The sequence below is a fragment of the Micromonospora sp. NPDC049559 genome, assembly GCF_040676675.1.
Classification (GTDB): Bacteria; Actinomycetota; Actinomycetes; order Mycobacteriales; family Micromonosporaceae; genus JBFAPK01.
In genome coordinates this window covers 1-56,123 of the sequence record NZ_JBFAPK010000016.1, presented here as the reverse complement: position 1 = coordinate 56,123, position 56,123 = coordinate 1, and the positions used below count along the sequence as shown (strand labels likewise).

Here is a 56,123-nt window from a genome sequence, read left to right as displayed (position 1 = left end):
GGAAGCGGGCCGTAGAGGTGCGGGAAGCGGGCGCCGCCGCGGGACATCTCCCACCGCAGCGCGGGGCCGAGCCGCTCCGCCGCCACGGCCAGCAGGGTGAGGTCGCGCTGGTCGGCGAAGTGGCGCGCCGCGGTCTCGACCACCTGGTCCCGGCCGGAGAGGTGGACGAAGCCGTCGCGCCGGTCCACCGCCGACCCGTCGTACCGTCCCCGGGACTCCGCCTCGGCCCACTCGGCCGCCGGCAGTAGCTTGTAGATCAGCACGTCGCCTCAGATCTCGAAGAGGTCGCGGAGCGCGTCGTTGAGGCGGGCCATGCTCGCGCCGGTCACCATGCCGACCCGGTCCGACCCGGCCGAGGCCGGCAGCCGGCGCATCCGGTTGACCACGACCACGCCGGAGAGCGGGTCGGTCTCGGCGAGCGGTACGACGAACGGCGGCAGCTTGGTGGAGCCGCGCTGACGGACGATCGGCGCGCAGTACGGCGACGCGCTGGGCCGGTCGTTGTGCGCGTCGCCGGAGAGGACGACCACGCGGTACCGCAGATCGCCCCGGCCACCGATGGTCCAGATCTCGCCGCGGTTCACGCCGCGTCGCCCAGGTCGGTCCAGCCCGCTTCGAGCCGGTCCGCCAGCCGGTCGAAGCCGTCGAGTTCGTCGCGTACGTCGGGGTTGGCGTCCAGCCACTCGTCCTGGTGCCGCCCGGCGTCGCGCAGCGCCTCGCGGCGGGCCGCCCGGTCCATCCAGGCGGAGAGGCTCATCCCCGCCCGCTCGGCGGCGGCGCGGGCCCGGGCGAGGGTGTCCGGGTTCAGGCTCAGCGTGACCTTGTCCGCCATACGGGGGATGGTACCGCCGGTGGTATCTCCGGACGTATCGCGCCGCGCCCCGCTCTCGTCGACCGTGCCGAACGCCCGTACCGAGCACGGGCACCGCCATCGACCACGAGCGCCGCCGTCGGCCGCCACATGGGCGCCGGTGTCGACCACCACGGATTGCCCGGGTGTCGTGCCGCGGCCGGCGGCCCCGGGGCGGCCGACGAGCGGGAACGGCTGTGTCGGCGCTCATCACGCATCCGCGCGACAAATGCTGACACCTCAGATACTGTTACCTCAGCGGAGTCGGAGGTGGGGATGGAACGGCCGGACAGCTCACGGCTGGCGGCGTGGCAGGACTTCCTGTTCGCGCACAGCCGGCTCCTGCGCGAGCTGGAGCGCGAACTCGGCGAGGCGAGCGGGCTCTCCGTGGCCCAGTACGACGTGCTGCTGCGGCTGAGCCACGCGCCGGAGAAGCGGCTGCGCATGGTGGACCTCTCCGAGGCCGTGCTCTACACCACCGGCGGGGTCACCCGGCTGATCGACCGGATGGCCGCCGCCGGGCTGGTCACCCGGGAGCCCTCCCCGACGGACCGACGCGCCGTCCTGGCCGCCCTGACCCCGGCCGGCGAGGAGCTGCTCCGCCAGGCCGGTCGGGTCCACCTGGCCGGCATCCAGCGACACTTCGGGGCGCTCCTGCCCGACGAGGAACTGCCGGCGGTCGCCCGCTTCCTGGGCCGGCTGGCGCGCCCGGGCGACGAACCCCGGTCGGCGGACGGGTGCGCACCCGACTCGGTGCTCGCCGAGGTCGACGCGGAGACCGGGAGCGGCGCGGAGACCGAGAGCGACGGGGCGGTACGGCAATGAGCGAGGAACACGGCCGGACGGGACAACGGGGCGAGACGAAGGAGTTCGTCCGCTCCCCGAACCGGTTCACCGACCGGATCACCGCCGACGGTTCCTCGGGCTGGCCGGTCGAGGCGGGCCGGTACCGCCTGGTGGTCAGCCGCGCCTGCCCCTGGGCGAACCGGGCGCTGATCGTACGGCGGCTGCTCGGGCTGGAGCCGGCGATCTCGGTGGCGGTCGCCGACCCGATCCAGGACGAGCGGAGCTGGCGCTTCACGCTCGACCCGGACGGCCGCGACCCGGTCCTCGGCATCCGCTACCTGGCCGAGGCGTACCGGGCCCGGGACCCGGAGTACGACGGCGGCGTCAGCGTGCCGGCGATCGTGGACGTCCCGAGCGGGCGGCTGGTCACCAACGACTACCCGCAGATCACCCTCGACCTCGAGACGCAGTGGACCGCGCTGCACCGGCCCGGGGCGCCGGACCTCTACCCCGAGCCGCTGCGCGACGAGATCGACGCCGTCAACGCGGAGGTCTTCCGGGACGTGAACAACGGCGTCTACCAGGCGGGCTTCGCCGTCAGCCAGCGCGGCTACGAGCGGGCCGTCACCCGCCTCTTCGACCGTCTGCGGGCGCTCTCCGAGCGGTTGGCGCGCCGACGGTACCTGGTCGGGGAGTCGATCACCGAGGCCGACGTGCGGCTCTTCGTCACCCTGGTCCGCTTCGACGCGGCCTACCACGGCCAGTTCAAGTGCAACCTCTACAAGCTCACCGAACTGCCCGTGCTCTGGGCGTACGCCCGCGATCTGTTCCAGACGCCGGGCTTCGGCGACACCATCGACTTCGACCACATCAAGCGGCACTACTACGCGGTGCACCGGCAGATCAACCCCACCGGCATCGTCCCGCTCGGGCCCGACCTCGCCGGCTGGTCGATCCCGCACGGACGCGAGTCGCTGGGCGGCCGGCCCTTCGGCGAAGGTACGCCGCCCGGACCGCCGCCGCCCGACGAGGCCGTACCGCCGCCGGCCTGAGCCCGACCGGGCGGCGCCCGCCCCGGCCCACCCGGCCGCGACCGCGCCACCGGGGAGCCACACCCGTCTTCGGCGTACCGAACCCCTCCCCTACCGACCCGTGCCCGTACCGAGCTGGAGTGTCCCCGTGCCCGATCATCGCCATCCGCTGCTCTTCGGCGCGTTCCTCGTACCGGACGCCCGGGAGCCGGAGCGCACCGTCGCCCTCGCCCGTACCGCCGACACGTTCGGGCTGGACATCCTCGGGGTGCAGGACCACCCGTACCAGCCGGGCTTCCTCGACACCTGGACCCTGCTCTCCGCCCTGGCCCGGCAGACCGAGCGGCTCGTCCTCTTCCCCGACGTGGCGAACGTGCCGTTACGGCCGCCGGCCGTGCTGGCCCGGGCCGCGGCCACGCTCGACCTGCTCAGCGGCGGCCGGTTCGAGTTGGGGCTCGGCGCCGGCGGCTTCCCCGGGGGCATCGCCGCGATGGGCGGTACCGAGCGGAGCCCGGGCGAGTCGGTCGACGCCCTCGCGGAGGCGATCACCGTGCTGCGGTCGCTCTGGACGCCCGGCGCGCCCGTCCACTTCGCCGGCAAGCACTACTCGCTGGCCGGCGCGCAGCCCGGTCCCCCGCCGGCGCATCCGATCGGCATCTGGATCGGGGCGTACAAGCCGCGGCTGCTGGCGCTCACCGGCCGGCTCGCCGACGGCTGGATTCCCAGCTCCGGCTATGCCGGGCCGGACCAGCTGCCCGAGCTCGCGAAGGTGATCGACCGGGCCGCCGAGGAGGCCGGGCGCGACCCGGCGGAGATCCGCCGCTGGTACAACGTCGGCGGCACCTTCTCCGCGCGCCCCGGCGGGTTCCTGCAGGGCCCGCCCCGGATCTGGGTCGAACAGCTCACCGAGCTGGCACTGGACCAGGGGATCAGCGGCTTCATCCTCGCCCCGGGCCGGGCGGTCGAGTCGGACCTGCGGCGCTTCGCCGAGGAGGTCGCGCCCGCCGTACGGGCGGCGGTCGCCGCGGCGCGCGGCACCGACACGGCGGTCGCGGCCGGCACCGGCGCGGCCGGGCCGGCGGATCCGCAGACCGACCTGGCACCCTCGGAGCGCACCACCGGCCGGGAGCCCGCCCTCGACCCGGCGACCCGGCCCCGCGCGCCCCGCGACCCCGACGCGCCCAGCACGGCCGCCGGGCGGGCCGCCGCCGAGGCGCTGGTCTACTTCCACGACAACCTGCGCAGCGAGCTGCAGCAGCTCGGCGAGGTGATCGAGCAGGTCGCCGCCGGACACAGCGACCCGGCCTCGGCCCGTTCGTTGATCAACCGGATGTCGATGCGGCAGAACTACTGGACGCTCGGCGCGTTCTGCGCCTCGTACTGCCGGGTGGTCACCATGCACCACACGATCGAGGACCAGCGGATGTTCGTCGAGCTGCGGGAGCGCGACGGCGACCTCGGGCCGGTACTGGACCGGCTCGGCGAGGAGCACGAGGTGATCGCCGGCGTGCTGACCCGGCTCGACCGCGCGCTGGTGGAGATGATCGGCGATCCGGAGCGGCTGCCCGCCGTGCGCTCGGAGTACGACCGCCTCGCCGAACTGCTCCTGTCGCACCTGACGTACGAGGAGGAGGAGCTGCTCGAACCGATCGGGCGGCTCGGCATCACGGTCTGACCCGCGGCCGGCGGAGCCGGGGTGCGGTGGGTGCCGCGCCCCGACCCCGCCGGCGTCACCGACGGTAGTTCTTCCCCGGGGCCCTGCCGGGGATCGGCCTCGCGATCAGCGCGACGGGTACGAAGAAGCAGATCTGGCCGATCGCCAGGATCAACGTCCAGAGCGCCTTCTCGTCGTAGTGGGCGGCGGCCCTCTCGTACAGCTCGTCCGGGACGCGCTCCCCCGACGGGTTCGGGGTCAGGACGGCGTCGACCAACTCCAGCGCGACCCGCTCGGCGTCGGTGAAGTAGGGGGCATCCGGCCAGGACGCCACCGCCGTGATCCGCTCCTCCGGCTCGCCGGCCCCGCGGAGGAGCCCGCTCTGCCGGACCGTGTGGTAGGTGCTGCCGACGATCTGTCCGGCGCGGAGCTGCACGAGGCCGATCGTGCTCCGCGGGACCGCACCGTTGCGGGTCGCCCTCGTCATCGCCGCGGCGATCTCCCCCAGCTCGGGGAAGAACCGGGCGGGGTCGGGCAGGCGCGACCGGACGTCGTCCTGGTCGGCTGCGGTGGAAGCGGACATGTCGCCCTCCTCGATTTCGGCGTCTCTATAGCCCGACGGCACAGCCCCGGCGATTGTGACGCGCCACGGTCAGCGCTGGGAGCTGGTCCACTCCCGCCGGGCGACCTGTCGGCGTCGGTCGGTGGTGCCAGACGACCGCGCCGTTTTGCGAGGTTGCGGCCCGGCCGCGATCTTCAACCGATACGCGCGGCGATTCCGTTTACGCACTCGCATCGCCGACTGACCGTTCCATCACCGATCATGTCCGGCGTAATGATCACCCCATTCGCCCGGCGCATTATCGCTGGTCAGTGCCGCCGTCCAGGCTTTGTGCCAAGCCGCACAAGAACCCGGTAAAGCGTTTCTGGCGAAAAGCGAAATGGGTACCGCCAGCGCCTGTCCGGAAATGGTTTCCGGCACGAGACAGCCGACCGGTGGCCGGCGCCGACGGAGGGTCGGCGTGGCCCGGCCGGCCGGATCCGAAGGAGGCAGCGGAATGAATCGCGCAGCCCAGTTCGCACTGGCGGCCAGTGCCGGCTATCTACTCGGTCGGCGCCGCAAGCTCCGGCTGGTGCTCGCCCTCGGCGGCGCGGTGGCGGCCGGACGGTTCAGCGGCAACTCGGGCGACCTGCTGCGTCGCGGCGCGAAGGCGCTGGGCGGCACCGGCGAACTCGGCCGGCTGACCACGCTCGGCGGTCCGCTGGTCACCGCGGCCCGGGCGGCGGCCACGAGCGCCGTGACCAGGCGCATCGACTCGCTCAGCGACAACCTGCACGACCGGGCCGAGCTGCTCCGCCAGTCCGGCGGCAGCGGCTCCGGCGGGGGGAAGACGGCGGCGAAGGACGCCCGGGACCTCGACAAGGGCCGCTCCGACGAGGACCTCGACGAGCGGGACGTCGAGGACGACGAGGAGTTCGACGACGACGAGTTCGACGACGGGGACGACGACCTCGGCGACGGGGACGACGAGCGGGACAACGAGGACGACGACCTCAACGCCGAGCGGGACGACGAAGCGGACCTGCCCGAGGACGAGGACGAGGACGAAGACGAAGACGACGGGGAAGACGAGGGCGAGGACGACGACCTGCCGGAGGACGAGGACGACGGGGAAGACGAGGACGAACCGGCCGCGGCGGCGCGGAGCGGGAGCGGCCCGGCTCGGCGTTCGTCGGCACAGCAGGGCAAGGCCGCCACGACCCGGGCGAAGGGCGCGCCGGCACGGGCGCAGAACAGCACGACCCGGGCGAAGAAGAGCGCACCGGCACGGGCGGCGGAGAGCGCCGCGCCGGTACGCCGGCGGGGGAAGTGATCGCCATGCCTCGGACGACGACGGAAAGCCGCCCCATCCGGGAACTGCTCGCCGAGCGGATCGGCGGCGAGCTGCGCAACCTGGCCGGCGCGGCCGGCGAACGCCTGGTCTCCACGGCGACCGCGCGGATCGGCTCGGCCACCAGCCGGCTGACCGAGTACGCCGACGGGGGCGGGCCGGGCCGGGCCGCCGCGGCCGCGGGAGCCCGCAAGCTGGCCGAGGGGCGCTCGCCCGCACGGGCCGGGCTGAGCGCCGGCCTGGCGGCCGGGAAGGAGCAGCTCAAGGCGGCTCTCGGCAAGGGCGGCGGCGGGTCGAACAAGGTGAAGGTGACCAACATCGTCGAGTCGATCGACGTCGGGGTGCCGGTGCGGGTCGCCTACAACCAGTGGACCCGGTACGAGGACTTTCCCCGCTTCACCAAGAAGGTCGAGCACGTCGAGCGGACCTCCGACGAAAAGCTGACCTGGAAGGCGCAGGTCTTCTGGTCGCACCGCAGCTGGGAGGCGACGGTGCTGGAGCAGGTGCCCGACGAGCGGATCGTCTGGCGCTCCAGCGGCAAGAAGGGGCACGTGGACGGCACCGTCACCTTCCACGCGCTGACGCCGAGCCTGACCCGCATCCTGCTGGTGCTGGAGTACCACCCGCAGGGGCTCTTCGAGCGGACCGGCAACCTCTGGCGCGCCCAGGGCCGGCGGGCGCGGCTGGAGCTGAAGCACTTCGCGCGGCACGTCATGACCCAGTCGATCCTGCGGCCCGACGAGATCGAGGGCTCGCGCGTGGAGATCCGTGACGGGCGGGTGGTGCGGCGCGACGAGCCCGGCCCGAAGCGGGGGCGTGGCTCGGGCCAGGACCAGGACCAGGAGCGCGGTACCGGCGAGCGGGCCCGCACGAACCGAAAGGGACGGCGATGACGATCGAACCAACCGGTACGAGCGCGGCGGCCGGCGGTGGCGGCAGCAGCGGCTCGGACCTGGCCGACGTGGTGGCGACGATCCTCGACAAGGGCGTGGTGATCGACGCGCACGTCTCCGTCGGCATCGTCGGCATCCAACTGCTGACCATCGACGCCCGGGTGGTGGTGGCCAGCGTGGACACGTACCTGCGGTTCGCGGAGGCGACCAACCGGCTCGACCTCTCCGGTACGCAGGGCAAGGGCCTGCCCGACCTCGTCGGTGGGCCGAAGGCGGGGCTGGTGGAGAAGGCCGGTGACGCGCTCGGCGAACTCGTCGGCGGGGCCGGCCGCGAGCGGGAACGGGCACCGCGTCGGCGGCGCCGGGAGGAGGACTGAGATGACCGACCGATCGACATCGCCCGCGGCGCCGGCCGACGGTACCGCCCCGGAGCGCGGATGGTTCCTCTACGGGCTGGTACCGGACGACGTGGAGGCCACCTCGGCGGCCCGCGGCCTGGACGAGTCGCTGGGGCCGGTGACGGTGCTGAGCCACGACGGGATCGGGGCGCTGGTGAGCGAGATCCCGCTCGACGTGCGGCTGGGCCTGCCGGAGCAGCTGGTCGCGTACAAGGAGTTGCTCGACGCGACGGCGCTGGCGGCACCGGTGCTGCCGGTGCGCTTCGGCACGGTGCTGACCAGCCCGGAGGCGGTCACCGAGCTGCTCGCGGCCGGCCGGGACGAGTACCGGGCCGCGCTGGAGGAGTTGGAGGGACGGGTCGAGTACCTGGTCCGGGCCCGGTACGACGAGCGCGCGGTGCTGACCGAGGTGCTCGAACAGAACTCCGAGGCCGCGCGGCTGCGCGAACAGCTGCGGGGCCAGCCGGAGGAGACCGGCATGGACCTGCGCATCCGGCTCGGCGAGATCCTCAGCCAGGAGGTCGAGGCGCGCCGCGCGGCGGACACCGAACGCCTCGTCCAGTTGCTCGGGCCGGTGGCCGTGGCGCACGTACCGCAGTCGCCGCTGCACGAACAGGACGCCGCCAACGTCGCGTTCCTCGTCGACGAGGACCGGCGGGCGGACTTCGAGCGGGCCGTCGACGGGATCACCGACGAGTGGCGGGACCGGGCCACGGTACGGCTGGTCGGGCCGCTCGCGGCGTACGACTTCGCCGGTGGTACGCGGCCGAGGGGGTGAGCGGCGATGCTGCTCACGTTGCTGACGCTGCCGCTCGCCCCGGTGCGCGGGGTGACGGCGCTGGCCCGGGTCCTGCTTACCCAGGCGGAGCAGGAACTCTACGACCCGGCCCGGGCCTGGCGCCGGTTGGCCGAGCTGGACACGGCGGCGAAGGAGGGCCAGATCTCCCCCGAGGAGTTGGCCGCCGCCCGGCAGCAGATCCTCGACCGCCTGATCGCGTGACCGAAGCCGCCCGGCGGCAGGTCACGAACGAACGGAAGCAGCCGGCGGAACGAACGGAAGCAGAGGTGATCAGATGCCCAGCGCAGGGCGGACCGAACGGGAAGGCCGCGCCGCCCGACGCCGCCGCGCCCGGCCCGAGGAGCCGGACGAGCGGTACGACGACGAGCCGGAACAGCCGGACGAGCCGCAACAGCCCGACGAGCCGGAACAGCCCGACGAGCCGGAACAGCCGGACGAGCCGGACCGGGCGGCGCCGCTGCCGGCGCGGCTCGCGGCGCGGGCCGGTCTGGAACACGTCGCCGAGCTGACCACCAAGACGCCCACCGGGGTCACCTCGCTGGACCGGACGGAGGACGGCTGGACGGTCGGGGTGGAGGTGATCGAGGATCGGCGCATCCCCTCCTCCACCGACATCCTCGCCGTCTACGAGGTGCAGGTCGACGCCGAGGGCGAGCTGATCGGGTACCGCCGGGTCCGGCGCTACCCACGCGGACGCGGCGACGGCGGGAGCGAGTCGCGATGACGGGCGTACCGGAGTATCCGGCCACGTCCGGCGGGTACGGGCTTCCCGCGACCGGGCAGTCGGGCAACCTCGCCGACATCCTGGAGCGGGTGCTCGACCGGGGCATCGTGATCGCCGGCGACATCCGGGTGAACCTGCTCGACATCGAGCTGTTGACGATCAAGCTCCGGCTGGTGGTGGCCTCGGTCGACACCGCCCGGGAGATGGGCATCGACTGGTGGGAGCACGACCCGTTCCTGACCGCGCGCCCGCGCCGCCCGGTGCCGCCGGGCGACGACCGGGGCGAGTTGACCGGCGGAGAGGAGGAGCGTTGAGCGAGGAACCCGTTCTCTGGCTGCACGCCGTGACGCCCGGCCCGGACGCCGGCCGGCTCGCCGGGATCACCGGCGTCGGTGGCGGACCGGTCCGGCCGGTCGCGGCGGACGGTCTGGTGGCCGTGGTGGCCCCGGTCGCCCCGACCGAGTACGGCGAGGTCGCGCTGCGCCGCAACCTCGAAGACCTGACGTGGCTGGAGCGGGTGGCCCGCGAGCACCACCGCGTCGCCGACGTGCTGGCGCGACTCGGCCCGGTGGTGCCGGCCCGGCTCGCCACCGTCTACCGCGACGAGGGCGGGCTGCGGGAGGCGCTGGCCCAGCGGCGGGACGACTTCCGGGCCGCGTTCGACCGGGTCGCCGGCCGGGTCGAGTGGGGCGTGAAGGCATACGCCGTACCCGGGGCGGGCGCCGCGGCGAGCGCGCCGGCCGCGTCCGGGGGCGCCGGCGGGGCCGGCACGGCGTACCTGCTGCGACGCCGGGCCCAGTTGGCCGCCACCGAGGCGGCGGGGCGGGCGGCGGCGCGCGCCGCGCAGGCGACGCACGAGGCCCTGGCCCGGCACGCCCGGGCGGCCAGGCGGCACGCGCCGCAGGACCGGGGGCTCAGCGGCGTACCGGAGCAGATGCTGCTCAACGGCGCCTACCTGGTCGACGCCGACGGCGGTACGGACTTCGCGAACCTGGTCGAGGCGCTCGCCGGGCGGTACCCCGCGATCCGGCTCGAACTGACCGGGCCGTGGCCGCCGTACTCGTTCGCCGACATCGACGACGGGGGGCGGCACGATGGGTGACGCGTGGACCCGTGACGACGCCTCGACGAGCGACGCCCTGACGGGCGAGGTCGTCGGCGCGCCGGTACCGGACGGCGCCGACGACTACCGCCCGGTGGCCCTGGTCGACCTGCTCGACCGGGTGCTCGCGCGCGGGGTGGTGGTCAGCGGCGAACTCGCCCTCTCCATCGCGGACGTGGACCTGGTCTACGTCTCGCTGCGGGCGCTGCTCTCGTCGGTGCGCGCGGCGGCGGGCGGACCGGAGGCGCCGCGATGACCGGCGACGCGGGCGCGGCCGGCGGGGACGTCGGGATTCCCGAGCCCCGGCGGCTCGCGCGCGGCGTGCAACTGGATCGGGACGGGGTCGAGCGCGGCCTCGGCGGGCTGGTGCTGACCATCGTGGAGTTGCTGCGGCAGCTGATGGAGCGGCAGGCGCTGCGCCGGATCGACCAGGGCGACCTCACCGACGAGCAGATCGAGCGGATCGGCGCGACGCTGATGGCGCTGGACGAGCAGATGACCGAACTCCGGGAACACTTCGGGCTCGCCCCCGAGGACCTGAACCTCGACCTCGGCCCGCTCGGCCCGCTCCTGCCCCGTTGACGTCCCTCCCGCGCTGGAGGATGGGGATTCCTCCGCGCCGCCCCGGTTGATCGCGGCTCAGCTGGCCGTGCGTCGCTGGCCGGATCGAAGTAGGACGGTGGCAGTGGCCGCACCGATGATGGCGGTGCCGGCGCCGATGGCGATGAGGTGGTTGAGCCCGTCGGCGAAGCCGGCGGCGGTTTCCGGGAAGGTGCCGAGGACGGCGCCGTAGCTGGCGATGCCGAGGGCGAATCCGAGTTGTAGCGCGGTGTTGTTGACGCCGGCGGCCACGCCGACCTGTGCTGGCGGGACATCGACGGCGAGAGCACCGAGCACGGGCAGGGCGACGCCGCAGCCGAGGCCGGTGACGACCATGCCTGCCAGGAAGTGGCTCCAGCCGGTGCGCTCGGTGACCCCGAGCATGAGCAGCAGCCCGACGCCGATGAGTGCGAGGGAGACGCCGATGGTGAGTCGGGGCGGGATGCGATCGAGGAAGGCGCCCACCGCCGCCCCGGCGATCATGATTGGAATGACGATGGGCAGGAAGGACAGTCCCGCTCCGATGACGCTCTTGCCGAGGTGGTTCTGGAAGTAGACGGAGAAGAAGACGAACAAGGCGAAAACGCTGCCCTGGACGGTGAACGAGCCGATCTGGGTGGCGACGAATGTGCGGTCGGCAAAGAGCCGCAGGTCGAGCATGGGGTGGGTGAGCCCGCTCTCGACGACGAGGAACGCGGCGAGGGCTAGACCGGCACCGGTGAGACAACTGAGAATCAGCGGGTCGGTCCAGCCCCTGTTGTTGGCGCTGAGGAGCGCGTAGACGAGCGCGACGAGCCCGATGGCGAGCAGCAGCGGGCCCGGCACGTCGATCCGGCGGTGCCGCAGCAGTTCCTCGCCGCGGCGCAGCTTCGACCAACCGATGGTCATCGCGGCGGCCGCGACGGGCAGGTTGACCAAGAAGATCCACCGCCAGCCGAGGCCGTCGGTGAGCAGGCCGCCGATGACCGGGCCAAGTACCACCGCGATCCCCGCCGTCGTACCGCGGACGGCGAACGCCGTGCCGCGCGCCGCGCCGGTGTAGTTCTGCCCGATCAACGCGAGCGTGGTGGCGAACATGATGGCGCCGGCGAGCCCTTGCGCGACTCGCGCGGCGATCAGCATCGTGAGTGTCGTCGCGAGGCCGCAGGCCACCGAGGCCATCGCGAACCATCCGACGGAGATCAGGAACAGCCTCCGCCGACCGTACCGGTCAGCGAGCGCACCGGCGCTGAGCTGAACGGCGGCCATGGCGATCGTGTAGGCGTTCATCACCCATTGCAGGTCAGTGACGTCGCCATCGAGGTCACGGGCCATGGCCGGCAACGCGACGGTCACCACGGTCGCGTCGAGCATCAGCACGAACACCGCGAGCACGACCGCGACCAGCGGCAGCCAACTCGTCGTTCGGCTGGTCGATCCCTGTGTCGATACGGCAACCATCGAACATCCCCCTATCGTCGATAGGCGGAAACTATCAGTGATAGGTAACCCCTTGCAATGGTAGGCTGCCTCCACGGACGAGAGGGGAAGGGATGGCTGGGCGGGCGTGGCCATACCCGTGGCCCGACAGTGGTGACGGCCATGGACGGCTGGACCGTGCGGAGATCGTGCGCGCGGCTCTTGAGCTGCTGGATGCCGATGGGGTCGAACAGTTCAGCACGCGCAAGCTGGCCGCCCGGTTGGGCATCAAGTCGCCGTCGCTGTACTGGCACGTGAAAGGCAAGGAGGAGCTGTTCGCGCTGGTGATCGACCATGTTGTCGGCCAGTGTGCGCTGCCGTCGCGGCACTCCGGGTGGCGTCAGCAGCTTGACGTGATCGGGCATGGCCTGCGCAGGGCGATCATCGAACACCCGGCCACCCCGCAATTGCTGCTCGGACGACCGATGTTCGGGCCGAACGGCCTCCGCCTGGCCGACCATGTGATCGGCGCCCTGCGCGAGCATGGCTTCACCGACAAGCTAGCCAGCTACGGCTACATCGTCTTCCTGAACTACGTGGTCGGCTTCGCCAGCCAGGAGACCGCCTTCGGCAAGGGGACCGGCCAGGCAGGCCGCCTCGACCAGGTCAAATCCTTCCTCGCGGCGCTGCCGCCCGAGCAGTACCCCGACCTCACCGCCGTGACCGGCGAACTTCTGCTCGGCCAGTTCACCCATCGTTTCGCGCTGGGTCTAGACGCCATCCTCGACCGCTTCGAGAGGGAGCGCGACAAGGCGGCCACCGTTCGCTCCCCGTGATCGGGCTCGTCGCCCCTCCGGCGCGGGGCGGAGCGGCGACGGCTTGCCGTCCGGTAGCCGTCTCCGCCGCGGCCGGTCAGCGTACCCGGCAGAGGATCTCGCCGTTGAGGACCGTGAACCAGCCGTCGGGGTGGACGCCCCACTCGCGCCACCCGTCGGCGATCCGTTCCAGCTGGGCGGTCGTGGCGTGCCCGACCTCGGTGGCCCGGCGGGCGTACGTGGCGGCGAGCGTGCGCTCCGCCCAGAGGGCGCTCCACCAGGCGCGCTCCTGCTCCGTGGTGTAGCACCAGTTGCCGGTGGAGGCGGTGATCTCGGTGAAACCGGCCTCCCGCGCCCAGGCGTGCAGCCGGCGTCCGGCGTCCGGCTCGCCGCCGTTGGCGCGGGCGACCCGGCGGTAGAGCGCGCGCCACTCGTCGAGGACGGGGACCTCGGGGTACCAGACCATCGCGGCGTAGTCGCACTCCCGTACCGCGACGATGCCGCCCGGCCTGGTCACCCGGCGCATCTCGCGCAGGGCCCCCACCGGGTCGCCGACGTGCTGCAACACCTGGTGCGCGTGCACCACCGAGAAGGTGTCGTCCGGGTAGTCCAGGGCATGCACGTCGGCGACCGCGAAGTCGATGTTGGTGAGCCCGCGGTCGCGCGCCAGCTCGCGGGCCTCGTCCAGTACGCCCGCCGCGGCGTCGACCGCGGTGACGTGCCCCTGCGGCACCCGGGCCGCCAGGTCCGCGCTGATGGTCCCGGGGCCGCAGCCCACGTCGAGGATCGTCATGTCCGGCCGCAGCTCCGGCAGCAGGTAGGCGGCGGAGTTCTCGGCGGTGCGCCAGCGGTGGGAGCGCAGTACGGAATCGTGGTGGCCGTGGGTGTACACGGCCGCGTCGGTCGCCATGCCGGCAACCCTAGACCGCGTCCCGCTATGTGAGCCAAATTTCTCGTTATATGGACTCGCTATCCGACCCCGCCGTCCGCCTCGACCCGGGCCAGCACGTCGGTGACCAGGCGAACCGCCGCCCGACCGTCGCCCTGCATGCGGTTGATCTGGATGGCCAGCACCAGCGCCGTCGCCTCCAGCGCGCGCAGTTCGCGGGGGGTCCAGGGCCCGAACTGCGCCCGCCACAGGCTCGGGCTCAGGTTCAGCGCCGCCGCCGTGATCAGCGCCGACATCGTCGGGATCGCCTCGGGGGCCACCGACTTCGGCATGTGCCGCAGGGCGAGCAGCGCCCCCGGCAGCACTCCCTCCACCACATCCCGCCCGGCCGCCTCGTGCACGGAACGGAGACTGCTGACGAACATGTAGACGAGGGTGCAGAAGCCGTCGGTGACGTCGGAGAGGTCCACCATCGAGGAGACCAGGGTGTCCCGCAACCCGGTCGGCGGTACCCGGTCGGGGTTTTCCATCCGGGCCAGCAGCGAGTCCACCTGCAGGATGGCGGCCGCCACGTCCCCGGCGCGGGCCCGGGGCGGATCGAGCGACGAGGTCATGGGGCACTCCCGGGGAGATCGACGGTCGGTCACTACTCGAACACCAATCGCCATACTGCCAGATCGGGCCGGCCGCGCACCGGGGCGCCGCGCCCACCAGGCGGCTTCCCGGTGCCCCTCGTCACTCGCCCTTCGTGGCGAGCAGACCGAAGATGTCGGGCACGCCGCCGGGCCCGGCCTCGGCCGCGCGCAGCAGCCGCAGGCCGGCCGCCGTGACCGCGTTGACCAGGTCAGCGACGGGAACGTGCCAGGCGCCCACCCGGGCGCGCACCCCGGAAGGGCACCACGCGTCGAGGGTGCGGTCCCGCTCGGCGTACCGCTCGTCGACGACGATCCTGGTCGGATCGCGGCGGTCGGCGAAGGCGCCCACGAAACAGGGGTGCACGCCGACGTGCACGAAGCGCCCGCCGGGCCGCAGCGCACGGGCGACCTCCCGCAGCACCGCCGGGTAGTCCGGCAGGTCGGTGTGGCCGAGCACGCAGACCGCCGCCGGAACCGCCCCGTCGCGTACCGGCAGCGCGGCGGCGCCGCCCACCGCGGCCGGCAACCGCCGTACGCCGTACCGCAGTTGCCCGCGGGAGAGGTCGACACCGAGCGGCGTCCAGCCCAGTTCGCGCAGCACGCCCGCCCGCGCCCCGGTCCCGCAGCACACGTCCAGGCAGCCACCCGTACCACCGCCGAGCAGGTCGCGCAGCATCCCGTCGACGCGCCGGTTGTACTCCTCGGTGGCGGTGCCGATGTACTCCTCGTACCAGTCGGCGTGCGCGTCGTAGAGCGCGGGCGTGGCCATGGGTCGACCGTAACGGCGGGCCGGGGGCCGCGTGGTGCCGCTTCACTCACGGCCAATCCGGCTTGCGTGGCCCGGGGCGGGGAGCGGCGCGATCCCAGTCCGTGCGGTGCGGACCGGCCGCGCGCGGCTCCGGGCCTGCCGGAGCGGCGGGCCGGTCGGCGCGGTCGCCGGGGAGCCGGGTGGCGCCGGCGAGGTCGGCGCCACCCGGAACGCGGTCAGGCGATGGTGCAGGCGGTGCCGTTGAGCGTGAAGGACGACGGCCGCCCGGTGTTGCCGGTGTGCGTGGCCTGGAAGCCGATGCTCACCGACGCGTTCGGCGCGATGGTGCCGTTGTAGGAGACGTTCCTGGCGGTGACCGCGCCGCTGCTCGGGCTGTACGAGGCGTTCCAGCCGGAGGTGATGGTCTGTCCGGCCGGGAGGGTGAACGCCAGGCTCCAGCCGTTGACGGCGCCGCTGCCCCGGTTGGTGATGGTGATCGCGGCGGTGAAGCCGTTGTTCCAGGCGTTGACGCCGTAGGCCACCGCGCAGCCGCCCGCCGGGGGCGCCGTGGTCGGCGGCGCGGTGGTGGGCGGAGCCGTCGTCGGCGGGGCGGTGGTCGGGGGCGCCGTCGTCGGCGGGGCGGTGGTGGGCGGGGTGGTGCTGTCCAGCCCGAAGAAGCGGATCGCCTCGGCCGCGTTGACCGGCAGGTTGTGCGACACGCCCTGCATGCTGATCGCCTCGACCGGGGCCTGGCCGCCGCTGCCGCCGTACCGGGTCCGGGTGTAGCCCGACTGCGGCGTGTCGGTGTAGGTGGGCGTCTGGCTCAGCCCGTGGACGTTGGTCCACTGCTTGATCTCTTCACCGAAGTTCGGGTACCGCAGCGTCTCGTCGCTGGTGCCGTGCCAGAGCTGCATCCTCGGCCGCGGTCCGCTGTAGCCGGGATAGGCGTTGCGCACGGCGTCGCCCCACTGCTGCGCGGTGCGGATGATGGTGCCGTTGGCGCACTCGCTGTTCCAGGTCGAGCCGCCGGTCGTGGCGAAGCAGCTGAACGGCACCCCGGCGAAGGCCGCCCCGGCGGCGAAGACGTCGGGGTAGAGCGCGAGCAGGACGTTGGTCATCATCGCGCCGGACGAGGTACCGGTGGCGAAGACCCGGGCCGGGTCGGTGTTGTACCGCTGCTGCACGTACCGGACCATCGACATGATCGACACGGGGTCGCTGCCGCCGTCGCGCCGTAGCGCCTGCTGCGTGTAGACGTCGAAGCACTGGCCGCTGCGGGTCGCCGACGGATAGATCACGATGTAGCCGTACCGGTCGGCCAGGGAGGCGAACTGGGTACCGGAGTAGAACGCCGGGCCCGAGCCGGTGCAGTAGTGCACGGCGACCAGGATCGCCGGCCGGGCCGCGAGCCGGTCCGGTACGTAGAGGTGCATCCGCAGGTTACTGGGGTTCGTACCGAAGTTGGTGACCTCGGTCAGCGTCGCCGCCGAGGCCGGCGGCGTGGGGAGGGTCAACCCCACCAGCGCCAGCGCCGCTGTCACTCCGACGGCCCCGAGCGTGGCTAGCAGGCGTTTCATCTGGGATCCCTTCGACGCCGGCGCGGGGCGACCCGCGGCCACCCCGCCGCCATCTGTGTGAAACATTTCGAAGTATCGATTGAAACCTTTCGGAGCACAATACATCGCTGAGCTTGGATGTATTGGAGCAGCGTCCGCGCCGGTCACCGGCGATCACGGCACCGCGGGCGCGTCCGCTTCCGGTGACGTTCCGGAAGGCCGGGCCGACGCGCACCGGCCGGCGCGCACCCGGTCAGCCGGCCGCCGACGACTCGCCCCGTCCGGCCGGGAGCGACGACAGGCGCCCCGCCGAGGGACTCAGCAGGAGCCGTGCGGGGGTGCGGTGCTCTCGCGTACGACGAGCCGGGTGGCCAGCTCGACCCGGTGCTGCTCCAGGGCCCGACCGGCGGCCAGTTCGACGATCATCCGGGCGGCGGTGGCGCCCATCTGCTCAAGCGGCTGGCGGACGGTGGTCATCGGCGGCCCGGACCAGCGGGTGAAGGCGAGGTCGTCGAAGCCGACCACGCTCAGCTCCTCCGGCACGCGTACGCCGGCCCGCCGGGCCGCCTCGTAGACCCCGAGCGCCTGGAGGTCGTTCGCGGTGAAGACGGCCGTGGGCGGCTCCGGCAGGCGCAGCAGCGCGGCACCGTCGGCCAGCCCGCCCTCGACGTAGAGGGTGCTGATCCGGACCAGGTCCGGCTCCACCGGCACCCCCGCGGCGTCCATCGCCGCCCGGTAGCCGTCGAGGCGGGCACGGCAGCAGGGCCACTGGACCGGGCCGCTGAGCATCGCGATGCGGCGGTGGCCGAGGTCCAGCAGGTGCCGGGTCGCGGCCAGGCCGCCGTTCCAGTTGGTCGCCCCGACCGACGGCGTCCGGTGCAGCGGCTCACCGGTCGGGTCCAGCACGACCAGCGGTACCGACCGGGTGGCCAGCTGCGACTGCTGGGCGACCGTCAGCTCGGAGAAGACGGCGATGACGCCGGCCGGCCGGCGGGTCAGCACCTGCTCGGTCCAGGCCCGTCCCGGGGTCAGCCGCCCCTGCATCTCGGTGAGCACCACGGCCAGGTCGTTCTCCCGCGCGACCCGCTCCACGCCCCGGATGATCTCCAGCGCCCACGGGCTCTCCAGCGCGTGGAACACCAGCTCCAGCACGGCGATCGAGCTGCTGCCGGCCGGACGCCGGTAGCCGTGCTCGCGCAGCACCGCCTCGACCCGCTGCCGGGTCGCCAGCGCCACCCCGGACTGTCCGTTCAGGACCCGGGACACGGTCGGCGCGGAGACCCCCGCCAGCCGCGCGATCTCCACCACCGTCAACGCCCCGTCGCGACCCCTGGCCGCCGGCCGTGGCTCGGTGACGCTCACCGCCGCAGCCTACGCGAACGACGCCACGCCGCGGCGGTACCGCGGGGCCTCCGGGCAACCCGAGGGACTCGCGCCCGGCCCCAGTCATCCGATCTCTGCCGATCGGCGCCGGGCAGCCAGTCCGGCCCGCAGGACAGCTTTCCCTGGTCACCGGTTACGGTGGCGGGTCCGGACGGCGTGTTCGAGGCGCCACCCGTTGACAATTCATAATTAATGATCGTACGTTTCAGCGATCGCGCCCCGCCGGACATCCCGGTCGCGCTCCCCCGGCGCCAACTGTCAAGGAGGGTACGGAGATGACGGACGACGCTGCTCAACAGCCCGGTGACGATCCGGGTGCGACGGTCGCGGGTGGACCGTCGAGGCGGGACTTCCTCCGCCTGACCGGAGCCGCCGGCGCGGGGCTCGCACTGGTCGGTGCCCGGCCGTTCGCGGCGCACGCCGAACCGGTACGCCCCACCGGTGTCTCGCTCGTCGCCGAGGCGGAGGCGACCACGCTCTGGTACCGCACCCCCGCCGACGAGGGAAAGATCATCGAGCAGGGGCTGCCGATCGGCAACGGTCGGCTCGGCGGCCTCGTCGGCTGCGACCCGGTCGACGACTTCGTCTACCTCACCGACGCCTCGTTCTGGACCGGCACCCGCAACGACGTGCTCCAGGACGACGGGCAGTTCCCCTACGGCCCGACCGACTTCGGCAGCTTTGGGCTGCTCGCCAAGGTACGCGTCGCGCTGCCGGGTCACCCGCCGGATGCGGTGACCGACTACCGCCGGCAGCTCGACCTGAGCAACGGCGTCGTCTCGGCGACCTACCGCCACCAGGGGGTCCGCTACCGGCGCGAGATCTACGCCAGCCACCCCGACGACGTGGTCGTCATCCGGCTGACCCAGTCCGGCGGCGGAACCCACGAGGGCTCGGTGTCGCTGGCCGGTACGCACGGCGAGACGACCGCCGGTGCCGGCACCGGCCTGTCGTTCGCCGGTACGCTCGACAACGGGCTGCGGTACGCGGCGGCGGTGACCGTGGTGGGTCGCGCCGGGACCGTCCGCGTCGAGGGCTCCCGGATCACCTTCGCCGGCTGCCGCGAACTCCTCGTCGTCGTCAGCGGCGGCACGAACTACGCCCCCGACCCGGACCGCGGCTACCGCGACCCGGCCGCCGACCCGCTCGCCATCGCCCGGGCCAAGGTCGCCGCCGCCGCGAAGCTGCCCGGCACGACGCTGCTCACCACCCACGTGGCGGACTACCACCGGCTCTACAACCGGATGACGATCCGGCTGGGCGAGTCGTCGAAGACCCAGCGGGCGCTGGACTCGTGGTCCCGCATCACCGTGCGCCACACCGACCCGTCCCAGCCGGACCCGGAGTTGGAGGCGGCCTACCTGCAGTTCGGCCGGTACCTGACGATCACCGGCTCGCGGGACAGCCTGCCGCTGAACCTGCAGGGGCTCTGGCTGCACAACAACACCCCGGACTGGTACAGCGACTACCACACCGACATCAACGTCCAGATGAACTACTGGCTCGCCGACCGGGCGGGGCTTGGCGAGTGCTTCCACGCGCTGGCCGACTACTGCCTGTCCCAGCTGCCGTCCTGGACCGCACAGACCGGCCGCCTCTTCAACGATCCGCGCAACCGGTTCCGCAACTCCAGCGGCCGCGTCGCCGGCTGGACGGTGGCCTTCTCCACCAACATCCACGGTGGCCTCGGCTGGTGGTGGCACCCGGCGGGCAACGCCTGGCTCTGCAACTCGCTCTGGCAGCACTACGAGTTCACCCAGGACAGGGCGTACCTCGAAAAGATCTACCCGGTCCTCCGGGGCGCCGCCGAGTTCTGGCAGGCCCGGCTGATCACCGCCACCGTCACCGACCCGGAGACCGGCGCGTCCCGGGAGGTGCTGGTCGACGACGCCGACTGGTCGCCCGAGCACGGGCCGCAGGACGCCAAGGGGATCACGTACGCGCAGGAGCTCGCCTGGGACCTCTTCGGCCAGATCGGTACCGCCGCCGCCCGGCTCGGCCGCGACGGCGCGTTCGCCGAGACGGTCACGGCGCTGCGGGCCCGCCTCCACCTGCCCCGGGTGAGCCCGAAGACCGGCTGGCTGGAGGAGTGGATGAGCCCGGACAACCTGGGCGAGCAGACGCACCGGCACCTCTCGCCGCTGATCGGCTTCTTCCCGGGCGACCGGATCAACACCGACACCGCCGGGGACGAGCTGCTCGACGGCGTACGGGAGCTGCTGACCGCCCGGGGCATGGACAGCTTCGGCTGGGCGTGCGCCTGGCGTTCGCTCTGCTGGGCCCGGCTGCGCGAGGCCGAGAAGGCGTACCAGCTTTACCTCACGGTGCTGCGACCGTCGATGAACAACGGCAACGGCACGGCGGCGAACTTCTTCGACATGTACAGCCAGGGCGACCGCACCATCTTCCAGATCGACGCGAACCTCGGCGGCGCCGCCGCGGTGCTGGAGATGCTGCTCTACTCCCGGCCCGGCGTGATCGAACTCCTGCCCGCCCTCCCTGCGGCCTGGGCGGCGGACGGGGAGGTCACCGGCGTCGGCGCGCGCGGCGGCTTCGAGGTCGACCTCAGGTGGCGCGGCGGCCGGGCCACCAGCGCGACGGTACGCAGCGTCGGCGGTACCGCCACCGAACTGCGGCACGGGTCGTGGCGGCGGGACATCACCCTGCGGCCCGGTGAGTCGATCACCGTGACGCCGGGCCGCTGACGCCGTCGTCCCCGGCCACCGGCTCCCGCCGCCCGACGGGAGCCGGTGGCGCGCCGGTCAGGGCTGCCAGAGCCGTACGTGGTGGAAGACGGTCTCGCCGTCCGGGTCGGTACCGTCCGGCGCCTTCCCACCGTCGGTGAAGACCCCGATGCCGCCCTCGGCGAACTGCCCGTCGGTCATCTCACCGACCCGTTCGCCGTCGACGTACACGGCGAACCGGTCTCCCACCGCGGTCACCGCGAGCCGGTGCCGCCGCGCCGGATCGGGTGCCGGCGCCTGGCCGGTGAAGAGGTCCGGGTCGGCCGGGCTGCCCGCGACCCCCTTGCTGAGCCAGACCGTCCCGCTGCGGCCGACCTCCGCGAAGTACCAGCTTCCTTCGCCGCTCTGGCGGAAGAAGATCCCCGCCGCCCGGGCCGTACCGAAGGAGAACTCGACCTCGTACGTGAAGTCCCGTACCGATTTCGTGCCGTAGCACTCGTGGTACTTGTTGCCCCCGGTCGACGCCACGTGGTAGCCGTCCGGGCCGAACCGGCAGGTCCCGGTTCCCGAGTTCAGGTTCCGCCAGCCCCCGTTCTCGGCCACCATCGCCTGGTCGAGCAGCACGGTCCGGTGCCCGGGCGGATAGGGGTTCCCGGCCGTGCCCCGGCCGGCGGCGGTGGTCGCGGCCGAGGTCGCCGTCGGGGTGGCGGTCGGTCCCGGCGACGCCAGTGTGCGCCGGTCCGGGGAATCCTCCCCACCGGGCAGCAGGAACGCGAGGAGCAGCCCTACCACGACCACGGTCAGGCCGCCGGCGATGGCGACCCGGGCCTTGGGCGGATAGCGGCGCCACCAGCGCGCCGGCCCGGTGGCCCGCGGTTGGGCGGCGTCCTGTCCCCGTTGGCGGCCGTCCTGTCCCCCGGACCGGCCGGATCCGGTGGACTCCGTTCGCCGCCGTGCCACGATCTCACCGATGACCGTGGCGATGACCGTGAACACGCCGGAGACGAGGGCGCTCACCAATCCCGCCTGGTCCAGCGAGCGAAACCAGTCGACCATGTCCTTCCCTTCCCGTCCGAGATCAGGGTCGCCACACCCGTACGTCGCGGAAGATGGTTTCCCCGTGCGGGTCCGCACCGTCGGGCGCCCGGCCGCCGTCGGTGAAGACGCCGATCGGGCCGGCGTCGAACTGCCCGTCCGTGATCGAGCCGACCCGTTCGCCGTCCACGTAGACGGTGAGCGTGTCGCCCACACCGGTCACCGCCAGCCGGTGCCACCCGTTCGGGTCCGGCGGGTCGACGGAGCCGGTGAACAGGTCGGGATCTTCCGGGACCCCGGCGACACCCTTGCTCAGCCAGACCGTCCCGCTGCGACCGATCATCGCGAAGTACCAGCTTCCGTCGCCGCTCTGGCGGACGAAGACTCCCGCCGCGCGGGCCGTACCGAAGTGGAACCGCACCTCGTAGGTGAAGTCCTCGACCCGGAGGTCGCCGTAGCACTCGTGGAACCTGTGCCCGTTGCTCGACTCCACGTGGTAGCCGTCCGAGGCGAACCGGCAGGTGCCGGTGGCGTCGTTGTCGTTGCTCCAGCGGCCGGTGTTCCTCGTCATCGGATCGTCGAGCACCAGCCGGTCGTGCTCCCGCAGGTAGGGGTTCCTCGGTGTGGAAGGGGTCGGCGAGGGCGTCCGGGTCCGGCTCGGCGACGGCGTCGGTGACCGGCTCGGCGTGCGCGAGGGGGTGGGGCTGGCGCTCCGGTCCGTCGGGCCGGGGCGGGGCGACGGCCCGGGCGGCGCGGACGAGGCCGTCGGCGGCGGGGTGGCCGTGGCCGGCGGGCCGGCGGGCGGGGCGCCGCCGTACTTGACCAGCCGGCGCGCCGACCCGTCCGCCGCGACGACGGCCGCCGCCGGCCCGTCCGGGTCGTTGAGGAAGACCACGCCGCCCGCGACCGACAGCTCGACCCGGGCGCCCGGGTCGGCCAGCCGCTCGGTGGCCGCGCCCGGGCCGCCGGCGAGGTCGACGATCCGTACCACGCCCGCCCCGCGGTCCGGCACGAAGACCGCGCCCCGCGCCCCCACGGCCGCCCCGAGTTCCGGCCCGGCGCCGACCAGCGTGGTCCGGCCGGAGCAGGTGTCCGCCCGCACCTCGCAGCGCAGCAGCGTCGCGTCGGCAGGCCGGACCGCCAGCAGCCACGGCCCGTCCGGCACGCCGCTGACCAGGTCGTCGGGGCCGATGTCGACGGGCAGCTCGTGCACGACCTCGCCCCGCTCGGGCGAGAGGAGATAGGCCCGCCGCGCATCCGCGTCCACCAGCACCGGCCCGGCGCCGGTCACGACCAGGCGCCGCGCGCCGCCCGTCGACCCGGCCGAGCCCGTCACCGCCGGACCCGCTCCGCCCGGACCCGCTCCGGCCGGCGGCGCGAACGCCCGCGGCACCGCCGGGGCGTCGGCGAACCGGGTCAGCCCGCCGTCGCGGCGCAACCCCCAGAGGTACCGGTCGTCGCCGGCCAGCGCCGACAGCTCCCCGGACGGTACGTCCACCGGCCGCGGCGCGTGGGTCGCCCCGTCCACCCGTACCAGCGGGCCCGGCGGTGCCGTCACGTAGCCGGCCCGGCCCTGCTGGGTCACGGTGAACGGGCTGCCCGGCGGCGCCACCGGCACCGTCGCCGCCACCTCGGCCGAGACCCCGTCGACCAGCGTGAGCGCGCCGATCGCCCGCGACGCCAGCCAGGCGGAGGCGTAGCGCACGGCGGGTCGGGTGGCTGGGTCGCCCCGGTGCACCCCGACGACCGCGACGCCGACCGGCAGCACGATCGCGAGCAGCGCCGCCGGCAGCGACCGCCAGCGCCGGCCGGACCGGACCGCGCCGAGGGTTCGGGCCAACCGGCCCGGACCGCCGGCGCGGGTCAACGGACCGGCGCCGACCGCCCGGGCCGGCCGGGTCGGACCGGCGGGACCGCCGGGTGGCGGCCTCCACGGGCGCGGCTCGATCATCGGGCCACCCCCTCCCGACCCGGTTCCGCCGTCGGCGAGGCGCGGTACCGGTCCGCCCTCGACCGCCACCACCCACGCGACGGGCGGCGGTGGGCCAGGAACGGCCGGGGGTCGAACGAGGCCAGATACCGCCGGTACGACGTCGGCGGGTACCGCAGCCAGCGGCGGACGACGGCTTCGAGATCCCAGGCGGCCCGCACCGCCGGCTCGTCCGGAGCCGTCACGTCGAAGAACGCCGCGGTGACCGCCCCGGCCAGCAGCGTCAACTCCGGTGGGCCCGGTGCTCCGGCGGGCGCCGGCACCCGCCGCGCCGCCTCCCGGGCGATCTCGACGGGCGTCATGGCGGAGGTCAGCGGCACCCGGCGGTACCGGAGCCGTTCCATCGTCTCGGCCCACGCGCCGGCCAGCCGGCTCGTGGTCGTGCCCCGGGTGCGCCGGCGCCGCCGCCGCAGCGCCCGGGCCAGCGGTACCAGCGGCAGCGCGAGCACGCCGAGCAGCACCGGTGCCACGAGCAGCGGCAACACGCGGCCCAGCCCGGCGGAGCCGACCCAGGCCGGGGCCTCCGGCACGGGTGTCGCGACGGCGGAAGGGCTCGGATCCGGCGCCGGGGTGGCCGGCGGCGGGACCGGAGCGACCCGGCCGGGAACGGCGGGGCTGTCGCCGGTCGGTTCGAACGGCATCCAGCCGTACCCGGCGAACCGGACCTCCGGCCAGGCGTGGGCCTCCCGCGTGGTGACCGCGTACCGTCCCCGCTCCCCCGGCGGCAGGCGGAAGCCGACCACGACCCGCGCCGGGTAGCCGAGCATCCGGGCCAGCACCGCGAACGCGGCGGCACGCTGTTCCGCGTGGCCCGCGCCGCCGCCGGCCACGGCGAGCGCCGCGTACGAGTGCCCGGGCGGCGCGTCGAGGTCGTACGGCAGCGACCGCAGGTGCCGCTCGACGGCGCGGAGCTTGTCGACCGGGCGGGCGGCCGGGGCGGTGAGCCGGTCCAGCAGCTCGGCGAGCGCGCGGGGCGGTTCGCCGGGCAGCTCCCGCAGGCGCGGGTCGGCGGCGCCGTCCGGTACCGCCGCGTCGAAGCCGGCGTCGGCCGGGCGTACCCGCGCGGTGACGGCGTAGCCGAGCCCGGCCGCGCCGGGCGGGTCGGTGACGAGCGTGGCGGGATCGTCGGCGACCGCGAACCGGTACGGCCCCGGGGTCTGCGCGTCGACCCGGTACGGCCGGCCCGCCACCGGTAGGAACGGCCCGGCGAGCCCGTCCAGGGTGACCCGGAACCGCACCTCGTCCGCGCCGGTGTCGGTGCCGGTGCCGCCGCCGGCCGGGGCGCGGCCGACGGGCAGGTGCCGGGCGTCGGTGCTCCACAGCACCCCGTCGTACCGGTCGAGCGCCATCAGCCGGACCCGATCGCCGAGGGCGGCCGGCGGCCCGGCGACGACCTCCAGCGAGAAGAGCGGCCGGGGCGGGTTTCGCCGCAGCTCGACCCGGACCGTCGACAGTGGATCGACCACCGGCGCGACCCGGACCGGCGGCCGGAGCAGGCGGCCGGCGTCGGCCCGGTCGGCTCCGGCGGCCAGCACGCGCACCGGACCGAGGGCCAGCCCGGCGGTGGCGAGGGCGACCACGGCCACGAGGACCGCCGGCGCCAGCGCCGCGCCGATCCGCCCGGGGCCGCCCCGACCGCCTCGGTCGGCGGGGGCGGGCCGGCCGGAGCGGCGTACCGCCAGCGTTGCCGCCGCCGCCACGACGAGCAGCGTCGTGGCCGGCAGCGAGTCGACGACGGCGGGACCGGAGAGCACCAGCGCCACGACGAACGAGGCGAGCGGCGGGGCGACCGGTGCCACCGCCGACCGGGTGCGCACCGCGAGGACGGTCGCGCCGGCCGCCGCGCCGAAGTGCGTGAGCAGCGGCGCCACGAGCAGCTCCCCGACCGCCCCCGTGGGCACCCGCGCCGACAGCATCCGCGCCCAGCCGCCGCCGACGCCCGCCAGGACGGCGGCGGCCGTCCGCACGCCGGGCAGCCCGTGCCAGAGCGTCCCGGGGAAGGCCAGGTACGCGGTCAGCAGCGCGGCGATCCCGCAGCCGGCCAGCAGCAGCCCGGCCGGCGACCCGCGCCGGCCGGCGAGCAGTCCGAAGGCGATCCCGGCCACCGCGGCGACCAGCAGCGGGACCAGATATCCGGTCCCAGCGAAGAAGCCCCGGTAGAGCAGCCCGCCGGCCAGCGTCGCCAGCAGCCCGAGCGCCACGGCCGCGGTCGGACGGGCGGGCGCGGTCACGGCCGACGTGGGCCGCGCGGGCGCGGTCACGGCCGCCGCCACAGTCGTACGAAGTCGGCGCTGCCGCCGACCCGGACGACGGAGACGGGCGCGGCCGCCGGGGCGGGCGCCGACTCGTCCGCGTCGACCGCGACCACGTGTACCGCCGCCCACGCCGGGGCCGTCCGGGCGAGCGCCGCCGGTTCGTCCGCCTCGATCCGCCCGGTCACCAGGATCAGGGCCGTCGGTGCGGCGGGCGGGGCCGGCGGCACGATCGCCGGCAGACCCCGCCGCGCCGGGCCGGTGGTGACCGTGGTGAGCAGGTCCAGCACCGCCGTCTCCGACGTCGCGGTGCCGGCGGGGCCGCGCAGGCTGGCCGGTACGCCGGAGCGGATGGCGGAGACGCAGATGGCGGCGGCCACCCGGACCGCCTCGTCGAACAGCTCCGGCCCGTACCGGTGCGCCCCGGTGTCGAGCACCACCACGCAGCCGGGACGGCTCGGCGGCACCCGCTCCTCGCGGACCATCAGGTCGCCGGTACGGGCGGAGGACATCCAGTGGATCAGGCGGTGGTCGTCGCCGGGCTCGTACGGCCGCAGGGTGTGGAAGGAGCTGTCGTCCGAGACCGCGCCCGCGCGCGTGGCCCGGCGCGACGGTGCGGCCGTACGGTCCACGCCGGGCACGAGCACGGGGTGGACCCGGGGATGCACGGTGACCACGCTCGGCTGCCCGTGCGCCACCCCCTGGCGCCACAGCCCGAACGGGTCGGCCCGACCGACGAGCGGCGGCGGGAGCCGGTGCACGCCCCGGCGCTCGAAGACCACCTCGTACGGCTCGACCTCGTGGCGCCCGCCCGGCGGGACGGCCGGTACCCGCAGGGACGTCGCGGTCGCCGGGTCGACCACCTCGGCCGGGCCGCTGCGGCGGCGGCCCGGGTTCGAGACGGTGACCCGGCAGCGGGCGGAGCCGCCCTCGGGCAGCCGCCCCGGTTCGAACCGGCGCTCGGCGCGCACCTGCGGCGGCACCACCGTCCGCAGCAGGCCGTACCCGAGGGCGAGGGCCCCGGCCAGGCCGATCGTGACCAGCTCCGGATAGTCGGCGACGGCGCCGGCCGGCACCAGCAGCGCCGCGGCGGCCAGCACCCGGCGGCCGGTCCGGGTGAGCCGGGGCCGGGTCCGGCGCCGGCCGGTCACCGCGGCCTCGTCACGGCGACGTCCCGCAGCACCTCCGCCACCAGTTCCTCCGGGTCCGTACCCGCGGCCTCCGCCTCCCCGGTCAGCAGCAGTCGGTGGCCGAGGACGGGTACGGCCACGTCCTTGACGTCGTCCGGGGTGACGTACCGCTGGCCGCGCGAGGCCGCCTGGACCCGGGCCGCCAATCCGAGCGCGATGGCGCCGCGCGGGCTGATCCCGAGCCGGACCACCTGCCGCATCGTGCGCCGCAGGTCCCGGGTGGCGCGGATGATCCGGACCACGTACCCGGTCAGCTCGTCGCTGACGGCGACCTCGCGGACCGCCGCCAGCATCTCCCTCACCTCGGCGAGGGTCAGCACCGGCTTGAGGGCGTCGGGCGTCTGGTCGGCCAGCTCCTGTTTCACGATCTTCTCTTCGGCCGACTCGTCCGGATATCCCATCGGCAGCCGCATCATGAACCGGTCGAGCAGCCCTTCGGACAGGGGATAGGTGCCCTGGTGGTCGAGCGGGTTCTGGGTCGCCAAACAGATGAACGGACGATGTACGAGAGCCGTCTCAAGCCCGACGGTCACCTGGCGCTCGGCCATGACCTGCAACAATGCGGACTGTGTTTTCGGTGCGGCCCGATTGATCTCGTCACCGAGCAGGACATTGCAGAAGACCGGACCCCGATGGAACGAGAAATCCTCCGTGGCGCGATGGAATATCTGTGCGCCGACCAGGTCGGAGGGCAGGAGGTCGGGGGTGAACTGTATCCTGTTGAACTCTCCGCCGATGGATTTGGCGATCGCCTTGGCCAAAGAGGTCTTGGCCAGCCCGGGCACGTCCTCGATCAGCAGGTGCCCCTCGGCGAACAGGCAGACCAAGGCCAACGAGACCGTGCGGGACTTACCGTGGATCACCTGCTCGACATTGTGCTTCACGTGATCGAAACGCGTTTGGAAGACGCGGACACCCGTCATCAGAAGAACGCCCCTTCTCGATGGCGGAAATAAGCCTATCGCCGCGCTCACGCGAACACGAGGCGCATTGTCCGGTAAGAGACTCGGGGTCGACCATTCGATTGACCGGCCATCGATTCTTCGATCCGGCCGTCGCGCCGACCGGTGCGGACCGGCAATTTCACACGCTTTCCCGCCACATCCGGCAGCCCGGCGCCGGCGCGCGCCCGGTGCGGTCAGTCGCCCAGGCGCTGCCGGGCGAGGAACTTGGGGACCACCATCCGCCACGCCTCGGTGACCAGTTCGGTCATGTGGTCGTGATCGAGCCGGTCGAGCCGGCAGCAGGCCCAGTTGAAACGCAGGTCGGCGGGGGGCGGGAGGAAGAACAGCTCCGGGTCGCCGGCGATCAGGGCGTCGCGCTCCTCCTTCGGGAACCCGAAGCCCATCGTCGTCTCGTCCCGGGAGAACGCCACGTAGACGATGGCGCCGACCCGGAACTTGACCCGGTCGCGGATCAGGTGCTCGCTGGTGCGCGGCAGCGTCCGGGCCAGTGCGCGTACGTCGTCGACGGTGACCACCCGGCGACGCTACCGCCGCCGTACGACACCTTCGCCGCGACGGCCGCCCGACCCCGGTACGCCGGCCGCCCGCTCACCGCCCGGACGTGCCGTCCTCCAGGTCGCCCTCGGTCTGCACGTACAGCTCACGCAGGGCGTCCAGGGTGGCCGGCTCCGGGCGCTCCCAGAGCCCCCGGCCGGCGGCCTCCAGCAGCCGCTCGGTGATGCCGTGCAGCGCCCACGGGTTCGACTCGCTGAGGAACTTGCGGTTCTCCGGGTCGAGCACGTACGCCTCGGTGAGCTTCTCGTACATCCAGTCCGCGACCACGCCGGCCGTGGCGTCGTACCCGAAGAGGTAGTCCACCGTCGCGGCCAGCTCGAACGCGCCCTTGTAGCCGTGCCGGCGCATCGCGGCCAGCCAGCGCGGGTTCACCACCCTGGCCCGGAAGACCCGCGCCGTCTCCTCGCCGAGGGTACGGGTCCGGACCGCGTCCGGGCGGGTGCTGTCCCCGACGTACGCGACCGGGCTCCGCCCGCTCAGCGCCCGTACCGTGGCGATCATGCCGCCGTGGTACTGGAAGTAGTCGTCGGAGTCGGCGATGTCGTGCTCCCGGCTGTCGGTGTTCTTCACCGCCACCGCGATGCGCCGGTACGCGTTCTCCATGTCGCCGCGCGCCGCCACCCCGTCCACGCCGCGCCCGTAGGCGTAGCCGCCCCAGACCGCGTACACCTCGGCCAGGTCGGCGTCACCGCGCCAGTTCCGGCTGTCGATCAGCGGCAGCAGCCCGGCCCCGTACGCGCCGGGCTTCGAGCCGAAGATGCGCAGGGTGGCGCGCCGTTCGTCGCCGTGCCCGGCCAGGTCGGTCCGGGCGTGTGCCCGTACGTAGTTCGCCTCGTCCGGCTCGTCCAGCCCGGCGACCAGCCGCACCGCGTCGTCGAGCAGCCCCACCACGTGCGGGAACGCGTCCCGGAAGAAACCGCTGATCCGCATGGTCACGTCGATGCGGGGCCGGCCCAGCTCGGCCAGGTCGATCGGCGCCAGGCCGGTGACCCGGCGCGACGCCTCGTCCCACCGGGGCCGCACGCCGAGCAGGGCCAGCACCTCGGCGATGTCGTCGCCCGCGGTACGCATGGCGCTGGTGCCCCACATGGAGAGCCCGACCGAGCGCGGCCACTCGCCCGTGTCGGCCCGGTACCGGGCCAGCAGCGAGTCGGCCATCGCCTGACCGGTCTCCCAGGCCAGCCGGCTCGGCACGGCCTTCGGGTCGACGGAGTAGAAGTTGCGCCCGGTCGGCAGGACGTTGACCAGGCCGCGCAGCGGGGAGCCGCTCGGCCCGGCCGGCACGTACCCGCCGTCGAGGGCGTGCAGCACCGCGGTGAGCTCGTCGGTGGTACGGGCCAGCCGCGGCACGATCTCGGTGGCCGCGAACTCGAGCACGCGTACCACGGCGTCGCGGTCCGGGCCCGTCGCCGGCCCGTCCGCGCCGGTGCCGGCGGAGCTGCCGGTGCCAGTGGCGTTGCCGGCGGAGTTGTCGATGCCGGCCTCGCCGGGCGGGTCGCCGCCGGTGTCGGCGTCGGTGCCGGGGCCGGTCAGCAGCTCGCGGCAGACCTCGGCGGCCGAACCGGGACGCCAGTCCCGCCGCTCCATCGCGGCGACCAGCGACCGGGCCAGCTCCTCGACCCGGTCCACGTCGCCGCGGGCGGCCTCGCCCGACTCGGTGAGCCCCAGCGCCTCCCGCAGGCCGGGCAACGCGGCGACCTGGCCGGCCCACATCTGCCGGGCCCGCAGCATGGCCAGGACCAGGTCGACCCGCGTCTCACCGGCCGGCGGCTGGCCGAGCACGTGCAGCCCGTCGCGGATCTGCACGTCCTTCACCTCGCAGAGCCAGCCGTCGACGTGCAGCAGGAAGTCGTCGAACTCCGCGTCGTGCGGGCGGTCGGCGATGCCGAGGTCGTGGTCGAGCCGGGCCGCCCGGATCAGCGTCCAGATCTGGGCGCGGATGGCGGGCAGCTTGGCCGGGTCGAGCGCCGCGATCGAGGAGTGCTCGTCGAGCAGCTGCTCCAGCCGCGCGAGGTCGCCGTAGCTGTCGGCCCGCGCCATCGGCGGGATGAGGTGGTCGACCAGGGTGGCGTGGGCGCGCCGCTTGGCCTGCGTACCCTCGCCCGGGTCGTTGACCAGGAACGGGTAGATCAGGGGCAGGTCGCCCAGCGCCGCGTCCGGGCCGCACGCCGCCGACATGCCGAGCGTCTTGCCGGGCAGCCACTCCAGGTTGCCGTGCTTGCCGACGTGCACCACCGCGTGCGCGCCGAACTCGTCGGCGAGCCACCGGTACGCGGCCAGGTAGTGGTGGCTCGGCGGCAGGTCCGGGTCGTGGTAGATGGCGATCGGGTTCTCCCCGAAACCACGGGGCGGCTGCACCATCACCACGACGTTGCCGGCGCGCAGCCCGGCCAGCACGATCTCGCCGCCCGGGTCGCGGGAGCGGTCGACGAAGAGTTCGCCGGGCGGCGGTCCCCAGTGCCGTTCCATCCCCTCCCGCAGCTCGGCCGGCAGCGTGTCGTACCAGGCCCGGTAGCGGTCGGCGGGGATGCGGATCGGGTTGCCCTCCAGCTGCTCCTCGGTCAGCCAGTCGGGATCCTGCCCGCCCGCCGCGATCAGGGCGTGCACCAGCGCGTCGCCGTCGCCCGCGGCCACACCCGGCAGCGCGTCCGGCCCGTCGGCCGGTCCGATGTCGTAGCCCCGCTCGCGCAGGGCGGCGAGCAGCCGCACCACGCTGGCCGGGGTGTCCAGGCCGACCGCGTTGCCGATCCGGGAGTGCTTCGTCGGGTACGCCGAGAGCATCAGCACCACCCGGCGCTCGGCCGGCGGTACGTGCCGCAGCGCGGCGTGCCGTACGGCGATGCCGGCGACCCGGGCGGCCCGCTCCGGGTCGGCCACGTAGACGGTCAGCCCGTCCGAGTCGATCTCCTTGAACGAGAACGGCACGGTGATCAGGCGCCCGTCGAACTCGGGGATCGCCACCTGGGTGGCCGTGTCCAGCGGGCTGAGCCCGTCGTCGTTCGCCGCCCAGCTGGCCCGGCTGCTGGTCAGGCAGAGCCCCTGCAGGATCGGTACGTCCAGCGCGGCGAGCGCGCCGACGTCCCAGGCGTCGTCCTCGCCGCCGGCTCCCGCCTCGGCGGGCCGGGTACCGCCGGCCGCGAGCACCGTCACGACCAGCGCGTCCGCCTCGGCGAGGGTGGCGAGCAGCTCCGGTTCGGCGCTGCGCAGCGAGGCGCAGTAAACCGGCAGCGGCCGGCCACCGGCGGCCTCGATAGCGTCGCAGAGCGCCTCGACGAACCCGGTGTTGCCGGCGACGTGATGGGCCCGGTAGTACAGCACGCCGACCACGGGCCCGTCGGCGGGCACGCCCGGCCGCACGACGGGCACACCCGGCTGCGCGGCGGACACGCCCGGCCCGTCGACGCGGCGCGCCGTCCGCTCCAGCCGGCCCCAGGCCGGGGTGGGCGCCGGGGCGGCGAAGCCGTGGCCGGTGAGCAGCACCGTGTCGGAGAGGAAGCGGTACAGCTCGCCGAGGTTCGCCGGGCCGCCATGGGCCAGGTACGCGTGCGCCTCGGCGGCGACCCCCGCCGGCACCGTCGAGCGGCGCATCAGCTCGGCGTCGGGGGCCTGCTCGCCGCCGAGCAGCACCACCGGCAGCGCCCCGGCCAGCAGCGCGTCGAGCCCTTCCTCCCAGGCCCGGTAGCCGCCGAGGAGGCGTACCACGACCAGCTCGACGCCGTCGAGCAGCGCGGGCAGGTCCGCGACCTCGACCCGGGCGGGGTTGGCCAGCCGGAACTCCGCGCCGCTGGCGCGGGCGCTGAGCAGGTCGGTGTCCGAGGTGGAGAGCAGCAGGATCACGCGGCACCGCCGGCGGGGTGCGCGGCGGACGGGCGCTCGCGGTACGGCATGGTCGGTCCTCACTCGGGGTCCGCGCCCCGGGTCGTCGGGTCGTGGCGCGGAACCGCCCGTGGAGCCGGGCGGCGTTGGCGACCACACGGCGCGCGCCGGGCCCGCTTGCCCGTCTCGCACCGCTGACGGCGGCCCGGAGTCTCCTGGCTCCCGGATCGTCGCTCGCCCCGGTCTTCCCGCCCGGATGGGCCGTGACCGTCGGTGGGGTCCGCTCCCCGGTGACAGTGGCGGGACCGCGCCGGAATCTCACCGGCTTCCTCCACCTGCCGCCGCGTACAGCGCCCCACACTCTCATGATTCGGGAGCCGTTCGTCAAGCCGGCGCTCCGGCAGCGGCGGCGGCACCAGCGGCGATCCGGTCGCGGCAGCCCGTAGTATCCGCCGGGTGTGGTCACCTCGTTCCGCGCCGGACGCCTGCCCGGGCACCCTGCGGCCGCATCGCGCCGCCGACGGCGGGCTGGTCCGGGTACGGGCACCGGGCGGCCGGCTGCGCGCCGGTCAGCTCGCCGTGCTCGCCGCCGCCGCGGCCGAGTTCGGTGACGGTGCCCTGGAGCTGACCTCCCGGGGCAACCTGCAGCTGCGGGGCCTGGCCCCGGAGGGTGAGCGGGAGTTCGCCGGGCGGCTGGCGGCGGCGGGCCTGCTCCCGTCGCCCAGCCACGAGCGGGTACGCAACGTGATCGCCTCGCCGCTGAGCGGGCGCGACGGCGCCGGCCGGTACGACGTGCGCCCGCTCGTGACGGCGCTGGACGAGGGGCTCTGCGCCGACCCGGTACTGGCCGGGCTGCCGGGGCGGTTCCTGTTCACGCTCGACGACGGGCGGGGCGACGTGACCGGGTTCGGCGGCGACGTCGGGCTGCTCGCCGTCGGGGACGGCGCGCTGGCGCTGCTGCTCGACCGCGTCGACACCGGCGTACGGGTCCGCCCGGGCGAGGCCGCCGGGGCCGCGCTGCTCGCGGCGCGGGCCTTCCTGGACGAGCGGGCCGCCCAGGGCTCGTCGGCCTGGCGGCTGGCCGAGCTGGCCGGCGGGGCCGCGCGGGTGGCGGCCCGGCTGCGCGCCGCGCTCTCCGCGTCCGGGATGCCGGCGACGTCGGCGCCGGACCGGGCCGCCGCCGACCGGCCGCCGGGCGGGACCGCCTTGGACCGGCCGGACGATCCCGTCGCGGACCGGCCGGTGGGCGGGATCGCCGCGCCGGCGGGACGGCCGCCCCTGGGCCGCATCGCCCAGTGCGACGGCCGGTACGCCCTCTCGGCCGCGGCGCCGCTCGGCCGGTTGACCGCGCCGATGCTGGACCTGCTCGACGCGGCGGCCCGCGCCGGCGGCGACGAGATCAACATCACCCCCTGGCGGAGCGTCGTCATCCCCGATCTGGCCGCGCGGGAGGCTTCCCGGTGGCTGGGGGCGCTCGCCGCCGGTGGGCTGGTCACCGACCCCGGCTCGCCCTGGGCGGGCGTGAGCGCCTGCGCCGGGCGGCCCGGCTGCGCCAGGTCGCTGGCGGACGTGCGGGCCGACGCGGACGCGGCGCTCGACCACCGGTCCGGGCCGCCGCCCGTGCCGGGGCCGCCGCCGCGGGCGCTGCCAGCGCGGGCGTCGGCGGTGCGCGCAGCGTCGGCGCAGGCGTTGCCGGCGCAGGCGTTGCCAGCGCGAGGAGCGCCGGCCGGGGACGTGTTGCCGGTGCACTGGGTCGGGTGCGGTCGCCGCTGCGGTCGCCCGGCGGAGCGGCACGTCGAGGTGCTGGCCACGGCCCAGGGGTACGAGGTCCGGCTGGACGGCGCGCTGCGGTCCCGGTCGGCGGAGTTGACGGAGACGGCGGCCGCGATCGCGGCGGCCCGGAGGGATGCATGATCGACTACGTCCGGGACGGCGCGGAGATCTACCGCCGCTCGTTCGCCACCATCCGCGCCGAAGCGGACCTCGCCGCGCTCCCGGCCGACGTCGCCGCCGTGACGGTACGCATGATCCACGCCTGCGGGATGGTCGACCTGCCACGCGACGTGGCGTACTCCCCCGGCGTCGTCACCGCCGCCCGGGCGGCGCTGCGGGCCGGCGCGCCGATCCTCTGCGACGCCGAGATGGTCGCCGCCGGGGTGACCCGCACCCGGCTCCCCGCCGACAACGAGGTGATCTGCACGCTGCGCGACCCGCGGGTACCCGCCCTCGCGGCCGAGCTGGGCACCACCCGCAGCGCGGCGGCCCTGGAGCTGTGGCGGGACCGGCTCGACGGGGCCGTGGTGGCGGTCGGCAACGCCCCGACCGCGCTGTTCCGCCTGCTGGAGCTGGTGGAGTCGGGCGCCGGACGGCCGGCCGCCGTGCTCGGCATCCCGGTCGGGTTCATCGGTGCGGCCGAGTCGAAGCAGGCGCTCGCCGAGCATCCCGCCGCCCTGGAGCACCTGGTGGTGCACGGGCGGCGCGGCGGCAGCGCGATGACCGCGGCGGCGCTCAACGCCATCGCGAGCGAGAGGGAATGACCAGCATGGACGGTCGGGCTACGGGACGGCTGTACGGCGTGGGGCTCGGGCCGGGCGATCCCGAGCTGGTGACGGTGAAGGCGGTCCGGCTGATCGAGCGGGCCGCCGTCGTCGCCTACCACAGCGCCCGGCACGGACGCAGCGTCGCGCGGGCCATCGCCGCGCCGTACCTGCGCGCCGGCCAGGTGGAGGAGGCGTTCACGTACCCGGTCACCACGGAGACGACCGACCACCCGGGCGGGTACCGGGGCGCGATCGAGGAGTTCTACGCCGACTGCGCGGCCCGGCTCGCGGCGCACCTGGACGCCGGCCGGGATGTCGTGGTCCTCTGCGAGGGCGACCCGTTCTTCTACGGCTCCTACATGCACATGCACAAGCGCCTCGCCGGCCGGTACGAGGCCGAGGTGGTGCCCGGGGTGACCTCGGTGAGCGCGGCGTCGGCGGTGCTCGGCCGGCCGCTGGTCGAGCGGGACGAGGTGCTCACCGTGCTGCCCGGCACGCTGCCGCCGGAGGCGCTGGCCGAACGGCTGGCCGGCACGGACTCGGCCGCCGTGCTGAAGCTGGGGCGGACCTTCGGCGGGGTCCGGGAGGCGCTGGCCGAGGCGGGACGCCTCGACGAGGCGTGGTACGTCGAACGGGCCACCGGCGACCGCCAGCGGGTCGCCCCGCTCGCCGAGGTGGATCCCGCGAGCGTGCCGTACTTCTCGCTGGCGCTGCTGTCGAGCCGGGTGCACGAACGGACCCGGGCCGAGCTGGCCGGGCCGGTGGCCTCGGCCGTCGCCGGGTCGGTGGCTTCGGCCGTCGCCGGGGCGGCGGTCGCCGAGCGCTCCGGCGGTGGCCCGGCCGAGCCGGCCACGGAGCCCGGCGGCGAGCCGAGCGGGACGGCCCAGGAGCCCGGCGGCGAGCCGGGCGGGCGGGGTGAGGTGCTGGTGGTCGGCCTCGGGCCGGCCGGCCGGGACTGGCTGACCCCGCAGGCCCAGGCCGCCCTGGCCGGCGCGGACGACCTGGTCGGCTACGGACCGTACCTGGACCGGGTGCCCGCCAACCCGCGCCAGCGACGGCACGCCTCGGACAACCGGGTCGAGGCGGAGCGGGCCGAGTTCGCCCTGGCCCTGGCCGGCCGCGGGCGGCGGGTGGCGGTGGTCTCCTCCGGCGATCCCGGCGTCTTCGCCATGGCGGCGGCGGTGCTGGAGGTCGCCACCGAGCCGCGCTGGAAGGACATCCCGGTCCGCGTCCTGCCCGGCCTGACGGCCGCGCAGGCGGTGGCCAGCCGGGTCGGCGCACCGCTGGGCCACGACTACTGCGTGCTCTCGCTCTCGGACCGGCTCAAGCCCTGGGAGGTCATCGCGGAGCGGCTGACCGCGGCGGCCCGCGCCGACCTGGTCATCGCGATCTACAACCCGGGTTCGAAGAGCCGGACCTGGCAGGTCGCCGCCGCCCGGGACCTGCTGCTGGAGCACCGGTCGCCGGAGACGCCGGTGGTGCTCGGCCGCGACGTCGGCGGCGACGACGAACGGGTACGCGTGGTCCGGCTCGCCGACCTCGACCCGGCCGACGTGGACATGCGTACGCTGCTGCTGGTCGGCTCCTCGACCACCCGGGTCGCGGCGAGAGGCGGCGGTGACCAGGTGGTCTTCACGCCGCGCCGCTACCCGGCCTGAGCCCGGACGGGAACGGCACCCCGGACCGGGCGACGCTCCCGGTGGCTCAGCGGGCGAGGCGCTGGGCCAGCCAGGCGAGGGCCAGCGGGTAGCGGTAGTCGATCGACATGTGCCCCGCGTCGAAAAGTTCGAAGCGCACCCGGTCGTCCGGCACGCCGGCCCTGGTCAGTTCGGCGCGGAACGCCTCGGCGCCCAGGTCGAGGAACCACTCGTCCCGGGTCCCCGCGTCGATCCAGACCGCGCGCCACGAACGGGCCGCGTCGGCATACCGCTCGACCATCCGTACCGGGTCCCAGTCGAGCCACCGCTGCCACAGCTCGGGTCGCAGCACTCCGGTGCGCGGGTCGAAGGGCAGCTCGGGGGTGCCGTCCGGAGCGGCCGAGAAGCAGGCGCTGCAGCCGAGCGTCATCAACAGGGTCTGGTCGGCGGCCTTCGTGAACGAGGGACGCGACCGGAAGTCCGCCCACCAGCGCATGATGTCGTGGTCGTAGTCGCGCAGGTGGCGGACCGCCTTGCCGAACTCGGGCAGGTAGCACAGCTCGTAGAGGGTGTCGCCGGCGTGGGTGGCGAGCGCCCCGAACAGGTCGGGGCGGAGCATCGGGGTGATCATCGCCCCGAAGCCGCCCGAGGACTTGCCGGCGATGGCCCGCGACTCCCGGTCGGCGATGGTGCGGTACCGCGCGTCGACCCAGGGCACGACCTCGTCGCAGAGGTACGAGTGGTACGCCCCGGTGCCGGGCGAGTCGACGAACTGCGAGCCGCCGTACGCCGTCCAGGCGTCCACGTAGACGACGACACACCCGGGGGCCTGCCCGGAGGCGAAGACCTCGTCGGCGGTCTCGATGAACGGCTGCCGGTACGGCATCCGGTTCGCCCACATGCCGACGTGACCGGTGTAGCCCTGGATCACGTAGACCGTCGGGTACCGTCGCGCCGGATCGTCGTCGTACCCCGGCGGAAGGTACACCCAGATCGGTCGCTCGTACGGGTCGCCGAGCGCGTTGTCCCGCAGCAGCTCGGAGACGATCACCTCACGGTCGAGCCGGCCGGCCAGCTCGGTGTCCCACGGCAACATGCGCCCAGCAGATCACCGTCGGTCCGCGCGGCACAACCCCTCGGCACCCGGTGAACCTCCGGTGGGACGACGACTCCGGCCAGGATTTCCGCTTCGTTCGGGCCGGGGACCGCGTTCAGCCGCGCCTCGGCGGCCCGCCACCGGTAGTCCTCGGCCCAGTACCGGCCAGGTCCCGCACCAGCTCCTGCGGCATCCCCTGGGACCCGGGGGCCGGCGCCGGCTCGGGCCAGCGGGTACGCGCCGGCCGGGTCCGCAACTCGTCCAGGTCGGACTCCGGCACCCGTACCCGGAAGGGCTGGACGTGGATGGACGTCGGAACTCCCGTGGCTGCTCGGAGGTCGACCGGCAGGAGGGCGCGCTGCCCTACGGTCGAACCTGGACCGCCGCCGAGTCCAGCCAGTTGCGGTACCAGCGCGCGAACCCGAGCCGGTTTCCGTCGTCGTCGCGGAGCGGCCGGAAGCCACCGTCGTCGGCGGTGTCGTCGGCCCACATCTGGCCCCTCGCCGGGCCGCTGACCACCAACGCCTCCCGGTACGCACAGCCCAGGTGACACAGGTACACCAGGCCGACGGAGTGCTCGGGCCGGTAGACGACCGTGTCGTGCTGCTCCCAGTAGGCGTCCTCGGCCGCGTTGAACGCCTCCGCCGAGTCGTAGTCCGCCTCGTCGGGCGGTTCCGGCAGACCATCGGCCGGGTTGAACGCCTCGGTGTGTGGGAACGGCTGGGCGAGCGTCTCCAGGTCGGTGAGGTCCGCGCCGTCGCCCTCCCACCGCCATCGCCCGTCGACCCGACGCAGCGGAAAGAGTCCGTAGGCCGGCCCCGCCCCGCCTCGACCCACCTCCGTCAGGAACGACCGGTACTCGCCCGGCAGCTCCACTCCCAACTGTGCCTCCAGCTCGGCCAGTTCGGCGGGCTCCAGCGGCGGATCGAGCCGCCAGCCGTGGCTCGTCGACCCGAAGACCTCGGCACCACCGGGCGCCGCTGCCAGGCGGGCGAGTCGTTCGCGTACTTCCGACCAGTCGGGGCTCGTCACGGCCGGCACGATATCGCGCGGCACCGACATCGCGACGACGACGGTGGCGACCACCCGTGGCGGTGGTGGAACGGGGCTCAGTCCTGGTCGGTGTCGTACGCGGTCCGGGCGCGCTCGACCTCCTCGATGTGCGACTCGGCCCACTCCTTGATCGACGTCATCAGCGGCAGCAGGCTGGTACCCAGCGGCGTCAGCGCGTAGTCCACCCGTACCGGCACCGAGACGGTCACCGCCCGCGAGACCAGTCCGTCGCGTTCGAGCGTACGCAGGGTCTGGGTCAGCATCTTCTCGCTGACCCCGGCGATGATCCGCCGCAGTTCGCTGTAGCGACGGGGCCCGGTCGCCAGCGCGGTCAGCACGAGGCTGACCCACTTGTCGCTGATCCGGTCCAGCAGCTGCCGGGTGGGGCACTCGGCGAGGTACGCGTCGTAGGCGCGCCGCTGTTCGGCGCGGCGTTGCGCCGCCGTGACCGTGGCCATCACACCTCCAGGTCCGATACGCACCTTCACGTGCGTACTTCCCGACAGAGAGTAGCTCGCCATAGGTTCGTGCTCATGAAAGCAGTCCTTGTACGCACCTTCGGCGGCCCCGAGGTGCTGGAACTGGCCGACATACCCGTTCCGCGGCCGGGACCGGGCCAGGTACGGATCCGCACCGTGGCCGCCGCCGTCAACCCCGTCGACGTCCAGACCCGCTCCGGCGCGCTCACCTCGGCGGGCCTCCTGCCACCGAAGCCGGTGCTGGGCCTCGGTTGGGACGTCGCCGGGATCGTCGACGAACTCGGGGCCGGGGTGGTGGGCCTCTCCCCCGGCGATCAGGTGATCGGCCTGTCGGACCGGCTCGCCCTCGCCGCGAAGGCGCAGGCCGAGCAGGTCGTGCTCGACGCGGACGCGGTCGCCGTGGTGCCGCCCGGCACCGACCTGACGGCCGCCGCCACCCTGCCCCTCAACGGACTCACCGCCGCCCAGGCGCTGGACCTCCTCCCCTCGCTGACATCCGGCGCCACTGTGCTGGTCACGGGCGCCGCCGGCGGGGTCGGCGGCTACGCCGTCGAACTCGCCGCACGCCGGGGACTGCGGGTGGTCGCCGTGGCGGCGCGACGCGACGCGGCCCTGGTACGCGAACTCGGCGCCGAGTTCTTCGTACCCCGGGACGCCGATCTGGCCGATACCGTACGGGACCTGGTGCCGGCCGGGGTCGACGCCGCCGTCGACGCCGCCCACCTGGGCGTCGTCGCCCTCGACGCGGTACGCAACGGTGGGGACTTCGTGGCCCTGACCGGCGCCACGCCGGTTCCGCTGCGGGGTGTCCGGATCTCGAACGTGTGGATCCGGGCCGACGGCGTACGGCTCGCGGAGCTGGCCGCGCTGGGGCTGCGACCGCGGGTCGCGGACACGCTGCCGCTGGACCGGGTCCGTACCGCCCACGAGCGGTTGGAGCGCGGTGGGCTGCGCGGGCGCCTGGTGCTCGTCGCCTGAGCAGCGGGCAGCCGAGCGGCGCCGACGTCGGCGACCGTCGACGTTGACCGGTGGCACCAGCCCCGGCCAGACTGGGGCGTCGCGCCCGATCGGGTAGCGGCTCGCCCGTGCCGGCCCGGCCTCGGCGGCCGGCGGGCCCTGGCCGCCGAGGCCGAGCCGGACCCGTCCGAGAAATTTCCCGGGTCCTGTCCATTCGGCCGGGTGCCGTCCGTAGTTCTGGCAGGCGGCGACGCTGCCGCACCGGATACTCGGGACACAAGGAGTTGACCATGAAGTACCTGCTGATGATCAACGCCGGTACCGTCGACGACGGACCGGCGTGCGACGTCGAGGACTGGACGGCGTACGACAAGGAGCTGCGGGAGGCGGGTGTCTTCGTCTCGGGCGAGTCGCTGACGGACCTGGTCACGGCGACGACGGTGCGGATCGGCCAGGACGGCAGGAGGGTGGTGACCGACGGACCGTTCGCGGAGAGCCGGGAGCTACTCGGCGGCTTCTACGTCATCGACGTGCCGGACCTGGACGTCGCCCTGGACTGGGCCGCCCGCTGCCCAGGTGCGCGGGGAGGCGGAGCCGTGGTGGTACGCCCGGTCGCGGAGTTCGGGGGCTGACGTGGCGGAGGCTGGCTCCCGGCGCACGGACGAGGATTCGCCGGTGTCGGCCGAGGCGGTGTTCCGTGAGGAGCACGGCCGGCTGCTGGCGGCCCTCGCGCGCCGGTTCGGCGACCTCGACCTGGCCGAGGAGGCGGCCTCCGACGCGATCGAGGCGGCGCTCGCGCACTGGCCGGTCGACGGGATTCCACCCAGGCCGGGGGCCTGGCTGATGACCACGGCCCGACGCAAGGCCGTCGACCGGCTACGGCGGGACCGGGCCTACGCCGCACGGCTGGCCCTGTTGCAGGTGGAGGCGGACCGGGCCGGCCCCGCCCCGGCCGTGGACGCCGACGGCGACCTGCCCGACGAGCGGCTGCAGCTCTTCTTCACCTGCGCCCACCCGGCCCTTCCCGCCGAGGACCGGGTGGCGCTGACCCTGCGCTGCCTCGCCGGCCTGACCACACCCGAGGTGGCGCGAGCGTTCCTGGTTCCGGTCGAGACGATGGCCAAGCGGATCACCCGGGCGAAGAGGAAGATCCGGGAGGCCCGCATCCCGTTCCGGGTTCCCGCCACGGACGAACTGCCCGACCGCCTACCGGAGGTGCTGCAGGCCGTCTACTCGGTCTTCACGGAGGGGTACGCGGCCAGTTCGGGTCCGAGCCTGCAGCGGCTGGATCTGGCCGAGGAGGCCATCCGGCTGGCGCGGATCCTGCACCGGCTGCTTCCGCGCGAGCGGGAGGTCGCCGGCCTCCTCGGACTGATGCTGCTGGTCCACGCCCGGCGGAGGTCCCGCATCGGCCCGGACGGCGGGCTGGTGCTGCTGGAGGAGCAGGACCGCGGCCGCTGGGACCGCGCGATGGTCGAGGAGGGCCACGGCCTGGTGGAGTTCGCGCTGACGGCCGGACCGCCCGGCCCGTACGGGGTGCAGGCCGCGATCGCCGCCCTGCACGACGAGGCCCCGGACGTCGCCACCACGGACTGGCCGCAGATCGTGGCGCTCTACGACGTGTTGCGCGCGCTGGCGCCCTCCCCGGTCGTCGAGTTGAACCGGGCGGTGGCCGTGGCCATGCGCGACGGGCCGGCGGCGGGGCTGGTCCTGCTCGACGGGCTGGCGGGTGAGCCGCGGTTACGGGACCACCACCCGTACCCGGCCGCCCGGGCCGACCTGCTGCACCGGCTCGGCCGGGCCGGCGAGGCCACGGCGGCCTACCGGGAAGCCCTCGCGTCGGCCCGCACCGAGCCCGAGCGCGCCCTGTACCGGCGCAGGCTCGACGCGGTCGAACGGCTCGGCGGTTCGCGGGCCAGGGCCGGCGCCCCCGGGCAGAACGCCACCTCCGCGCCCTTCGAGGGTGCGCGATGACCGATCGGGCCGAGCGACTCGCCCGTCTCGCCCAGGGCTGGGACGCCGCCGTCGACGGGTACGAGGCCTACTACGTTCCCCGCTTCGCCCCGTGGGTGGCCACCGCGGTGCGGGCCATCACCGCCGAGACGCTGCCCGACGGGCCGGTGCTGGTGCCGTGCTGCGGGACGTTCCCGGAGTTGGACGCGTTGGTCGCGCACTTTCCCGAGCGCGAGATCGTTGGCATCGACCTGTCCGCCGGCATGGTTCGCCGGGCCGGTGAGCGAACCGCCCGGCACCCCCGGGCGCGCGTCGTACGGGGCGACGCCTCGACCCTCGACTCCCGTTGGTCCGGCGGATGCGCGGCCGTGGTGTCGGTGTTCGGGCTCCAGCAGCTACCCGAGCCCGCCCTCGCCATCCGGTCGTGGGTGGCGGCGCTGCGCACCGGCGGACGGCTCTCGGTCGTCTTCTGGCCCGACACCACCGAGGTCGACGGACCGTTCGCGCTGCTAGCCGAGCTCCTCAGGGCGCACGTGCCCGCCGGGGACGACTCGTGGGAGCGCCGGCTCGTGCCGGCGATGACCGCGCAGGGCGCCGTCGTCGAGCGGGACGAGCAGTCGTCCTATCCGATCTGCCACCCGGACGCGGCGACCTTCTTCGACGCCCACACCCGGTCCGGGCCGTTGCGTCCCCTCGCCATCGCCCGCGGGGACGCGTTCGTCACCCGGCTACGCGAGGAATTCCTCCGCCGGGCCCCGGCAGGCCGGTGGCAGCACCGGCCGCGCGCCCGCCACCTGGTGGCCCGCCGCTGATCGCGGTACGCGGCCTACGAAGGGCTCGTCACCTTCCCAGGGCGCGGGCGAGGCGACGGACGGCCTCGTCCATGAGTTCGGGCGGGGCCGCGGCGAAGGTGAGGCGCAGGTGCGGAGCCGGGGGCTCGGCCGCGTACCAGGGGCGGCCCGGGAAGACGACGACGCCCTCGGTCGCGGCCGCGGCGGTCAGCGCGACCTCGTCCGTGCCGTCGGGCAGGCGGACCCACAGGTGCAGGCCGCCGCGCGGAACCGGCTGGTCGGCGAGGTCCGGCAGGTGCCGGCGGAGCGCGGCCAGCAGCGCCTCGCGCCGGGCGCGCAACGCGGTACGCAGGGCGCGCCGGTGCCGCGCCCAGGCCGGCGCGGTGACGAACTCCAACGTGGCCTGCTGCAACGGCCCGGCGACGTAGAGGTCGTCGCGCAGCCGGGCCGCGCGCAGCCGGGCGCCGGCCGGTCCGCGGGCGCCGATGGCGGCCACCCGCAGCCCGGGTGCGATCGACTTGGTCAGCGAGCGCAGGTAGACGACGTGCCCGTCCGGGTCGTCGGCGGCCAGCGGCGGCGGGGGCTCCCCGTCGATGGTGAGGTCGCGGGCGAAGTCGTCCTCGATCAGGAAGGCGCCGGCGTCGCGTACGGCCTCGGCGACCCGGGCCCGGCGATGGGTCGCGAGGGTGGCGCCGTGCGGGTTGGCGTACAGCGGCTGGCAGTAGAAGAGCCGGGCGCCGGTACGGGCGAACGCCGCCGCGAGTTGATCGGGGCGTACGCCGTCGCTGTCGGCGGGGACGGGCACCACCCGCAGTCCGGCGGCCCGGGCCGTGGCCAGCGCACCCAGGTAGGTCGGCGACTCGACGAGCAGTGCCTCGCCGGGTGTGGCGAGCGCGCGCAGCGCCGTCGACAGCGCCGCCTGTCCGCCCGGGCAGATCACCAGGTCGTCGGCGCGCAGCCCGGTGCCGGCCTCCCGGGCGAACCAGGCGCGCAGGTCCTCGCGCCCCTCGGCGGGTCCCCGCTGCCAGGAGGCGGGCTGCCGGCCGGCGCGGGTGAGCGCGGCGCCGAGCGCGGCGGTGGGCTGCAGGTCCGCGTCCAGGTAGCCGCTGCTGAGCAGAATCGCTCCCGGGGGCGGTAACGCCAGTAGCGCCTGCATCTCCTCCTCGCCGGGCCGCCGGGGGCCGAGCGCGACGGTCTGCCAGGACAGGTCGGGGGCCGGTCGCCCGTGCGGCGGGGCGGCCACGAACGTGCCCCGCCCCGGTCGCGCCTCGACCAGGCCCTCCGCCACCAGCTGCCGGATCGCCTCGGCCACCGTGACGGGCGAGGCCTGGTGCCGGGCGGTCAGCTCGCGTACCGAGGGCAGCCGCGCCCCGGGTTCCGCGCTGGCCGCGAGCCCGCGTAGATCTTGGACGACGCGCCCCGCTGCGTTACCGTTGTTCATGAAAGACCAGAGTAACGCTACTGGCACGACCACGGTAACAGCGGACCGCGTGGTCGGCCTCGCCCTCGGCGCGCTGGGGGTACTCGCCTTCAGCATGTCGCTGCCGGCCACCCGCGTCGCCGTACGCCACCTCGACCCGTGGTTCGTCGCCTTCGGACGGGCGGTCGGCGCGGCGCTGCTGGCCTGGGCGTACCTGCGGGTCACCGGCGCGCCGCGCCCCACCGGCAACCAGTGGTGGCGACTGGCGGTCGTCGCCCTCGGCGTCGTCGTCGGCTTCCCGCTCTTCACCTCGCTGGCGCTGACCACCCAGACGTCCGCGCACGGCGCGGTCGTCATCACCGTGCTGCCCGCCATGACCGCCGTGTTCGCGGTACTGCGGGCCGGCGAGCGCCCGCCGCCGCTGTTCTGGGTCGCGAGCGCCGGTGGGCTGCTGGCGGTGCTGACGTTCCTCGCCGCGAGCGGGGCCGTGGGCGGCGCCCTCTCGCCGGCCGATTTGTTCCTGCTCGTGGCGGTCGTGCTCTGCGGCCTGGGGTACGCCGAGGGCGGCGCGCTCGCCCGCGAGTTGGGCGGCGCCCGGACGATCTGCTGGGCGCTGCTGCTCTCGCTGCCCGCCACCGTACCGATCACGATCGTCGCCGCCCTCGCCGATCCCCCGCGCGCGGACGCCGGCACGTGGCTCGCGTTCGGCTACCTCGCCGCGGTCTCGGCGTTCCTGGGCTTCTTCGCCTGGTACGCGGGGCTGGCCCGGGGCGGCATCGCCCAGGTCGGCCAGGTGCAGCTCGCGCAGCCGGTGCTGACCCTGCTCTGGTCGGCGCTGCTGCTGGGCGAGACCGTGACCCCGGCCTCGATCGCGGCGGCGCTGGTGGTGCTCGCCTGCGTGGTGCTGACCCAGCGCACCCGCGACCGGGTACGGGTGCCCGCGACGGAGGGGGCGTGACACGCCCGCGCGTCGCGGGGGTGTGCCGCGCCCACCGCGACGCGGCGTGAGACGCCCCAGTGTCGGGATGTGCGGCAGCCCGCCGCGGCGGCGGGGTGCGGCGCCCCGCGAGAAAAACTTCTCCGGGGGATGTAGAGAAACGACGGCCGGCGCCGACCTGCCTGTGCAAGCGGAGAGACACGACGCCGAGGAGCCAACCATGCGAAAGATCATTTACTGGGTGCACACGTCGGTCGACGGCTTCGTCGACGGGCCGAACGGCGAGTTCGACTGGCCGGTGATGGGGCCCGAACTGTCCGCGTACTCGGAATCCCTGGACCGGCGGGTCGACACGCTGCTGTTCGGCCGGCCGGTCTGGGAGATGATGGTGGGGTTCTGGCCGAACGCCGAGTCCATCTCCGACGATCCGCACGTCACCGCCTTCGCGCCGTTCTGGCGGGCCACTCCGAAGATCGTCTTTTCCCGCACGTACCAGGGCGACGAGTGGACCAGCCGGGTCATCGGCGGTGACCTCCGCGCGGAGGTCACCGCGCTGAAGGAGCGGCCCGGCGCGGACCTGTTGCTGACCGGCGGGGCCACGCTCGCCGCCGAGCTGACCGAACTCGGTCTCGTCGACGAGTACCACGTCGCCGTGCACCCCGTGGTCCTCGGCGGCGGCCGCAGGCTCTTCGCGGAGCCGAAGCAGCGGCTCAACCTGCGGACTCTCGGCTCCCGCGTGCTCGACGGCCGGGTCGTCGTGACCTCCTACGAGACGGCCGGGTGAGGCGCGCCCGCCGCCTCGGCGCTCCCCCACGCGCTTTCGACCAGCGCGGGGAGCACCCGGGCGGCGGATCCGCGCAGGTTGACCGCGCAGAGTCCGTCGAGCGGGGTCGGCTCGGGGTTGACCTGGATGACGGTGGCGCCGGCGCGGGCCGCGATCCGAGGGATCTCGGCCGCCGGGTAGACGACGCCGGAGGTGCCGACGATCAGCAGGACGTCGCAGGCGGCGGCGGCTTCGGCCGCCGCCGTCAACGCGGCCTCGGGCAGCGTCTCGCCGAACCAGACCACGCCGGGGCGGACGAGCGCCCCGCAGCGCCCGCAGCGGGGCGGCGGGATCCGCCCGCCCTCCCCCGGATCGGCGGCCTCGTCGCCGTCGGCTACGGCCGCCGGCTGGGCGGCCCGCACGTCCCGCGAGACCGCCTCCGCGTCCGGGAACGCCGCCGGGTGGGCCGGCTCCGCCACACAGCGCGGTGCGAAGAGGCTACCGTGCAGGTGGATCGGGGCCGTGGAGCCGGCCCGCTCGTGCAGGTCGTCGACGTTCTGGGTGACGACGACGCTGCCGGGGACCAGCCGCTCGATCGCGGCCGTGGCGAGGTGCCCCGGGTTGGGCCGCGCCCGGCGTACCCGCGCGCGGCGCCACTCGTACCAGCCCCAGACCAGTTCCGGATCGGCGTGGAACGCCTCCGGGGTGGCGAGCTGCTCCGCGTCGAAGCGGGCCCACAACCCGGTGAGGTCGTCACGGAAGGTCGGTACGCCGCTCTCGGCCGAGATTCCCGCGCCGGTGAAGACGACCACCCGGCGCGCCTGGCGGAGAAGCGCGGCGGCGCCCGGCGGCAGAAGACTCTCCATCAGGGACATGCTGCCATCCGTACCCGGTCACCGGCGGGCACCTCTCGCGACGGTCGGCGCGGGCCGGTCCGGCGCGATCCGGAAGCCGACGTCGGCGGCCTCGATCCGGGCCAGGTCCTCGGGGGTGACGCCGTGACCGGTGAACCGCTCCACCGCGACCAGCCCCATCGCCGGCTTGCGGCGACGGTGGTCGGCGAAGTCGAGGCCGGCGAGCGCCGCGGCGACCGGCGGCGGCGCGGCGAGGTCGCCGAACGGCTCCACGGAGAGCAGCACCTCGCCGCGCTCGGCGAACGACAGCCGGGTGAGCGCGTTGACGTTCCAGAACATGCTGGCGGCCCGCCCGGCGGCGGACGCCCGGGTCAGCACGGACGTGTCGGCGCCCCGCCAGCCGTTGTACTCGACGGCGAGCACGGCGTCGCCGAGGTCCAGCACCGCGACCCACGGGTCGATCGACTTCCGGCGCATCAGCTCGTCGCCGATGGCCCGCATCGACTCCGGGCGGGCCGGGTCCGCGCCGAAGGCGCGCAGCACCGCCGCGACGTCCGCCCCGGTCACCACCGTGACCGTCGCGGCCGCACCGAGCGCGCTGCGGCGCACCCACCGGTACGCGGCCTCGGGCCGTTCCGGCCGTACCGGCTCCGGCTCGCCGCGCAGCCGATGGCCGAGCCGGTCGGTCCGGGCGTGTACGACCTCGGGGGCGGCGGGTGCCGCCCAGACCACCAGCTCGTAGTGCTCGGCGTCGCGCTCGTCGGGCTCGTCCCGGCCCCGGGCGTGCACCCGCAGCCGGTAGTCGCCCGGCCAGGGCGGGGCGGCCCGACGCAGGTTCGAGCCTTCGCCGTGCGGGCCGAGCACGGAGGCGCCACCGGCGCTCGCCCGCCAGCTGACCTCGACGATCTCGTCCCAGCCCGCCGCGACCTCCGGTGGTGGCCCGTCCAGGATGCTCAGCAGGATCCGGACAGGTCCGCTCTCGACCCCGGTACGGATCACCGCCCCGCCCGGGACGACCGCGACCAGCCCGTTGCCGCCGAAGTCGACCTCCGGTACGGCATCGCCCTCCAGCAGCGCGAACCGGTGCCCCGACACCATTGCCGACCCGCTGGAGTGGCGGGGCAGCAGGTACTCCGCCCGGGCCCGGGCCAGCGTCGCGGCGGCGTAGCCGGGCGGCATCGGGGCCTCGCGGAGCAGCAGAACGGCGGTGCCGATCGCGACGCCGAGCACGGCGGGCGGTCGCGTGGCCCACGGCGGGATGCCCGACCGGTGCAGCACGGCGGCGGCGGTGGCCACGGCCAGCGCGAGCCGTGCCGCCCCGTGCGCCGCGGCGATCTCCGGCTCGTCGGTGAGCCCGGGGTCCACGGCCAGCGGGGCGGCCAGCCGCGGGTGCGCGGCCAGCCGACGGGCCAGCGCGGCGACCAGCGGTACGGCGCCGGGACGCAGGCCGTCGAGCAGGTCTGCGCCGGCGACCGCCTCGCTCTGCCCACCCACGCTCACGAAGCCGAGCGTGCCGGTCCGCGGGGCGCCCAGGAGGTTGGTCAGGTCCGGTGCGCCGGTCAGGTCCAGCTCCGGCACGGTCAGCTCCAGCGCCCCGAGCAGGCGTTCGGTCAGCAGCGGCGGCAGCGAGCTGAGCGCGTCCCGTACCGGCGAGCCGCCCGTACCGGGGGCGGGGCCGGAGCGGGCCGCGCGCACCGCCGGAAACCGGGTGGCCCGCCCGCGAGTCGGCCAGGTGTCGCCGTCGCCGATCGCCCGGAGCCGACCGAGTTCGGCCGCCGGGGTCGCGGGAATGCGGGCGACGAGCAGGGGCAGCGCCGCGGCGACCGGGCCCGCCAGCACCGCCACCACCTCGTCCGGAACCTCGACCACCGCGCCCCCGCCTTCCGGCTCGGCACCGGGTGGCCGGCCGGCGTGATCCTACGTACCCGGTACGACAGCGAGGAGGGGCGGGCGCGGGGGGGGGGGCCGCCCCGGGGGGGGGAGGCGGTCGGGGTGTTTCGGGTTGCGGCCCGGGTGGGTGGGGTGTGGAGGGGACGCCCCCCCCCCCCCGCCCCCCCGGGGGGGGGGGCCCCCCCCCCCCCCCCCCCCCCTCCGGTGGCGGTTCAGCCTTGCGGGTTGAACGGGATGCCGGCCGGCTTGGACGCGTTGAGCAGGTACTCGAACGAGCCGTCCTTGATCTTGATGGTGGCGGCGCCGAAGTCGGCACTCATCAGCCGGTCGCGCAGTTGGACGGTGGGCCATCCGCTCCAGTCGACCAGCGGCGGGTACCGCCAGTTGTGGTAGTGGTTCTCCGGCGGCTCGTCGTTGCTGTTGGCCAGCCGGAAGAAGTGCGTCGACGCGCCGTCCTTGTGGTAGACGACCTTGGGGTGCGACCCGTCGAAGCGCACCTGCGAGCGCGCGTACGTCACCTGGCTGCTGTGCTGCGTGGTGGTGACGAACTCGACCTGGTTGGACGCCTGGTTGACCCAGGAGATGACGTGTTCCCAGTCGTGCCGGTGGCCGCCGAGGCTGCTGCCGGGCAGGGCCTGGTCCTTCTCGAAGTAGCTGGCGTAGACGATCGCGCACCAGCCGTTGTTGCACTTCGACCGGGCGTACGTCTGCGACCGGTCCAGGTCGGACTGGTCCCGGCAGTTGCCGTTGACGGCGCCCGTCGGGTTCAGCCCGGGGTTGATGGTGCCGTCCGGGCTGATCGCCGCGACGGCGTAGCAGCCGTCGCCGTCGTAGTCGTAGGCGGGCGAGAACGACTGCTCGTACCCGCCCGCGTTCTGCGGCAGGCTGGGCAGCGAGTCGGCGTACGCGGCGCCTGCGGGGATCATGACTCCGAACGCGGCCAGCACGGCCACGATCCGGAGCACGGTACGGCGACGACGCGGGGCGCGCGGCGCGGCGGGCGGCATCGTGGGGCGCTCTGGCGGTGGGGCGGCTGACGGCGGTGAGGGGTGCTTCATTCCTCGCCCTTCCTGGAATCGACGCGCCTCGCGGGGGTCGAACAGACGCGTGATCATCTATATCTCACGCCCGTGAGCTCGCGGTCAATGTCCAGATACGAGAAGAACGCGTGAACCCCGGGTGCCGGTGGCGTGGGGCAGTCCGGGCGTCGGCCGGGTGGGTGGGATCAGGGTGCCGGCGGAGTGGGCGAGATCAGGGCGTCGGCAGCGGTTCGACCACCGCGCCCTCGCCCGGGAGCCCGCGGTCCCGGACCCGGGCGCGCCGCCCGCCGCGGGGCCACTCGCGGAAGCGCCGGAACGCCACCGGTACGCCCCGGGCGACGGCGAGGTCCGCGTGGTCCATGACCTGCACGTGCACGTGCGGCTGGGTCGAGTTGCCCGAGTTGCCGCAGTCCGCGATGTGTTGCCCCGCCGCCACGGCGTCGCCGGCCGCGACGCGCATCGAGCCGGCGCGCAGATGCGCGAGACCGACGAACGCCCGGCCACCGGGCAGCGCGATGACCAGGTAGTTGCCGGCGACCGCGGGTACGCCCCGCCGCAGCCGCGCCGCCTGGCCCAACGCGTACGGCACCAGGGCCAGCTGCGAGCGGCGCCCGGCGTGATCGGTCTCGCCGTCGTGCACCTCGACGACGGTCCCGTCGGCGGGTGCCAGGATCGGGCGGCCGTAGCCGAGGAAGCGCTCGGGCGGTTCGGTCGCGAGGACGGTCCGCCAGTCGCGGTGGGCGGCGGTCCGGCGACGATCGTCCACGCCGACGAAGTCGATCGCGTACCGCTCGCCGAACAGGTCGACGCCGTGGCTCGGAACCCGCCGCGCCGGGCTGTTGCGCGCCAGCCAGAGCCCCGAGAACGGCAGCGACAGCACCACCGTCGGGAGTGGTGGGTGCCCGGGAGGTGGCCGTTCCGCCATGACGCCAGGTTAGGCCGTCGACGCCAGGCAGCACCGCGCTCGCCGGGCCGGGAGACGGGCCGTCGCCGCCGGGCCGGAAGACGGACGCTGTGGCTCAGCCGCCGCAGCCCACCCGGGTCGCGCCCAGCGCCAGGTCGTCCAGCCAGAGGTCGAAGTGGTCCGGCGTGGGCCCGGCCTGGTAGAGCTGCCACCCGATCTTCACGGTGTCGGCCCGGGGCAGGACGAAGTCGACCGGATTGCCGCCGTGCGCGGTGGTCGTGACCGTCAGGTCCGGCCGGGGTACGCCGTCGAACCAGACGGCTATCCGGTTGTCCGAGGCGTCCCACCGCCACTCGACGCACTGCCAGCGGTCCGCCGTGGTCGGCGCGGACTCGCGCCAGTTCGTCCAGTCACCGGTCGGTCCGCCGTCCGCCCCGACGCCCCAGAACGACCCGCCCAGCGGCGGCGCCCACTGCCCACCGAGCGGGCGGACGATCTCCGCGCTGCCGGGACCGGTCGCCTCCACGAGGGTGAAGTGCGCCCAGTCGGGCGCGGTCGGGAACGCGTCGACCCGCAGCCGCAGCCGACCCCAGAAGCTGTTACCCGGTGCGGCGAAGTCGTCGACCCGCAGGAATGCCCGCCCGTTGCCCTCGGTGTGCACGCGCAGCACCTTGCCGTGCCGCTGCCGCTCGACCTGGAGCGTGCCGTGCCGGGTGTCGACGCCCCAGGCCAGGCTGCTCGCGCCGCCGGTGGGGAGGTGCTCGAAGTCCTCGCAGAAGAGCAGCGCCCGGTGGGCGCAGGTGCCGCCGCGCGGGTCGTACCCGGCATCGGCCCGGTCCGGTCGCGGTCCGGCTTCGACGCCGCGCACCGCGCCCGGGTCCGATCGCGGTCCGGCCTGCGCGCCGCCGTCGGCGGCCGAGGCGAGCGCCAGCGTGATGGCCACGACGATGACGGGAAGCCGCTTGGTCAGCGCAGTCATGAGGCAAGAGCATGACAGACATCGATGAATCTCGCTACCCGCGGCGGCGGCGAGCGCGGCGTCCGCCACGCGAGCGGGGCGGGACGTAGGCTCGTCCCCCGTGACTGCCGTCCACTCGCACTGCTCGTACTGCGGCACCGGCTATCCCGCGTCGACCGGCTGGCCCCGGCTCTGTACGGTCTGTGGCCAGACCACCTGGCGCAATCCGACGCCGGTCGCGGTGGCCGTACTGCCGGTGCTCACCGCCTCCGGCGTCGGCGTGGTGGTCCAGCGTCGCGACATCGAGCCCGGACGCGGACTGCTCGCGCTCCCCGGCGGCTTCATCGAGTACGGCGAGGACTGGCGCGACGCCCTGGTCCGCGAGCTGCGGGAGGAGACGGGCCTCGTCGGTAGCGCCGAGCGGGTGCGGCTCTTCGCCGTGCACAGCGCCCCGAGCGGCGGCACGATCATGATCTTCGGTGTGCTTCCCGCGCGGCGGGCCGAGGAGCTGCCCGCGTCGGCGCCGACCGATGAGGCCACCGAGTGGCTGGTGCTGACCGAGCCGGCCGAACTGGCCTTCTCCACCCACACCCGGGTGCTGGCCGACTTCTTCGCCGAGCCGGGGCTCCCCTGACCGCCCTCGCGGTCAGGGGAGCCGGACACGGGTGCCCCACGGTCCAGGAGCCGGGCAGCCGGTGCCGCACGGTCAGGGGAGCCGGGCACCGGTTTCCCGGAGCGTCACTCGCCCGGCCGGTAACGCCGCTCGACGTGGCCGCTGAGCTGCTCCGGGTAGAAGTAGACGGGCCGCAGGTCGCCGCTGGCGTACCGCTCCACCTGGTCGTCGAAGTGCGGCGAGTCGGGGTGGCCGCTCGCGCCGCCGGCGGTCACCGCCCAGGCGCGTACCCTCGGGCCGAACTCCACGACCGCAACGAAGCTGTTGCCGCTGGTGCCGTAGTAGCGCTTCGTACCCGGGTAGCGCTTCGCCCCGAACGAGGCGAGCGAGCCCCACTGCGCGGAGGTGAACGGCACCGGCAAGCTCGGCTTCGCGTCGTCGAACTGCTGGACGATGGCCCCGTCGTTGCGCTGGAACCGGTTGATCTCGCCCCAGGGCACCCGCCAGCCGCCGAAGTCCTGGGTGAGCCGCTGGACCGCCTCGCCGAGCGCCGTGAGCCGCTGCGCGTCGGTGGCGCGTTCGGCGAGGTAGTCCCACATCGACATGCCCGCGTCCTTCGCCGCCTGGGCCAACGGCGCCCAGAGCGCCTCGCCCCAGAAGACCGCGAGCGAGGTCGCGGTCGACCCGGCGCCCCAGCGGTAGTCCCAGCCGCGCAGCAGGTCGATCGGGCCGGCGAGGGCCGCCCGGCGCGGGTCGCCCGCGGGCAGCGCGTCCCACGCCGCGACCAGCCCCGGCACCAGCCGGGCGAAGGCGGTGAGGTACCGGTCGAAGGCCGCGGCGATCAGCGTCTGCGGGGTGAAGTCGTCGCGCGCGCTCAACACCCGGATCGCCTGCGGGCCGCGCGGGTTCTCCCCCGCCTGGTCGAAGTAGCGCGGGTAGTCCGCCGCCCGGGGGCTGTCCGCGCCGGCGGCGGTCCAGGGCCAGTTGTTCGTGTTGAAGGTCCAGCCGTTCCTCGGGTTCACCACCTGCGGCAGGCTGTCGAGGCTGTGCAGCCCGCGCCAGTCGGTCGCCGGGTCGCTGCCGTCGACCGGCTTACGGTAGTCGAAGCGGTTCTCGCGTACCGGCATGAACTGCGGCATCAGGAACGCGATCTCGCCCTTCGAGTCCGCGAAGAGCGTGTTGTTCGAGCTGTTGGCCTTGAAGCCGGCCACCCGGAGAAAGTCCGCGTAGTCGCGCGTCTTGGTGCGCAGGAAGCTCTGCTGCAGCGCCTCGACGGGCTTGTTCATCAGCGCGAACGCGATCCACTTCCCGTCGGCCTCGCGTACGACCGGTCCGTGGTGGGTGGCGAAGGTGGTGAAGGCGCGCCGGGCCCGCCCGCCGTCGGCCGTACGGTACGACAGCGTGATCGTCTTCGTCGTCACCGGCCGCAGCCGGTCGCCGTACCGGTAGAAGCGCCTGCCGTCCGCCCCGGTCACGACCGTCTCGGCGAACTCGTCGACGTTGTCGACGCCGCTCGACGTGTGCATCCAGCCGGTGTGCGCGTTGAACCCCTGGTAGATGAAGAACTGTCCCCAGGTCGCCGCGCCGTACACGTCGAGCCCCTCGCCGCTGGTCACGTGCTGCTCGGAGCGGAAGAAGAAGCTGGTGTGCGGGTTGATCAGCAGCAGCGCGTGGCCGTCGCGGGTGTGGCTCGGCGCGATCGCCATGCCGTTCGAGCCCTTGGGCTCGCGGAACAGCAACCCGCGCTCCTCGTCGGTCAACTCCACCGCGCGCCCGGTGTAGAAGGCCTCCAGCTGCGTGAGCGGTACCCGCTCGATGTCGCCGCCGATGCTGCCCTCGGAGAAGCTCAACGGCATCCACGGCTCGAACCGGTCGAGCACGCGCGGCCGCACCTCGGGGTGGGTGGCGAGGTAGAAGTTCAACCCGTCCGCCCAGGCCTGCATCAGCTTTCGCAACCAGGCCGGGCTCTTCGCGTAGTCCCGCTTCAGCACCTCGGGATCGATGAACAGCCGCTGGCGCAGGTCCTGCCAGATGGCGGCCTCGCCGTCGGCCTCGGCGAGGCGGCCGAGGCTGACCAGGTAGTTGTTCTCGATCCGGTTGAAGTCGTCCTCGGCCTGGGCGTAGATCATCCCGAAGACCGCGTCGGCGTCGGTCCGGCCGACGACGTGCGGTACGCCCCAGTCGTCCCGGGTGATCGTGACGTGCGCGGCCTGCCTGCGCCAGCGGGCGAGCTCGGCCGGGGTGTGCGCGGGAGCGGCGGACGCGGGACCGGACGGCGGGAGCGTCGCGACGGCGGCGGCACCGGCCGCCAGTCCGGCCGCGCCACCGAGGACGCGGCGTCGGCTCAGCCCTCCGTTGCTCGGGTGGTGGTTCAACAGGGGGTCCACCTTTCTCGGGTCGAGCGCGTTCCCTCCGGGGTTCGAGAGCCTCCCTCGCGGGTTCGAAAGCGTGCCCGGGTCAGGATCGCAAGATCGTCATCTCCGCCACCATAGGGCAAAGTCGATCCGTCCGGAACCGCCTCGACCGGGATCGGGGCCGCCGCCGCCAGGCTCGACACCTCCGCACGGTATCGACCGGACCGGGCCCACGGCCGATACCGGACCGCGCACACGGCGCGTACCGGGCCGACCACCGTGGACGGCGGGCGGCATTGCCCTTCGGGCTGGGGTTGACTAGGTTGTCACCGAGATCGGGAGGAGTTGACCCATGCGCCCGATGTTCCGGCTGCTCGGTCCGGCCGTGGTGACCATCGAGGACCTGGACGTCCTCGTACAGCCGTTGATGGTCGCCGGACTGCTCGCGGTGCTGCTGCTCGCCGCCGACCAGTACCTGCAACTCGACGCCATCGCGCGGATGCTCTGGGACGAGCCGCCGGCCTCGGCCAACGCCAACCTGCGCAAGTACGCGACCCAGCTGCGGCGCCTCCTGCACGTCGGCTCCGCACCGGACCTGATCGTCTCGCACCGGGACATCGGCTACCGCGCCGCCACCGCGCCCGAGACGGTCGACGTGCACCTCTTCCACCGTCTCGCCGAACGCGGCGCGACCCTGCTGCGCGCCGACAACTTCGCCGAGGCCGCGCGGGACCTGCGCGGCGCGCTCGACCTGTGGCACGGCTCGGCCGGGAACAGCCTGCCGCGCGGCGGGCGGCTCGCCCAGCAGATGGCCGCGCTGAACGAGCAGCGCGAGGTGGCGGCCGGCGACCTCGTCGAGGCGCGCCTCGCGCTCGGGGAGAGCGGCGCGCTGCTGGCCGAGGTGCGCGCCCGCGCCACCGACCAGCCGCTGAACGAACGCAACTGGGACCAACTCATCCGCGTCCTCTACCGCACCGGGAACACCGGCGAGGCGCTCGCCGCCTTCGCCCGGGCCCGGCAGACGCTCCGCGACCAGCTCGGCATCGACCCGTCGGCGCGCCTGGAGAAGCTGCAGCACGCGGTGCTCACCCGCGACGACGGCTTCATCGCCTGCCCCGCCCACTGATCGCGCACCGGCGCGTGGCCCCACCCGGGGTTGCCGCCCCGGGGTAGGGCGAGCGCCGTTCGGAACAGCGCGTGTGCGCGCGCCTCGATGAAGGCGCTGAATTCCCGTTCGAGTTCAG

Annotated in this window: 51 protein-coding genes, 2 pseudogenes and 1 riboswitch (1 of these 54 running past the window's edge); of the genes and pseudogenes, 26 read left to right on the top strand and 27 right to left on the bottom strand. The window is 74.5% G+C overall.

Translation table 11 applies throughout. From position 1 onward, the window contains the following. The 3 genes in view from AB0J86_RS18820 to AB0J86_RS18810 are tightly spaced (at most 6 nt apart) and all read right to left on the bottom strand, a layout consistent with a single transcriptional unit that may run on beyond the window. A protein-coding gene (locus AB0J86_RS18820) for a DUF952 domain-containing protein (RefSeq protein WP_363858666.1) crosses the window boundary here: on the bottom strand, positions 1-263 show its 5' portion. It extends 94 nt beyond the left edge of the window; only the first 263 of its 357 coding nucleotides appear in the window; the start codon lies at positions 261-263; its stop codon lies off the left edge, out of view. 6 nt (positions 264-269) lie between these two features. After that, a complete protein-coding gene (locus AB0J86_RS18815) occupies positions 270-584 on the bottom strand; it encodes a type II toxin-antitoxin system PemK/MazF family toxin (RefSeq protein WP_363858664.1) in 315 nt (104 codons plus the stop codon). Continuing rightward, a complete protein-coding gene (locus AB0J86_RS18810; protein ID WP_363858662.1) occupies positions 581-832 on the bottom strand; it encodes a hypothetical protein in 252 nt (83 codons plus the stop codon). Before AB0J86_RS18810 ends, AB0J86_RS18815 begins: the two co-directional genes overlap by 4 nt. 294 nt (positions 833-1,126) lie before the next feature. Here AB0J86_RS18810 and AB0J86_RS18805 point away from each other — a divergent pair, with 294 nt between their 5' ends. The 3 genes from AB0J86_RS18805 to AB0J86_RS18795 all read left to right on the top strand — a co-directional run bounded on the left by AB0J86_RS18805 (position 1,127) and on the right by AB0J86_RS18795 (position 4,342). Continuing rightward, positions 1,127-1,675, top strand: a complete 549-nt coding sequence (locus AB0J86_RS18805) for a MarR family transcriptional regulator (RefSeq protein WP_363858661.1) — start codon at positions 1,127-1,129, stop codon at positions 1,673-1,675. After that, positions 1,672-2,688, top strand: a complete 1,017-nt coding sequence (locus AB0J86_RS18800) for a glutathione S-transferase C-terminal domain-containing protein (protein WP_363858659.1) — start codon at positions 1,672-1,674, stop codon at positions 2,686-2,688. The genes AB0J86_RS18805 and AB0J86_RS18800 overlap by 4 nt, the downstream gene beginning before the upstream one ends. A 127-nt stretch (positions 2,689-2,815) precedes the next feature. Beyond that, positions 2,816-4,342 carry an LLM class flavin-dependent oxidoreductase gene (locus AB0J86_RS18795; protein ID WP_363858657.1) on the top strand — a complete coding sequence of 509 codons (1,527 nt, stop codon included), beginning with the start codon at positions 2,816-2,818 and terminating at the stop codon, positions 4,340-4,342. Positions 4,343-4,397: 55 nt separating this feature from the next. Here AB0J86_RS18795 and AB0J86_RS18790 read toward each other — a convergent pair whose 3' ends face one another. Continuing rightward, positions 4,398-4,904: a carboxymuconolactone decarboxylase family protein gene (locus AB0J86_RS18790; RefSeq protein ID WP_363858655.1), complete on the bottom strand. Its 507-nt coding sequence runs from the start codon at positions 4,902-4,904 to the stop codon at positions 4,398-4,400. Between the two features lie 475 nt (positions 4,905-5,379). Here AB0J86_RS18790 and AB0J86_RS18785 point away from each other — a divergent pair, with 475 nt between their 5' ends. The 10 genes and pseudogenes from AB0J86_RS18785 (at position 5,380) to AB0J86_RS18740 (ending at position 10,711) form a co-directional block, all read left to right on the top strand. Next, the gene (locus tag AB0J86_RS18785; protein WP_363858653.1) at positions 5,380-6,195 is read left to right on the top strand and encodes a hypothetical protein; all 816 of its coding nucleotides are present in this window, start codon (positions 5,380-5,382) and stop codon (positions 6,193-6,195) included. A 5-nt stretch (positions 6,196-6,200) separates the two neighbouring features. Beyond that, positions 6,201-7,106 carry an SRPBCC family protein gene (locus AB0J86_RS18780; RefSeq protein ID WP_363858651.1) on the top strand — a complete coding sequence of 302 codons (906 nt, stop codon included), beginning with the start codon at positions 6,201-6,203 and terminating at the stop codon, positions 7,104-7,106. After that, a pseudogene (gvpJ, locus tag AB0J86_RS18775) lies at positions 7,103-7,312 on the top strand (gas vesicle protein GvpJ); the annotation flags it as partial. The gene AB0J86_RS18780 and the pseudogene gvpJ (AB0J86_RS18775), both read left to right, overlap by 4 nt. A 172-nt stretch (positions 7,313-7,484) precedes the next feature. Next, on the top strand, positions 7,485-8,282 hold the full coding sequence (locus AB0J86_RS18770) for a GvpL/GvpF family gas vesicle protein (protein WP_363858649.1): 798 nt from the start codon (positions 7,485-7,487) through the stop codon (positions 8,280-8,282). Between the two features lie 6 nt (positions 8,283-8,288). Continuing rightward, the gene (locus AB0J86_RS18765) at positions 8,289-8,504 is read left to right on the top strand and encodes a gas vesicle protein GvpG (RefSeq protein WP_363858647.1); all 216 of its coding nucleotides are present in this window, start codon (positions 8,289-8,291) and stop codon (positions 8,502-8,504) included. 73 nt (positions 8,505-8,577) lie between these two features. Beyond that, a complete protein-coding gene (gene gvpO / locus AB0J86_RS18760) occupies positions 8,578-9,027 on the top strand; it encodes a gas vesicle protein GvpO (RefSeq protein ID WP_363858645.1) in 450 nt (149 codons plus the stop codon). A gap of 77 nt (positions 9,028-9,104) precedes the next feature. After that, positions 9,105-9,221: pseudogene (gene gvpJ, locus AB0J86_RS18755) on the top strand (gas vesicle protein GvpJ); the annotation flags it as partial. A 116-nt stretch (positions 9,222-9,337) separates the two neighbouring features. After that, positions 9,338-10,129 carry a GvpL/GvpF family gas vesicle protein gene (locus tag AB0J86_RS18750; RefSeq protein ID WP_363858643.1) on the top strand — a complete coding sequence of 264 codons (792 nt, stop codon included), beginning with the start codon at positions 9,338-9,340 and terminating at the stop codon, positions 10,127-10,129. Continuing rightward, positions 10,122-10,385, top strand: a complete 264-nt coding sequence (locus AB0J86_RS18745) for a gas vesicle protein (protein ID WP_363858641.1) — start codon at positions 10,122-10,124, stop codon at positions 10,383-10,385. Before AB0J86_RS18750 ends, AB0J86_RS18745 begins: the two co-directional genes overlap by 8 nt. Then, positions 10,382-10,711 carry a gas vesicle protein K gene (locus AB0J86_RS18740; protein ID WP_363858636.1) on the top strand — a complete coding sequence of 110 codons (330 nt, stop codon included), beginning with the start codon at positions 10,382-10,384 and terminating at the stop codon, positions 10,709-10,711. Before AB0J86_RS18745 ends, AB0J86_RS18740 begins: the two co-directional genes overlap by 4 nt. Before the next feature lie 57 nt (positions 10,712-10,768). Here the strand turns inward: AB0J86_RS18740 and AB0J86_RS18735 are convergent, their stop codons facing one another. Further along, the gene (locus tag AB0J86_RS18735) at positions 10,769-12,169 is read right to left on the bottom strand and encodes an MFS transporter (RefSeq protein ID WP_363858634.1); all 1,401 of its coding nucleotides are present in this window, start codon (positions 12,167-12,169) and stop codon (positions 10,769-10,771) included. Positions 12,170-12,336: 167 nt separating this feature from the next. Here AB0J86_RS18735 and AB0J86_RS18730 point away from each other — a divergent pair, with 167 nt between their 5' ends. Next, the gene (locus AB0J86_RS18730) at positions 12,337-12,963 is read left to right on the top strand and encodes a TetR/AcrR family transcriptional regulator C-terminal domain-containing protein (RefSeq protein WP_363858632.1); all 627 of its coding nucleotides are present in this window, start codon (positions 12,337-12,339) and stop codon (positions 12,961-12,963) included. Between the two features lie 76 nt (positions 12,964-13,039). Here AB0J86_RS18730 and AB0J86_RS18725 read toward each other — a convergent pair whose 3' ends face one another. From AB0J86_RS18725 to AB0J86_RS18705, 5 genes are all read right to left on the bottom strand, one after another. Then, positions 13,040-13,834, bottom strand: coding sequence for a methyltransferase domain-containing protein (locus tag AB0J86_RS18725; RefSeq protein WP_363858817.1), 795 nt, complete (start codon positions 13,832-13,834; stop codon positions 13,040-13,042). 77 nt (positions 13,835-13,911) lie between these two features. After that, on the bottom strand, positions 13,912-14,445 hold the full coding sequence (locus AB0J86_RS18720; RefSeq protein ID WP_363858630.1) for a hypothetical protein: 534 nt from the start codon (positions 14,443-14,445) through the stop codon (positions 13,912-13,914). 121 nt (positions 14,446-14,566) lie between these two features. Continuing rightward, positions 14,567-15,235: a class I SAM-dependent methyltransferase gene (locus tag AB0J86_RS18715; protein ID WP_363858628.1), complete on the bottom strand. Its 669-nt coding sequence runs from the start codon at positions 15,233-15,235 to the stop codon at positions 14,567-14,569. A 215-nt stretch (positions 15,236-15,450) separates the two neighbouring features. Next, positions 15,451-16,791: a PHB depolymerase family esterase gene (locus AB0J86_RS18710; RefSeq protein WP_363858626.1), complete on the bottom strand. Its 1,341-nt coding sequence runs from the start codon at positions 16,789-16,791 to the stop codon at positions 15,451-15,453. A gap of 297 nt (positions 16,792-17,088) precedes the next feature. Beyond that, positions 17,089-18,132 carry a LacI family DNA-binding transcriptional regulator gene (locus tag AB0J86_RS18705; RefSeq protein ID WP_363858624.1) on the bottom strand — a complete coding sequence of 348 codons (1,044 nt, stop codon included), beginning with the start codon at positions 18,130-18,132 and terminating at the stop codon, positions 17,089-17,091. Positions 18,133-18,428: 296 nt separating this feature from the next. Here AB0J86_RS18705 and AB0J86_RS18700 point away from each other — a divergent pair, with 296 nt between their 5' ends. Then, positions 18,429-20,858 carry a glycoside hydrolase N-terminal domain-containing protein gene (locus AB0J86_RS18700; protein ID WP_363858622.1) on the top strand — a complete coding sequence of 810 codons (2,430 nt, stop codon included), beginning with the start codon at positions 18,429-18,431 and terminating at the stop codon, positions 20,856-20,858. 57 nt (positions 20,859-20,915) lie between these two features. Here the strand turns inward: AB0J86_RS18700 and AB0J86_RS18695 are convergent, their stop codons facing one another. From AB0J86_RS18695 to cobN, 7 genes are all read right to left on the bottom strand, one after another. Continuing rightward, positions 20,916-21,893 (bottom strand): family 16 glycoside hydrolase, encoded by a 978-nt coding sequence (locus AB0J86_RS18695; protein ID WP_363858620.1) that lies wholly within the window; start codon positions 21,891-21,893, stop codon positions 20,916-20,918. 22 nt (positions 21,894-21,915) lie between these two features. Further along, positions 21,916-23,823 carry a LamG-like jellyroll fold domain-containing protein gene (locus AB0J86_RS18690; protein ID WP_363858618.1) on the bottom strand — a complete coding sequence of 636 codons (1,908 nt, stop codon included), beginning with the start codon at positions 23,821-23,823 and terminating at the stop codon, positions 21,916-21,918. Beyond that, positions 23,820-26,123, bottom strand: a complete 2,304-nt coding sequence (locus AB0J86_RS18685; protein ID WP_363858616.1) for a transglutaminase-like domain-containing protein — start codon at positions 26,121-26,123, stop codon at positions 23,820-23,822. The genes AB0J86_RS18690 and AB0J86_RS18685 overlap by 4 nt, the downstream gene beginning before the upstream one ends. Further along, positions 26,120-27,265, bottom strand: coding sequence for a DUF58 domain-containing protein (locus AB0J86_RS18680; RefSeq protein WP_363858614.1), 1,146 nt, complete (start codon positions 27,263-27,265; stop codon positions 26,120-26,122). Before AB0J86_RS18680 ends, AB0J86_RS18685 begins: the two co-directional genes overlap by 4 nt. Further along, positions 27,262-28,278 (bottom strand): MoxR family ATPase, encoded by a 1,017-nt coding sequence (locus AB0J86_RS18675; protein ID WP_363858612.1) that lies wholly within the window; start codon positions 28,276-28,278, stop codon positions 27,262-27,264. Before AB0J86_RS18675 ends, AB0J86_RS18680 begins: the two co-directional genes overlap by 4 nt. A gap of 164 nt (positions 28,279-28,442) precedes the next feature. Then, positions 28,443-28,784, bottom strand: a complete 342-nt coding sequence (locus AB0J86_RS18670; RefSeq protein ID WP_363858611.1) for an MmcQ/YjbR family DNA-binding protein — start codon at positions 28,782-28,784, stop codon at positions 28,443-28,445. Between the two features lie 73 nt (positions 28,785-28,857). Continuing rightward, a complete protein-coding gene (gene cobN, locus AB0J86_RS18665) occupies positions 28,858-32,661 on the bottom strand; it encodes a cobaltochelatase subunit CobN (protein ID WP_363858609.1) in 3,804 nt (1,267 codons plus the stop codon). A gap of 187 nt (positions 32,662-32,848) precedes the next feature. Further along, a riboswitch (cobalamin riboswitch) is annotated at positions 32,849-32,972 on the bottom strand. Positions 32,973-33,096: 124 nt separating this feature from the next. On the opposite strand from cobN, the gene AB0J86_RS18660 reads away from it, so the two are divergent. The 3 genes from AB0J86_RS18660 to AB0J86_RS18650 are packed head-to-tail and all read left to right on the top strand — an operon-like array spanning position 33,097 to position 36,838. Then, entirely contained in the window at positions 33,097-34,554 is a 1,458-nt protein-coding gene (locus tag AB0J86_RS18660; protein ID WP_363858607.1) for a precorrin-3B synthase, read from the top strand. Next, complete coding sequence (locus AB0J86_RS18655) at positions 34,551-35,177, top strand: precorrin-8X methylmutase (RefSeq protein ID WP_363858605.1); 627 nt, start codon at positions 34,551-34,553, stop codon at positions 35,175-35,177. The genes AB0J86_RS18660 and AB0J86_RS18655 overlap by 4 nt, the downstream gene beginning before the upstream one ends. Beyond that, on the top strand, positions 35,174-36,838 hold the full coding sequence (locus AB0J86_RS18650) for a precorrin-2 C(20)-methyltransferase (RefSeq protein ID WP_363858603.1): 1,665 nt from the start codon (positions 35,174-35,176) through the stop codon (positions 36,836-36,838). Before AB0J86_RS18655 ends, AB0J86_RS18650 begins: the two co-directional genes overlap by 4 nt. A 46-nt stretch (positions 36,839-36,884) precedes the next feature. Here the strand turns inward: AB0J86_RS18650 and AB0J86_RS18645 are convergent, their stop codons facing one another. The 3 genes from AB0J86_RS18645 to AB0J86_RS18635 all read right to left on the bottom strand — a co-directional run bounded on the left by AB0J86_RS18645 (position 36,885) and on the right by AB0J86_RS18635 (position 39,424). Next, complete coding sequence (locus AB0J86_RS18645; protein ID WP_363858601.1) at positions 36,885-37,913, bottom strand: alpha/beta hydrolase-fold protein; 1,029 nt, start codon at positions 37,911-37,913, stop codon at positions 36,885-36,887. Positions 37,914-38,276: 363 nt separating this feature from the next. Next, positions 38,277-38,945 carry an SMI1/KNR4 family protein gene (locus AB0J86_RS18640; protein WP_363858599.1) on the bottom strand — a complete coding sequence of 223 codons (669 nt, stop codon included), beginning with the start codon at positions 38,943-38,945 and terminating at the stop codon, positions 38,277-38,279. A gap of 77 nt (positions 38,946-39,022) precedes the next feature. Then, positions 39,023-39,424: a helix-turn-helix domain-containing protein gene (locus AB0J86_RS18635; RefSeq protein WP_363858597.1), complete on the bottom strand. Its 402-nt coding sequence runs from the start codon at positions 39,422-39,424 to the stop codon at positions 39,023-39,025. A gap of 75 nt (positions 39,425-39,499) precedes the next feature. On the opposite strand from AB0J86_RS18635, the gene AB0J86_RS18630 reads away from it, so the two are divergent. The 4 genes from AB0J86_RS18630 to AB0J86_RS18615 all read left to right on the top strand — a co-directional run bounded on the left by AB0J86_RS18630 (position 39,500) and on the right by AB0J86_RS18615 (position 43,167). After that, positions 39,500-40,423 carry an NADP-dependent oxidoreductase gene (locus AB0J86_RS18630; RefSeq protein WP_363858595.1) on the top strand — a complete coding sequence of 308 codons (924 nt, stop codon included), beginning with the start codon at positions 39,500-39,502 and terminating at the stop codon, positions 40,421-40,423. A gap of 269 nt (positions 40,424-40,692) precedes the next feature. Beyond that, on the top strand, positions 40,693-41,034 hold the full coding sequence (locus AB0J86_RS18625; protein ID WP_363858593.1) for a YciI family protein: 342 nt from the start codon (positions 40,693-40,695) through the stop codon (positions 41,032-41,034). A 43-nt stretch (positions 41,035-41,077) separates the two neighbouring features. Beyond that, a complete protein-coding gene (locus AB0J86_RS18620; protein ID WP_363858591.1) occupies positions 41,078-42,376 on the top strand; it encodes an RNA polymerase sigma factor in 1,299 nt (432 codons plus the stop codon). After that, positions 42,373-43,167: a class I SAM-dependent methyltransferase gene (locus tag AB0J86_RS18615; RefSeq protein WP_363858589.1), complete on the top strand. Its 795-nt coding sequence runs from the start codon at positions 42,373-42,375 to the stop codon at positions 43,165-43,167. Before AB0J86_RS18620 ends, AB0J86_RS18615 begins: the two co-directional genes overlap by 4 nt. Before the next feature lie 28 nt (positions 43,168-43,195). Here the strand turns inward: AB0J86_RS18615 and AB0J86_RS18610 are convergent, their stop codons facing one another. Then, the gene (locus tag AB0J86_RS18610; protein WP_363858587.1) at positions 43,196-44,587 is read right to left on the bottom strand and encodes a PLP-dependent aminotransferase family protein; all 1,392 of its coding nucleotides are present in this window, start codon (positions 44,585-44,587) and stop codon (positions 43,196-43,198) included. A 49-nt stretch (positions 44,588-44,636) separates the two neighbouring features. On the opposite strand from AB0J86_RS18610, the gene AB0J86_RS18605 reads away from it, so the two are divergent. Together AB0J86_RS18605 and AB0J86_RS18600 are read left to right on the top strand one after the other, a co-directional pair. Then, positions 44,637-45,524 carry a DMT family transporter gene (locus tag AB0J86_RS18605; protein WP_363858585.1) on the top strand — a complete coding sequence of 296 codons (888 nt, stop codon included), beginning with the start codon at positions 44,637-44,639 and terminating at the stop codon, positions 45,522-45,524. Between the two features lie 199 nt (positions 45,525-45,723). After that, positions 45,724-46,287 (top strand): dihydrofolate reductase family protein, encoded by a 564-nt coding sequence (locus AB0J86_RS18600; protein ID WP_363858584.1) that lies wholly within the window; start codon positions 45,724-45,726, stop codon positions 46,285-46,287. Here AB0J86_RS18600 and AB0J86_RS18595 read toward each other — a convergent pair. The 5 genes from AB0J86_RS18595 to AB0J86_RS18575 all read right to left on the bottom strand — a co-directional run bounded on the left by AB0J86_RS18595 (position 46,269) and on the right by AB0J86_RS18575 (position 51,933). Continuing rightward, positions 46,269-47,132: a Sir2 family NAD-dependent protein deacetylase gene (locus AB0J86_RS18595; protein WP_363858582.1), complete on the bottom strand. Its 864-nt coding sequence runs from the start codon at positions 47,130-47,132 to the stop codon at positions 46,269-46,271. The two genes, AB0J86_RS18600 and AB0J86_RS18595, sit on opposite strands and share 19 nt — an antisense overlap. Positions 47,133-47,159: 27 nt before the next feature. Next, the gene (locus AB0J86_RS18590) at positions 47,160-48,989 is read right to left on the bottom strand and encodes a DUF6461 domain-containing protein (RefSeq protein ID WP_363858580.1); all 1,830 of its coding nucleotides are present in this window, start codon (positions 48,987-48,989) and stop codon (positions 47,160-47,162) included. Positions 48,990-49,222: 233 nt separating this feature from the next. Further along, on the bottom strand, positions 49,223-50,017 hold the full coding sequence (locus tag AB0J86_RS18585; RefSeq protein ID WP_363858578.1) for an NPP1 family protein: 795 nt from the start codon (positions 50,015-50,017) through the stop codon (positions 49,223-49,225). A 244-nt stretch (positions 50,018-50,261) separates the two neighbouring features. Continuing rightward, entirely contained in the window at positions 50,262-50,975 is a 714-nt protein-coding gene (locus AB0J86_RS18580; protein WP_363858577.1) for a peptidoglycan DD-metalloendopeptidase family protein, read from the bottom strand. 94 nt (positions 50,976-51,069) lie between these two features. Beyond that, on the bottom strand, positions 51,070-51,933 hold the full coding sequence (locus AB0J86_RS18575; protein WP_363858575.1) for a hypothetical protein: 864 nt from the start codon (positions 51,931-51,933) through the stop codon (positions 51,070-51,072). A gap of 100 nt (positions 51,934-52,033) precedes the next feature. Between AB0J86_RS18575 and AB0J86_RS18570 the strand changes: the two genes are divergently transcribed. Continuing rightward, a complete protein-coding gene (locus tag AB0J86_RS18570) occupies positions 52,034-52,546 on the top strand; it encodes an NUDIX domain-containing protein (RefSeq protein ID WP_363858573.1) in 513 nt (170 codons plus the stop codon). 104 nt (positions 52,547-52,650) lie between these two features. Here AB0J86_RS18570 and AB0J86_RS18565 read toward each other — a convergent pair whose 3' ends face one another. Continuing rightward, the gene (locus tag AB0J86_RS18565) at positions 52,651-54,912 is read right to left on the bottom strand and encodes a penicillin acylase family protein (RefSeq protein ID WP_363858571.1); all 2,262 of its coding nucleotides are present in this window, start codon (positions 54,910-54,912) and stop codon (positions 52,651-52,653) included. 319 nt (positions 54,913-55,231) lie between these two features. Between AB0J86_RS18565 and AB0J86_RS18560 the strand changes: the two genes are divergently transcribed. Continuing rightward, positions 55,232-56,005: an AfsR/SARP family transcriptional regulator gene (locus AB0J86_RS18560; RefSeq protein WP_363858570.1), complete on the top strand. Its 774-nt coding sequence runs from the start codon at positions 55,232-55,234 to the stop codon at positions 56,003-56,005. Positions 56,006-56,123 lie beyond the last annotated feature (118 nt).

Coding starts and splice junctions, on each gene's coding strand:
- AB0J86_RS18810 (WP_363858662.1), bottom strand. CDS start 832: ATGGCGGACAAGGTCACGCTGAGCCTGAACCCGGACACCCTCGCCCGG.
- AB0J86_RS18805 (WP_363858661.1), top strand. CDS start 1,127: ATGGAACGGCCGGACAGCTCACGGCTGGCGGCGTGGCAGGACTTCCTG.
- AB0J86_RS18800 (WP_363858659.1), top strand. CDS start 1,672: ATGAGCGAGGAACACGGCCGGACGGGACAACGGGGCGAGACGAAGGAG.
- AB0J86_RS18790 (WP_363858655.1), bottom strand. CDS start 4,904: ATGTCCGCTTCCACCGCAGCCGACCAGGACGACGTCCGGTCGCGCCTG.
- AB0J86_RS18785 (WP_363858653.1), top strand. CDS start 5,380: ATGAATCGCGCAGCCCAGTTCGCACTGGCGGCCAGTGCCGGCTATCTA.
- AB0J86_RS18780 (WP_363858651.1), top strand. CDS start 6,201: ATGCCTCGGACGACGACGGAAAGCCGCCCCATCCGGGAACTGCTCGCC.
- AB0J86_RS18770 (WP_363858649.1), top strand. CDS start 7,485: ATGACCGACCGATCGACATCGCCCGCGGCGCCGGCCGACGGTACCGCC.
- AB0J86_RS18765 (WP_363858647.1), top strand. CDS start 8,289: ATGCTGCTCACGTTGCTGACGCTGCCGCTCGCCCCGGTGCGCGGGGTG.
- gvpO (WP_363858645.1), top strand. CDS start 8,578: ATGCCCAGCGCAGGGCGGACCGAACGGGAAGGCCGCGCCGCCCGACGC.
- AB0J86_RS18745 (WP_363858641.1), top strand. CDS start 10,122: ATGGGTGACGCGTGGACCCGTGACGACGCCTCGACGAGCGACGCCCTG.
- AB0J86_RS18740 (WP_363858636.1), top strand. CDS start 10,382: ATGACCGGCGACGCGGGCGCGGCCGGCGGGGACGTCGGGATTCCCGAG.
- AB0J86_RS18735 (WP_363858634.1), bottom strand. CDS start 12,169: ATGGTTGCCGTATCGACACAGGGATCGACCAGCCGAACGACGAGTTGG.
- AB0J86_RS18720 (WP_363858630.1), bottom strand. CDS start 14,445: ATGACCTCGTCGCTCGATCCGCCCCGGGCCCGCGCCGGGGACGTGGCG.
- AB0J86_RS18715 (WP_363858628.1), bottom strand. CDS start 15,235: ATGGCCACGCCCGCGCTCTACGACGCGCACGCCGACTGGTACGAGGAG.
- AB0J86_RS18710 (WP_363858626.1), bottom strand. CDS start 16,791: ATGAAACGCCTGCTAGCCACGCTCGGGGCCGTCGGAGTGACAGCGGCG.
- AB0J86_RS18700 (WP_363858622.1), top strand. CDS start 18,429: ATGACGGACGACGCTGCTCAACAGCCCGGTGACGATCCGGGTGCGACG.
- AB0J86_RS18695 (WP_363858620.1), bottom strand. CDS start 21,893: ATGGTCGACTGGTTTCGCTCGCTGGACCAGGCGGGATTGGTGAGCGCC.
- AB0J86_RS18690 (WP_363858618.1), bottom strand. CDS start 23,823: ATGATCGAGCCGCGCCCGTGGAGGCCGCCACCCGGCGGTCCCGCCGGT.
- AB0J86_RS18655 (WP_363858605.1), top strand. CDS start 34,551: ATGATCGACTACGTCCGGGACGGCGCGGAGATCTACCGCCGCTCGTTC.
- AB0J86_RS18650 (WP_363858603.1), top strand. CDS start 35,174: ATGACCAGCATGGACGGTCGGGCTACGGGACGGCTGTACGGCGTGGGG.
- AB0J86_RS18645 (WP_363858601.1), bottom strand. CDS start 37,913: ATGTTGCCGTGGGACACCGAGCTGGCCGGCCGGCTCGACCGTGAGGTG.
- AB0J86_RS18635 (WP_363858597.1), bottom strand. CDS start 39,424: ATGGCCACGGTCACGGCGGCGCAACGCCGCGCCGAACAGCGGCGCGCC.
- AB0J86_RS18630 (WP_363858595.1), top strand. CDS start 39,500: ATGAAAGCAGTCCTTGTACGCACCTTCGGCGGCCCCGAGGTGCTGGAA.
- AB0J86_RS18625 (WP_363858593.1), top strand. CDS start 40,693: ATGAAGTACCTGCTGATGATCAACGCCGGTACCGTCGACGACGGACCG.
- AB0J86_RS18615 (WP_363858589.1), top strand. CDS start 42,373: ATGACCGATCGGGCCGAGCGACTCGCCCGTCTCGCCCAGGGCTGGGAC.
- AB0J86_RS18610 (WP_363858587.1), bottom strand. CDS start 44,587: ATGAACAACGGTAACGCAGCGGGGCGCGTCGTCCAAGATCTACGCGGG.
- AB0J86_RS18600 (WP_363858584.1), top strand. CDS start 45,724: ATGCGAAAGATCATTTACTGGGTGCACACGTCGGTCGACGGCTTCGTC.
- AB0J86_RS18595 (WP_363858582.1), bottom strand. CDS start 47,132: ATGGAGAGTCTTCTGCCGCCGGGCGCCGCCGCGCTTCTCCGCCAGGCG.
- AB0J86_RS18585 (WP_363858578.1), bottom strand. CDS start 50,017: ATGCCGCCCGCCGCGCCGCGCGCCCCGCGTCGTCGCCGTACCGTGCTC.
- AB0J86_RS18580 (WP_363858577.1), bottom strand. CDS start 50,975: ATGGCGGAACGGCCACCTCCCGGGCACCCACCACTCCCGACGGTGGTG.
- AB0J86_RS18575 (WP_363858575.1), bottom strand. CDS start 51,933: ATGACTGCGCTGACCAAGCGGCTTCCCGTCATCGTCGTGGCCATCACG.
- AB0J86_RS18560 (WP_363858570.1), top strand. CDS start 55,232: ATGCGCCCGATGTTCCGGCTGCTCGGTCCGGCCGTGGTGACCATCGAG.